Origin of the sequence: Microbacterium laevaniformans (genome assembly GCF_016907555.1) — a bacterium.
GTDB classification, from domain to species: domain Bacteria; phylum Actinomycetota; class Actinomycetes; order Actinomycetales; family Microbacteriaceae; genus Microbacterium; species Microbacterium laevaniformans.
The window spans coordinates 1-57,195 of sequence record NZ_JAFBCE010000001.1 but is presented as its reverse complement, the minus strand read 5'-3'; the positions used below and the strand labels follow the sequence as shown (position 1 = coordinate 57,195).

The following is a 57,195-nucleotide window of genomic DNA, read 5'->3' as shown; positions in this document are numbered from 1 at the left end:
GAGGGTCTTTCCGGCGCGGTCGACGAGCGAGGTGAGGATCTCCGCCTTGTCACGGTGATCGATCACGAGCACGCGGTGGTCGATCGTGCCGGAGTCCTGGTCTTCACCGGCCACCTCGTAGACGGCCGGGTCGACGAGGAACTCATCGACGAGGGCCGCGACCTCGCGGTCGAGTGTTGCCGAGAACAGGAGCTTCTGCGCGTCGGGGTCGACGAGCCGGAGGATCCGCTGCATGGGCTCGAGGAAGCCCAGCTCGCTCATGTGATCGGCTTCGTCGAGCACGACGATTCCGACCTCGGAGAGGTCGAGCTTGCCCTGGTTCTGCAGGTCTTCGATACGTCCGGGAGTGCCGATGATGATGTCGACGCCCTTCTTCAGGGCCCCGACCTGGCGCCCGGCGGGCACGCCGCCGTAGATCTGCGTCGTGAAGAGGCCGACGCTACGGGCGATCGGCTGGATGGTGCGGTCGATCTGCAGCGCGAGCTCGCGGGTCGGGGCGAGGATCAGCGCCTTCGGGCTGCGCCCGAACGCACGGCGCTTGCCGGCCTGGCTGCGCAGCACCGCCTCGACGAGTGGAGCGCCGAACGCGATGGTCTTGCCCGAGCCGGTGCGGCCGCGGGCGAGCACGTCCTTGCCCGCGAGGATCGGCGCGATCGTGGCGGCCTGGATCGGGAACGGCGCCGCGGCGCCGAGCTCGGCGAGGGCCCGCACGATGTTGTCGCCGAGGCCGAGGCTCGAGAAGCTCACGTCCGCGACCTCTTCGGCTTGCACGGCCTGCGCCTGCAGCTTCTCGTGCACGACGTCGGCGTGCTCCTCGTAGGCCTTGCGCGCCGCGGCATCCTTTGCGTCGGAGTTCCAGTCGGAACGGTTGCCGCCGGTGCGAACCGGGCGGTCGTCGCGGCGCGGACGGTCGTCACGGGCCGGACGGTCGTAACTCCTCCGATCCGCGTCCCGAGAGCCGAAAGCAGGCCTCTCGCGGCGCTCCGCGCCCGACGTGGAGGAGTTGCGGCCGCGATCGTCGAACGAGCGAGCCGGACGGTCATCACGACGGGGGCCGTCGAACGACCGAGCCGGACGATCAGTACTCCGGAAATCGCGGCCTTCACGGGCCACACGGGCGCCATCACGACCGCCGCGCGCCGATTCTCCGGAGTTGCGAACGTAGCCGCCGCGGTCATCGCGACGCGGGCGGTCATCGAACGAACGAGCCGGGCGGTCATCACGACGCGGGCGGTCATCACGACGCGGGCGGTCATCGAACGGACGGGCGGGACGCTCGTCGCGCGCGGGCCGGAAGCCGTCGCGGTCGTCGCGACGCGGGCGTTCGCCGTTGGCGCGCGAGCGGATGCCGCGAGCCTCGTCGCGACCGGCGCGCTCCTGCGCGCTCCAGCGCTGCTTCGGGGCGGATGCCGCGTCGGTCGCCTCGGCGGCACGGTAGCCGCGGTGACTCGGGCTCTTGCTGCCGGGCTTACCGGCGGACGACTGGCCGGGGCGACGCTTGGCGTCTTGGTAGCTGGTCTTCGACCCGTAGCGGGGCTCGAAGTTCTGGGCGCGGCCGCCGGCCGGCTTCTTGCTCTTGGGCATGGTGTTCTTCCTGGGTTTTCTCGCGCGAGAACAGCGCCGCCGCGCAGCGAGAGCCGGAGCGACCAGGAGGCCGGACGGATCGGGGCGGCGGGCAACCCGGTGGTCCGGGGGCCATTCAACAGTGATGGTCATGCGCGTCGATCGACGCTCACCATCGGCCCCTTGGACTCACAAACCCACCCGCGCCGCAGCGCGGTGTCCAGAGCCGACCGCACCACTGTACTCGGTCCACCTGTGAGAGCGCCGGTCGCCTCCCGCGACGCCTCGTCGGCGGGCCCCTGCACTGACGCCATGACCGCAGCCGAACCCGCCCGACTTCCGGCCGAGGCCGAGGCCGATCGCGCCCCGGCGCCGTCGTTGCGCGTCGAGGCGGAGGCCCTCCTCGCCGCGGCGATCGCCGCCGTTCTTGGCGGCGTCGTCGGGCTCATCATCGGGCCGCTCGGCGTCGGTGTGCGCCTCTGGGGCGATGCGAGCATCGCCGGCTGGGCCGCCGCCGGGGCAGGCCTGGCGGCGGCCGTCAGCTCCGCGCTCGGATACTGGCGCGCCCGCACGACCGACGGCCAGGAGTGGCGGCGCAGGATCGCGAGCTGGCGCTACGTGGTGTCGACGGCATCCGTCATCATCGCGCACGGCGCCCTCGCCATGGTCGGGACGGTCGCCCTGTTCGCGGTGCTCTCGCGGGCCTTCATCGACGTCGAGCTCACCGCGTTCTGGACGACGGTGCTGGCCGCGACGGCGACGGGGCTGTCGGGCTGGCTGAGCTACCTCTCCGCCTCACGGATGATCGTCGGCGGCCCGTGGATCGTGCGGCGGATGCCGCGCGCCTACTTCCTCGCGTCGTGGGCGTTCCTCGCCGGGCTCGTCATCTGGATCGCACTGTCCGCCACGGGCTACTTCGGGCTGACGGCCTTCGAGATCATCGTGTTCGCGCTGATCTTCGACTGGCTCGCCGTCTTCATCCGCTTCATGGTCGTCGCCGATCAGCCCGATCCGCGCAGCTGACTACTTGCCTCGCAGGTCGCGGCGCGGGTGCAGCGCGGCGGCACCGGATGCCGGGGCGACGGGGTCTGCATCGGCATCCGCAGCCGCCTTGCGGCCACCGCCTTCGCTCGCGCGCCGCGCAGCCCGACGCTCGCGTGCACCCTCGACGAGGTTGTAGAGCGTCGGCAGCACGAGCAGCGTCAGCACGGTCGAGGAGACCAGCCCGCCGATCACGACGATCGCGAGGGGCTGCGAGATGAAACCGCCGTGGCCGGTGATGCCGAGCGCCATCGGCGTGAGGGCGAAGATCGTCGCCAGCGCCGTCATCAGGATCGGGCGCAGTCGTCGCGAGCCGCCCGCGACGGTCGCGTCATGGGTGCTGAGCCCCTTCTCGCGGTACTGATTGACGAGGTCGACGAGAACGATCGCATTCGTGACGACGATGCCGATCAGCATCAGCACGCCGATCAGCGAGGCGACCCCGAGCGGCACACCGGTCGCGATCTGCAACAGGATCGCTCCGGTCGCCGCGAACGGCACCGACACCAGCAGCAGAAGCGGCTGGCGCAGCGACTTGAACGTTGCGACCATCACGATGTAGACGATGAGGATGGCGGCGAGCATCGCGAGGCCCAGCTGACCGAACGCATCGGACTGCTGCGTGACCACACCGCCGACCTTCGCGGCCGCGCCGGTCGGCAGCTCGAGCCCGGCCAATGCCGTGCGCACGCTCGCCGAGGCGGTGTTCAGGTCGTCCGTCGACGGGGTCACCGTCACCGTCGCGGTGCGCTGACCGCGCTGCGTCGTGATGGAGGTCGGGCCCTTGCTCTGCTCGACGGTCGCGACCTGATCGAGGCGGACGAGCCCGTTCGCCGAGGCGATCTGCAGTCCCTTGAGCTCGTCGATCGTCTTCGGCACCGACGACGACTGCAGGTAGACGGTGAGCGACGTGCCGTCGATCTCGACCGATCCGATCTGGCGCGGCTGCATCGTGTTCGAGACGAGTCCGCCGACGGCGACCTCCGACAGCCCCAGCTGCGCGGCCTTGGCGCGGTCGACCGTGACGGCGACGAAGGGGAGGGATGCCGAGAGGTTCGAGGTGACCTGGCCGATGCCGTTCTTGCCCTGCAGACCGGTGATGACCGCGTCGGTCGCGGTCTGCAGCGCGTCGGCCGACGGCGCCGTCACGTCGACCTGCACGTTGCTGGAGCCGAATCCGCCCTGGCCGGACGAGACGGTGACGGTGCCGACATCGGTGAGGTCGGCGAGCGCCTGCTCCACGTCATTGCGCACGGTCACCTGATCGGCCGACGTGTCGGTGGTCACCGAGTAGGTGATGCCGGTGCTGCCGCCGCGGAACGCATCGCGCACGGCCGAACCGCTCGATCCGATCGAGGTCTGCACCGTGGTGATGCCGGCCACGCCCTTCAGCGCGGTCTCGACCTTCTTCGCGGCGGCATCCTCGGCGTCGAGGCTGGGGGCCTGTCCGACCTGCTGGGTGATGGTGAACGTGTTCTGTCCGCTGTCGCCGAGGAAGTTCGTCTTCATGAACGGCGCTGCGGCGATCGTGCCGCCGAGCACCAGGACGGCGACCAGCAGCGTCACCCACGAGTGCTTCAGCGTCCAGCCGAGGATCGGCAGGTAGGCACGCTGCAGCCTGGACGGGGGCGCGGCGGGGTCTTCCGGGTCGATCGGGTCGCCCTCGGCATCGCGCACGGGCTTTCCGGGGCGCAGGAACCAGTAGGCGAGCACGGGAACGATCGTCAGCGCGACGAACAGCGACGCCGCCATCGCGATCGTCACCGTCATCGCGAACGGCCGGAACAGCTCGCCGGTCACGTCGCCCACGAACGCGATCGGCAGGAACACCGCGACGGTGGTGATCGTCGAGGCCGTGATCGCGGCGGCGACCTCACGGACGGCGAGCAGGATCGACGAGAGCTTGTCGGCGCCTTCGACGTAGTGGCGTTTGATGTTCTCGATGACCACGATGGAGTCGTCGACGACGCGGCCGATCGCGATCGTGAGGGCGCCCAGCGTCAGGATGTTCAGCGAGTAGCCGAAGGCCTGGATGCCGACGAAGGTGATGAGGACGCTCGTCGGGATGGAGATCGCGGTCACGAGCGTCGAGCGCACCGACAGCAGGAAGACGAGGATCACGAGCACCGCGAAGACGAGGCCCAGCAGACCCTCCTGTGCCAGCGACTCGATCGACTGCTCGATGTAGGGCGCCTGGTCGAAGACGACGCTGAAGTGGGCATCACCGCCGATGTCGCTCTGCAGCTTCGGCAGGAGGGCGGTGACGGCGCGGCTGACGTCGACGGTGTTGGCGGAGGGGAGCTTCGTGATGGAGATGGTGAGCGCGGGCTCGCCGTTCACGCGCGAGATCGAGGTCACGGGGTCTTGCGCGAGCGCCACGGTGGCCACGTCGCCGATCTTCAGCGGACCGTTCTTGGCCGCCCCCTCGAACTGGGCCGCCGAGGTGGGCACGAGCGGCAGGGCCGAGATCTGATCGACCGAGGTGAGCTTGCTGCCGGTTTGCACCGTGAGGGTCTGGTCGCCCTCGGTGACCGTGCCGCCGGGAAAGAGCACACCGTTCTGCTTGAGGGCGTCGGTGAGTGCGTTCTGGGTGAAGCCGGCGGCGGCGAGCTTCGCCTGGTCCGGGGTGATCGTGACCCGCTGGCCCTGGCCGCCGACGATCGTGGCGGCGCTGACGCCCTTGACGTCTTCGAGATCGGGGATCGTCGTGGCCTGCAGCTGCGCCTGGATCGTCTTCTCGTCGCTGTAGCCGGTGACGGCGAGCGCGATGACGGGCAGGTCGTCGATCGAGAAGGAGACCACATTGGGTTCGACGCCGGTGGGCAGCGTCGACTTGATGCGGTTGATCGCCTGCAGGATCTTCTGCTCCGCGGTCGCCAGGTCGGTGCCGTAGGTGAAGGACGCCTGGATGATCGAGGCGTTCGTCGTGCTCGTCGCCGTGGTCGACTCGAGGCCGGGAATGCCCTGGATCGACGTCTCGATGGGCGTCGACACGTCGTTGTTGACCACATCGGGCGACGCACCGGGATACGTCGACAGGATCGACAGCTGCGGGAACTCGACCGAGGGGATGAGCTCCTGCTTGAGGCTCGTGAGGGCGAGGCCGCCGAAGATCGCCGCGACGATCGTGATCAGGGCGATGAGCGCCCGGTTCTTCAAGCTCAGGACGGCGAGATGCGACACGGAAAACCCTTGCTGTCGGACGGGCGCGGACGAAGCGTTCGATACACGCGTGTATCCGCCTCATTCTCGCACGCGGACCGGCGGCGGGCGGCGGCGGGAGCCGGGGGATAACCCGACAATCCGAACGGGCGGCACCACGGGTGCCGCCGCTCAGCGGGCGCTCAGCGCGGGAAGAGCTCGCCGATGACGAGGCCGGCAGCGGCAGCGATGAGGGCGAGCACGAGCGTGCCGATGAGGTTGACCCACGCCCAGTCACGGCGTCCGCGCTCGGCCAGCAGAGCCGTCTCGGTGGACACGGTGCTGAACGTCGTGAACCCGCCCAGCACGCCCACTCCGAGAATGCTGGCCCACGCCGGCGAGACGTTCGGTCCGAGACCGGTGACCAGACCCAGCAGGAACGACCCGAGGACGTTCACGAGAAGGATGCCGAGCGGAAACGCGCCGGATCGCCCGCGCATGATCGCGGCATCCACCAGGTAGCGGGCACCGGCGCCCAGTCCTCCGCCGACGACGAGCGCTGCCATCTCGAAGAGGTTCACTCGGCATCCTCCGGGCGCTCGACCTCGCCGGGACGGTCGGCGATGCGCCGCCCGGCCGCCAGTCCCACCACGGCCGCGAAGACGCCGCCGAACACAGAGACCACGACGAGGATGATGCCGATGTAGGGCGACGCGCTCGAGGTCGAGAGGGTCTGCACGGCGAACGCGCTGTACGTCGTGAACCCGCCCATGACTCCCGTGCCGAGGAAGAGGCGGGCGCGCGGATGCCGATCGGCGAACCAGCCCACGATGATGCCCAGCAGCAGCGAACCCAGAAGGTTGATGACGAGCGTGATGGCCGGCACGACCAGCGGATGCGGGTTCACCGCCCCCAGGGGCACCACCACGGCCGCGCGGATCGCGACGCCGATCATGCCGCCCAGGATCACCAGCGCGAGGGCGACCGGCGAGAACCAGCGAGGAGGCGTCACGTCCGCAGACTAGCGTCGCTTCACGGACCCAGCAGCGCACGGATCGCCGATTCCGGCGAAACCGTCGTGTCCAGCAGTTCACCGCGTCGATACCGCGCGAACACGCGGGGATCGATGTACGAGCTCTTGGCCACTGTCGGCGTGTTGCCGAGGGCTGCGGCCGCCGCTTTGACGGCCAGGATCTCGGCACGTTTGCGGTCGCTCTTGGTGGCGGTGATCCCGATGCGCGCGAGAGCGTCGGCCGCGAGGATGGTGCCGCGCAGCGTGCGGAAATCCTTCGCGGTGAAGCTGCCGCCGGTCATCGTCCGGACGTACACGTTCACGTCCTTCGGCGTGAGCGGCACCCGACGCCGTCCGCGCACGTACGCCAGGAGCGGCGCGGCCGGTCGACCCGCGGCGAGCATCTCGACGACGACGGCGAGGTCTTCGTCGTCCACGTCGAGACTCTGCCGCTTGCCGCTCTTGCCCGGAAAGCGCAGGCTCGTGACGGTGCCGCTGACCGCGGCATCCCTCCGCTGCAGCGTCGTGAGACCGCGGCTGCCGTGCGCCGTGAAGTAGCGCTCGCTGCCCACGCGCGGCGCGGCCTGGTCGAGCAGGCGAAACGCGGTCGCGAGCACCCGCTCGCGGTCGAGGTCGTCGCGGCGCAGCGACGCGGTGATGCGTCCGCGGGCGCGCGGCAGGCACTCGGCCAGCTGCAGCGCCCGCGCGTACTTGCCCTTGTCGCGCGTCGTCGACCAGTCCGGGTGGTAGAGGTACTGCATCCGTCCGGCCTCATCCACGCCGGTGGCCTGGATGTGGCCGTTCGCGGCGGCGCAGATCCACACGTCGTTCCACGCCGGGGGGATGACGAGCGCGGCCACGCGTTCGCGCTCCGCGGCAGGGAGGGCGGCGCCGTCGGCATCCACGTAGCGGAATCCCGAACCGGAGCGCAGGCGCCGGTAGCCGAGGTCGCGTCCGGGGCGGACGCGGCGCAGGCGCGGCACGTCAGGAGTCTCGAAGCATGTCGATGAGCTGCGCCTTGCGCGCACCGGAGTACCCGCGGATGCCGAGTTCCTTCGCGCGAGCGCGCAACTCGGCCACAGTCCTCGTACGAGCCGGACTCGCCACCCCGTCGCCCGACGGCCGTCCGGCCGTCCCGCGCGGCGGCGTTGGAGATGCGCGCCGCCTTCTGCTTCGATGCGCCGTCCTTGCGCAGCTCCTCGTAGAGCTCGGGATCCTTCAGCGAAGGAGGTGTGCTGTTCTGTGGCATATACCCGCCCTACCGCAGGTGCGAAGGCCGCGGCAAGGGGGGTGACTCCCCCGCGGAACGGGACTAGTTTCAGGGGGTCATGGAGTCCCCCGAGAATGGAGCAATCACATGAATCTCGCTCTGATCATCATCATCGTCGTCGCGATCGTGCTCGCCATCGTCGGTGGCATGAACGCCGCCCTGAACTGGCTGCTGTGGGTCGCCCTGATCGTCGCCGTGATCGCGATCATCGCGTTCCTGCTGCGACTCGTTCGCGGCGGTCGCGCGTAGCGACGCCGCTCGACCGGACAACGCGCCGGCTCACCTCACGGTGGGCCGGCGCGTCTGCGTTGCGGACCACGAGTCGCTCGCGTCGTCCGTCCCTTGTTGTCGGCGATGCTGCCCGTCAGCGTCAACAAGGGACCGACGAACCAACCGATCGGACGAACGCGCTGGCAAGTCGAGATATATCGTGTTACTCTCGCATCAACGCGATATATCTCGAATCGCCTCGTGTCAGGAGAACACCATGACTCTGGAGAAGTGGCTCATCAAGCCGGGCGAGACCCGGGTGATCGACCTCGAAGACATCCGCAAGCTGAAGGTGGGCCTCGTCGGCGGCCAGATCGACGTCGTCGCGCACGACGAGCCCGGCGTCCGCATCGAAGTGCATGCCGTCACCATCAAAGACCTCCGCATCGAGGCCTCCGGCGACGTGGTGGAGATCGATCACCCGCAGCTGCGCTGGGACAACTTCCTCGAGGTGTTCCGCAACTTCGGCGCCGGCGGGCCCAAGGCGGAGATCAGCGTGGCGGTTCCCCGCGGCATCCTGCTGAACCTCGGCGTCGTCTCCGCGAGTGCGCTCGTGTCGGGGCTCACCTCTGGCGCGCGCCTGAACACCGTCTCCGGCGACATCATCGTCGACGGCCTCGCCGGCGATCTCTCGGTCAACGCCGTCTCGGGCGACGTGCAGATCCGCGGCCTGGACGGCGCGCTCAGCGCCAACTCGGTCTCGGGTGATGTGGCAGCCACCGGCAGCATCCGCAAGGCCACGATCGACACGGTGTCGGGCGGCATGCTCGTCGACTCGACCGATCGGGTCGATCTCGTGAGCCTCAACACGGTGTCGGGTGACGCCACCGTCCGTCTCGACGAAGGCCACCCGGCGAACTTCGTGCTGCGCAGCGTCAGCGGCCGTCTCATGGTCGACGGCGTCAAGCGCTCGACCTCCGGGCCGTCGAACTACGTCGACTCCGTCGGAGAGCTCAGCGGCAGTTTCGCCGATGTGCGCGCGAACTCGGTGTCGGGCGATGTCACGGTGCTGCGCCGTTCGCCGGCGGCTCCGGATGCCGCGGCACCCGCGACCGCAGAGGAGAACTGAGCATGCCTCCCGTCTTCTCTCACGGCGACCTGCGCCTCTACCTGCTGAACCTCCTCGACGAGTCACCGCGTCACGGCTACGACCTGATGCAGGCGCTGTCGGATCGCACCGGCGGCACCTACACGCCGAGCGCCGGCACCATCTATCCGCGGCTGTCGAAGCTCGAGGAGGAGGGTCTGGTCACCAAGACCGTCGACGGCCGCAAGACCGTCTACGCGATCACCGAGGCGGGACGCGCCGAGGTGGCCGCTCGCGCCCACGAGCTCGAGGGGATCGAGGCCGGACTCGCCGACAGCGTGCGCCTGATCGCCGACGAGGTTCGCGGCAGCGTCCGGGAGGCGATGAAGAGCCTGCGCGCCGACCTGGCCGCCTCGGCGCAGTCCGAGCGCGACAACGCCGAGCGTGACCGCGACGACGCACGCGCCTCGGCATCCGCGTCGGGGTGGGACGAGGCGCGGGCGTCGTCGCGCGAGCAGATGAGGCGGGCCGAGGCGATCGTCGCCGAGTTCCGCGGCACCGTGCGGGCGGATCTGCGCACCCATCTGGCGCACGGCGGACGGCTCGCGGCCGACGCCGTCGACGACCTGTCGCGCGCGCTGGATGAGGCCCTCGCCTCCCTCACGCGCACGCTCCGCTGACCCCGCCCCCACCCCCTGTCCCCGCCGAGCCGCCACCATTCCGCCGAGCCGCCACGTTCCGGCGCGTCAAAGGATGGCGGCTCGGCGAGTTCGTAGTGGCTCGCGGGGAGAGGCAGAGGGGCGATGCAGAGCGGCGGGGTTAGGACGGGGGCCAGAGGTCCTCGTCGTCGTCCACCGGGTCTTCCAGGGGGACGACGAGGATCGGTCGTGACTGGCGGTGGGCGAGACGAGCGGCGACCGACCCCGTGAAGAACTCGCGCACCGACTCGCCGAACCCGCGACGGCGCGTGCCGACGACGATCAGGCGCGCCTGCGCCTTCTCGGAGAGGTGCTTGATCGCCAGAGCCGGGTCGCCGACGAGCTGGGTGACGCTCCAGTCGACGCCCGAGCCGTCGAGGACGGATGCCGCGGCGCTGGTGACCGCACTCAGTTGCGCCTCCCCGATGGCGAGGTCGATGTCGATCGGCGCGGTGTGCATGTAGCCGTCGGGGTCCTCGTACGTGACGAAGCGTGTGACGTCGACGTGCGCGACGATCAGCGGTGCCGAGAACAGCTTCGCGTAGCGGGCGGCTTCCTTCAGGACGCGCGTCGGCTGATCGGGAATCGCGCCCACGATCACCGCTCGCTGAGGAACCGCGCTCTCGTCTGTCTCGGCCATGCGACACTCCCCGTCCTCCCCCGCACCGCGAGGCGCCGGGGGCACCGTGTTATTCTGAATGCTACTCTTCCCGGCAGGAAGCCGGATCGTCAATCGCATCGTGAATGCGCCGGACGAAATGCGGGAAACCCGCATCGTCCGTGACTCAGAAATGAGGGGGTCTCGCATGGGGCGTGGCCGTCAGAAAGCGAAGCACACCAAAATCGCTCGCGAGCTGAAGTACGACACCTATAACGTGAACTACTCCGCGCTCGAAAAGGAGCTCGGACACCACGAGGAAGACCCGTACGTCGACAAGTGGGCCGATCAGTATGCCGACGACGAGGACGAGCTGGAGACAGCCTGACGCGTCGGGACTCGCTCGCGCGCTGAGAGGCGCTCACCACGTTCCGTGACGGTGTTCCCACTCGTCCTCGATCGTGCGCGGTCTCGTCACGATCAGGCCGGTGGGGATCGTCGCGAGAAACAGCAAGCCGAAGACGATGAGCACCGGTTGCCACTGTCCGGTCAGCTCGTGGACGACGGCGAACATGAGCGGGAACAGCGCGGCGATGCCGTAGCCGACGCTCTGCGCGAAGCCGCTGAGCGCTACGGAGCCCTCGTGCGTGCGCGAGCGCAGCTGGATGAGCACCAGTACCGCCGGGAACAACGCCTGAGGGGTACCGAGCAGCACGACCCAGAGGATCGTGGCCGCGGCGGGCGCGATCAGCATTCCGGCCACCCCCGTCAGCCCCGCGATCAGAGCGGCGGCGTACACGACGCCGACCCGACGCGACCGGGTGATCAGGATCGGCACGATGATCGACCACGGCAAGCCCATCGCACCGAACAGTGACAGCAGCGCGCCGGCCTCGGCGTGCGAGACGCCGGCGATGTCGACGAGAACGACCGGCAGCCAGGCGAAGCACGCGTAGACGCTCGCCGCGGAGATGCCGAATGTCCCGGCCAGCGCCCACGCGAGCGCCAGCCGAGGCAGACGTCCCAACACCCCGGGCGCGGGGGCGTCGAGATCCACGGTGACGGGCGCCTGCGCGCGGGCGACGTTCGCGCGCGCCACCAGCGTCACCCAGGGCACGACCGCCAGAAGCGCGAGGATTGCCCACATGCCCAGCGAGAACCGCCAGCCCGCGGCATCCGCGACCGGCACCGCCACCAGCGGCGGCACGAACGCGGCCATCGCGAGAAGAGCGGAGTACAGCGCGGTCATCGTGCCCACGCGATCGGGGAAGTACGTCTTGATCAGCGGCGGCAGGACGACGTTGCCCACGCCCACGGCGGCGAACAGAACCGTCGTCGCCAGCAGCAGCGTGGCCGCATCCCCCGCGAGGGAACGCGCGATGAGGGCGGAGGTGACGATGAGCATGGATGCCGCCGCCAGCCGTTCCAGCCCGAACCGGCGCTCGAGGATCGGGGTCACGATGCCGAAGACGGCGAAGCAGACCGGTGGCGCGGTGCCGATGAGACCGGCCACCCATGTCGGCACGGCGAAGTCGGCCTGCACCTCCGAGATGATCGGCGACAGCGCGGCGACGGCCGAACGCAGGGAGAACGCGACGAGCACGACGCCGACGAGCGCGAGGAGCCGTCCCCGCCAGAGGGAGCGGGGGCGGGGATCGGTCACCCGATCCACCCTAGGGCGCGGGGCGCAGCACGTTTCGACTCGCTCCGCTCGCTCAACGACCGGGGCCAGCACCACCGCCACTCAACGACCGGGGCCAGCACCACCGCCGCTCAATGACCGGGGGCAGCGCCACCGCTCGTTGAGCGAGGCGCACGGCGCCGAGTCGAAACGCCGCGCGCGCGGCCGACGGTCAGTACCGGCCGGAGAGGGCTCGGGCGAGCCTTCCGACGACGTCCGCCACGGCACCGAGCGCCTTCGTGAGGCCGCGGGCCAGTCTCTGAGCACGAGTCGCGGGTTCACCGGATCGGTTGTTCATCGCTGCACTCACTCTCATCGAGCTGTCGCGGACGGGCGAAGGTGTTGGACTACCGTATCGGCGCCGGGGCAGGACGGGGGAAAGTCCCGGGTCAGCTCTCCTGCGTGCCTTCGACCCAGGCGAGGTACTCCTCCGACACGGTGCCGGTGATGTAGCGCCCGTCGAAGCAGCTCATGTCGAGGTCGTCGACGTCGGGCGAACCTTCGAGGATCGCGGCCTTGAGGTCGTCGATCTCCTGATAGACCATGTAGTCCGCACCGAGCTCTTCGGCGATCTCCGGGATCGTGCGGCCGTGCGCGACGAGCTCGTGACGCGAGGGCATGTTGATGCCGTAGACGTGCGGGAAGCGCACGGGCGGGGCGGCCGAGGCGAACGTCACCGTCTTGGCGCCGGCATCCCGGGCCATCTGGATGATCTCCTTGGAGGTCGTCCCGCGCACGATCGAGTCGTCGATGAGCAGCACGTTCTTGCCCTTGAACTCGCTCGACATCGCGTTGAGCTTCTGACGCACGCTCTTCTTGCGCACCGCCTGGCCGGGCATGATGAACGTGCGACCGACGTAGCGGTTCTTGTAGAAGCCCTCGCGGTACTCGATGCCGAGCTTGCGCGCCACCTGCATGGCCGCCGGGCGCGAGCTGTCGGGGATGGGCATGACGACGTCGATCGTGCCAGCGGGGGTGTACTTGGCGATCGTGTCGGCGAGGCGCTCACCCATCCGCAGGCGCGCCTCGTACACCGAGATGCCGTTCATGATCGAGTCCGGTCGCGCCAGGTAGACGTATTCGAACGAGCACGGGACCAGCTGCGGGTTCGTCGCGCACTGCTGGGTGTGCAGGCGCCCCTCCACGTCGATGAAGACGGCCTCGCCGGGCTCGACGTCACGGACGACCTCGAAGCCGCCGTTCTCCAGCACCAGCGACTCGGAGGCGACGATCCACTCGTACCGACCGGTGGCGTTGCCCTCGGCATCCACCGCCGGGCGCGTGCCGAGGATGAGGGGACGGATGCCGAAGGGGTCGCGGAACGCGAGCAGGCCGTAGCCGGCGATCAGCGCGATGGTCGCGTACGACCCTTCCACGCGCTCGTGCACCCGGGTGACCGCCTGGAACACCTGCGCCGGGTCGAGTTCGAGGCCGGAGATGGAGGACTGCAGCTCGTTGGCGAGCACGTTGACGAGCAGCTCGGTATCGGAGCTCGTGTTGAGGTGGCGGCGGTCTTTGCTGAAGAGCTCCTGGGTCAGCTCACGCGTGTTGGTGAGGTTGCCGTTGTGCACCAGCACGATGCCGTAGGGCGCGTTGACGTAGAAGGGCTGGGCCTCTTCCTCGCTCGACGCGGTGCCCTTCGTGGCGTAGCGGACGTGACCGAGGCCGATGTTGCCCAGGAGGGCGCGCATGTCGCGGGTGCGAAACGCCTCGCGCACCTGACCCTTGGCCTTGAACAGATGGAAGACGCCGCTGGTCTCGGCCGTCGCGATGCCCGTCGAGTCCTGACCGCGATGCTGCAGCAGCAGCAGCGAGTCGTAGATGTCCTGATTGACCGGGCCCTGTCCGACAACGCCGACGATTCCGCACATGTGGTGTTGCTCAATCCGTTTCTGCGCCGAGACGGTGATCAGCCTCGGCAGCCGATGAACCTAGACGGCTGATGAATACGCGCCGACGAGGCGCACCGCGCCGCCGTCCACGCCCTTGGCGCCCTGCTCGAAATGGCCCTCGGGACGCGCGCCCTCCTCGACGACGCCCACCTGCCAGGTCGCGATACCGGCGTCCGACAGGAGGGATGCCGCGGCATCCGCCTTGTCGGGCGCGACGACGGCGACGAAACCGATGCCGAGGTTCCACGTGCCCTCGGTGTCTTCCAGACGCAGCCCGCCGAGATCGGCGAGCACGCGGAACACGGGGCTGGGCGACCACGTCGAACGGTCGACCTCGACCCACGCCTGGGGCGGCAGCACGCGAGCGAGGTTCGCGGCGATACCGCCACCGGTCACGTGGCTGAGCGCGTGCACGGCGCCGGGCAGCGCAGTGAGCACGTTCAGCAGCGGCAGCGTGTACAGGCGCGTGGGCTCGAGGAGCTCCTCGCCCCACGTGCGACCGAAGTCGGCGGCCGGGGCGCCGTAGCTGATGCCCTTGCCCGCGACGATGTGACGGATGAGCGAGTAGCCGTTCGAGTGCGCTCCGCTGGAGGCCAGGGCCAGCACGACGTCGCCGGCGCGCACGCGGTCGGCGCCGAGCACGTCGCCGGCATCCACGACGCCGGTGGCCGCTCCGGCGACGTCGTAGTCGTTGACGCCGAGCAGGCCCGGGTGCTCTGCGGTCTCGCCGCCGACGAGCGCCGTGCCGGTCTGCTCGCAGCCGGAGGCGATGCCGCGGACGATGTCGGCGATGCGCTCGGGGAAGACCTTGCCGCACGCGATGTAGTCCGTCAGGAACAGGGGCTTCGCGCCCACCACCACGATGTCGTCGACCACCATGCCGACCAGGTCCTGGCCGATCGTGTCGTGCTTGTCGATCGCCTGCGCGATCGCGACCTTGGTGCCCACGCCGTCGGTCGAGGTGGCCAGCAGGGGCTTCTCGTAGGACTGCAGCGCCGAGGCGTCGAACAGGCCGGCGAACCCGCCGACACCGCCCAGCACCTCGGGCCCGTGGGTGCGACGGACAGCCGACTTCATCAGTTCGACGGCGAGATCTCCCGCCGCGGTGTCGACGCCGGCTTCGGAATAGGGATTCTGTGGGGCTTCTGCCACGCGAACAGCCTACCGGCAGGGGCGGGACGCGCGGACCGTGGGCGCAGAGGAGCCGATCGCACCCTGTCGCCGCGCCGAGCGCTGTCCCTAGGATGGCGACATGGCAGCCGCGGAAGCACCGGAGTGGATCGTCCGCGAGGACGCCACGCTTCCGGTGCTCGTCGCGCTCTATCTGCGCCAGGTGCTCGGCATCCGCTTTCCGGAGGAGCTGCCGCACCTGCGGGGCATTCCTCCGCGCAGCGCACCGATCAGCGAGTACGACGACCGCTCCGCGATCGAGCGGCAGTGGCGCGCGTACTGGGATCTGACGGTCGAACCGCAGGCCAACCCCTCCCCCGTCCCGCTCGAACTCATCGACGGCTTCGAGACGGTGGTCGCACTTCCCGTCGAGGGCTTCGACGAGCTCGCCGATGCGATCGCCCCACACGGGACGGATGCCGTGGCCTACGCCCGCGCCGAGCATCAGCACTACCGGTCGCGTCTGGGTGCGGGAGCGTCATACCGCGCCTACGCCAGTGCGATCGCCGAGCACGAGCGCGTCGTGGGGCGGCGGGCGCACTCGTTCGAGCTCAACGTCCAGGTGCTGCCGTTCACGCAGCGCGGCGTCTGGTGGATCGGGGCGCTCACGATCGCGGTCACCGACGGCCTGCGCGGCGACATCGCCGCCTTCGACGCCGCGGTCGCGCCGATCATCGCCGACATCGCCTGACGGCGTCCGCGGCGCGGTCGAGCGCCGGGGGGTTACTCCGCGTCGTCGATCGTGATGACCTCGCGCTCGACGCGCACCTCGTGGGCACGACGTGCCAGCGAGCGGTCGAGAACGAGCGCGACCACGCCGCCGACGGCGACGCCGATCGGGATCGCGAACAGGCAGATGAACCCGAAGACCTGCGTCGTCGAGTACGAGACCCCCGTGCTCGCACTCTCGTTGTCACCGCCGAAGGCGAACGTGAGCACGAGAGCGGCCAGGATGCCGACAAACGCGCCCGCCAGCAGGAAAACCGTGTACCGCGGGCTGCGGCGCACCTGCGCGGTCTCGATGCGGTGCGCGGCGGAGGAGCTCATGCACCCATTGTCCCACCGTGTCAAACATCGGGGTGCGACAGGGGCGGTTCACGCGGTCGCGGTAATCTGCGGCTATGACGGCATCCGCATCGCAGGCTTCCGACGGCTCGACGAACATGACGCACGACCCTCGGCCGCACGTGGTCATCGTCGGTGGCGGTTTCGCCGGGATCAGCGCCGCGCGAGCCCTCCGGCACGCCGACGTGCGGGTGACGCTCATCGATCGCCGCGTCTACAACACCTTCCAGCCGCTGCTGTACCAGGTCGCCACGGGCGGTCTGAACCCCGGCGACGTCACCCACTTCCTCCGCAGTCTGCGGGTACGCCAGCCCAACCTCGACGTCGTGCACGAGCACCTCATGGAGATCGATCCCGAGGCTCGCACGGTGCGCCTGCTCGATGGTCAGGAGGTGTCGTACAACTACCTGCTCGTGGCCAACGGCGTCACGACCGCGTATCACGGCACGCCCGGGGCGAAGGAGAACTCGTTCGCGGTGTACTCCCGCTCGCAGGCGATCGCCATCCGCGACGCACTGTTCACCCGGCTCGAGCGAGCGGCCGTGCGGGACGGGCGCACCAAGGGACTGTCGGTCGTGGTGATCGGTGGAGGACCCACCGGCATCGAGATGGCCGGCGCCCTCGCCGAGCTGCGCGACCAAGGCCTGGAGCCGGCCTACCCCGAGCTCGACGGCGACGCGTTCCGCATCACGCTCGTGCAGCGCAGCGAAATCCTGAAGCCCTTCCTGCCGAAGCTGCGCGACTACGCGGCGGCGCAGCTGCGGCGCCGCGACGTCGAGCTGCGCCTGGGCGCCGGCGTCGACGAGGTGCGACCGGATGCCGTCGTGCTCTCGGACGGCACCGTGCTGCCGTCCGATCTCACCGTCTGGGCGACGGGCGTCGCACCCCACGAGGAGGTGCGCGACTGGAGCCTGCCGCTCGACAAGGGCGACCGCATTCGCGTCGGCGAGGATCTGCAGGTCGTGGGGCTGCCCGGGGTCTTCGCGGCCGGCGACGTCGCGATCGCGCCGCAGGACCTTCCCCAGCTGGCGCAGCCGGCGATCCAGGGCGGCGAGCACGTCGCCCGCCAGATCGTGCGGCTCATCGCGGGACAGCCGACGCAGCCGTTCTCGTACTACGACAAGGGACAGCTGGCGATCATCGGCCGTCGCGCCGCCATCGGCGAGCTGCCCGGCATCGCCAACCTTCCCGGGCTGCACCGTCTGCGCTTCCTCTCGAAGATTCCGCTCCTGCGCAAGACGGTCGCCCTCACCGGCTCGTTCGGCTGGCTGACGTGGCTCTTCGTCCACATCACGAGCCTGCTCGGTCCGCGCAACAAGCTGATGGTGCTCATCGGTCTGGTCGCGCGCTACGGCGTGCACCTGTACCGGACGCCGGTGCCGATCGTCGGCGACGTGCCGGCGATCCGACCGTCGAAGGCGCAGCGCCGGCGCACCCCCGAGGCCTGAGCACGCCGGGCGCCGGGGCGTTTCGACTCGGCGCCCGGCGCCTCGCTCAACGACCGGGAAGCGCGCGGGGAGCGGGCCGCGTCACGACCCGCGGCGCGGGAGTACGAGAGGTCGCCCCGTGTCGGGGTCGGCCAGCACCCGCACCGGCGTCCCGTACACGTCCTCCACCCGCGCCGCGGTGAGCACTCGCTCGGGGGCGCCGGAGGCGACCAGACGGCCCCCGTCGAGCATGGCGACCTCGTCCGCGTAGGCTCCCGCCAGCGACAGGTCGTGCAGCACCACGACGACCGCCCGTCCCGCGGCGGCGAGATCGCGTGCGATGCGCAGCACGTCCTCCTGATGGCGCAGGTCGAGCGCCGCCGTGGGCTCATCGAGCAGCACGATCCGCGTGTCCTGCGCGAGCACCCGCGCCAGACCCACCCGGGCGCGCTCACCGCCCGACAGCGAGGGGTAGGCGCGATCGGCGAGGTGCGTCACGTCGGCACGCGCCATCGCCGCCGCGATCCGCTCCTCATCGGCATCCGCCCGCTCCGTGCCGGTCCACGGCGCGCGCCCCATCTCCACCACCTCGCGGGCCGTGAACGAGAACGCGACGTGCTGAGCCTGCAGCAGCACGGCTCTCGTGCGGGCCAGCTCACGGGTGCGCCACGCGGCGAGCGGCCGCCCGTCGAGCAGGACGCTGCCGGCGGATGCCGCGGCATCCCCCGTCAGCACGCTCAGCAGCGTGGACTTGCCCGCGCCGTTCGGTCCGACCAGCGCGAGCACGCGACCGTAGACGATCTCCAGACCGACTCCGGCGAGCAGCTCGTGTGCGCCGACCCGGCGACCGACCCCCTCCAGCGCGTACGCGACGCCGCTCACGCCCATCCTCCCGACCGGCGCCGGTTGCGCCGCAGCAGCGCGTAGAAGAACGGGCCGCCGACGAGCGAGGTGAGGATGCCGATCGGAAGATCGGCCGAAGGGATCACCGTGCGCGCGAGCAGGTCGGCGTAGACGAGCACGACCGCGCCGCCGAGGAGCGATGCGGGCAGCAGCGCACGGTTGGACGGGCCGAGCAGCATGCGCATGACGTGCGGGACGACGAGACCCACGAACGCGATGATCCCGATGAACGCCACCGCGCCACCGGTCAGCAGCGCGACGAGCACGATGCTGACGACCCGCAGCCGCTCCACGCGCACGCCGAGGTGCGCGGCCGTGCGGTCGCCGAGCGCGAGGAGGTCGAGCGGCCGGGCGAGCGAGAGAGCGATGGCCGTGGCGAAGAGGCCGATCAGTGCGACGAGCGCCACCTCGGGCCACCGCGACCCGTTCATCGATCCGAGCTGCCAGAACACGATCTGCTCCCGCGACGCCGTGTTGCCGAGGAACATCATCACCGCGAGCGCCGCGCCCGTGAACGCGTTGACCGCGATGCCGGTGAGGATCAGCGTGACCGCCTCCGTGCGCCCCTGCGATCGCGCGGTCGCGTAGACGTTGAGGGTCGCCGCGAGCCCGCCGAGGAAGGCGAGCGCCGCGGTCGTCCATCCGCCGAACGTGCTCAGCCCGAGGGTGATCGCGAGCGCCGCACCGACGGCGGCTCCCGACGACACGCCCACGACCCCGGGTTCGGCCAGGGGGTTGGCGAAGATCGCCTGCATGATCGCGCCGGCGACGGCGAGGAGCGCACCGACGAGCACGGACATCACGACCCGGGGGAATCGGATCTGCCACAGGGTCTGCTCGACGAGGGCGACCGTCGGTGCCCACCCGTTCGGAACGCCGACGGCGCGCAGCAGCGAGCCGACGACCTCGGCCGGACCGATGGGCAGCTGACCGCTCCCGGCGGAGAGGATCACCCCGGCCACCAGCAGGGTCCCGGTGACGATCCCGACCACGGCCCGGCGCCCCGGGGACAAGGCCGTCGCGACGGCGGCCCTCACGAGGGGTGGCGCAGCGGCCCTCACGGCGCGGGCGCCGGGCTCGTCCCGGAGGTGGAGGGCGCGGCATCCGGAGCGTAGACGGCGCGCGCGAGGGCGTCGATCACGTCGGCCGAACGGGGCCCGAACGAGAGGATCTGCCCGTCCGCCATGTCGACGAAACGGCGGTGCTGGCCGGCGGCCGTGAGGGCGATGGCCGGCTTCGCGGCGAGCAGGCCGTCGACGCCGCCGACGGAGGCGAGGCCGTCGGTCATCACCAGGATGAGGTCGGGGTCGGCGGCGACCATCGCCTCGTCGGTGAGCGGCTGCATGCCGCGCCATCCCAGCTCCCCGGCGACATCCACGCCGCCCAGCGCCGCGATGAGGTCGTCGGCGCCCGACTCCTTGCCGAACAGGTAGTAGATACCGGCGGACCCGCGCAGGTAGACGAACGCCATGCGCACGCGGTCGGATGCCGCGGCCGGCGCGAGCCGTGCGACCTCCGCCGTCACCCGCTGGACGTCGTCCTGGATGCGCGTGGCCAGCAGCTCACCGGTCTCGGGCACGCCGAGTGCCTGCGCGACCTGCCGAGCCTGCGCGACGGCACCGGCGAACGACGTCGAGCGTTCGACGAAGACGACCGTGATGCCGACGTCGCGCAGCTGCTGGACGACGTCGGCGGGTCCGATGCTGCCGTCGGCGATGACGAGGGTCGGGGCGAGCGCGATGACGGCTTCGGCGTTGACGGAGTGTCCGCCGGCGGTGACGAGGGGCAGCTCGCGCGCCTCGGGGAAGGTCGTGGAGATGTCGCGTCCGACGAGCCCGCCCGCGAAGCCGAGGCCCGCAACGGTCGCGGCGAGCGACCCGGACAGGTCCATCGCGATGATGCGGGAGACGTCCGTCACCGTCACGGGCACGTCGCCGGACAGGTCGTGCGACGTGACGGTGACGGGCAGGCTCGGGGTGGGGCTCTCGGCCACCGGCAGGATCCGCGCGTCGGTGAGGGTCGCGGTCGACGGACCGACATGGCTGCGCGGATCGGCCAGCGGCGTCAGTTCGGTCAGCGGCGCGCGCGGCGCACTCGCCTCGGTGTCGGCGGGAGTGGCGACGGCCGCGCACCCCGTGAGCAGGGCGGCGACGAGCAGCAGAGCCGCGGCGGCGGATGGACGCGACGAGACGGAACCGCGCACGGGACCTCCTACGATCTTTGAGTAAGGATTGCCTTACCTAAGGTAGCGGATGCGGCAGGCTGCGCCGGATCGGCGTTTCGGCGCGGCCCCCGCCCGCGACGTGAGCGAGCCGTGAGGACATCGCGAGCACCCGTAGGGAAACCGTAAGGACGTCGGAAGCCGCCGCCGCGGCGGAGTTGTATCGGATCCCGTGCCCATGGTGGGCGCCCGCGCGGAATCAGCGAGCGCGGTCAGTGTCCGGGAGTTCCTGTGCTCGATGTGATCTACGTCGTCGTGACGATCGCGGTGTTCGCGATCGTCGCCCTCGTCGCGAAGGGGGCGGAGCGGCTCTGATGGACATCTTCTCGATCATCGGCGCCGTCCTCGGTGTCGCCAGCGTCGTCTACCTGGTCGTCGCCCTCGTGAAGCCGGAGCGCTTCTGATGGGCGTCGATTCCGCAGACATCTGGTTCGGCGTGCTCCAGATCGCCACCCTCATCCTGCTGCTCGCTCTGCTGTATCGCCCCGTCGGCGACCTCATGTTCCGCATCTTCACGGGCGAGAAGGATGCCGCCGCAGAGCGGGTCGTCTACCGTCTCATCGGCGTCGACGCGCGCAGCGAACAGACCTGGCAGGCCTACACCCGCGGCGTGCTCGCCTTCTCGCTCATGGGCGTGCTCTTCGTCTACGCGCTGCAGCGCCTGCAAGCCTTCCTGCCCGCTTCGCTCGGGCTCCCGGCCGTGCCGGAGGGCCTGGCGTTCAACACCGCGGCATCCTTCGTCACCAACACCAACTGGCAGTCGTACTCTCCCGAGGCGACCATGGGCTACCTCGTGCAGCTCGCCGGCCTCACGGTGCAGAACTTCGTCTCCGCCGCCGTCGGCATCGCGGTCGCCATCGCGCTCGTGCGCGGCTTCGCGCGGCGCGGGCAGAGCACGATCGGCAACTTCTGGGTCGACCTCACGCGCGGACTCGGTCGGCTGCTGCTGCCGATGGCGGTCGTGGCCGCGGTGGTCCTGCTGTCCGGCGGCGTCATCCAGAACCTGAACGGATTCGTCGACGCGCACACCCTCACCGGAGCGACGCAGTCGATCCCGGGCGGACCGGTCGCCTCGCAAGAGGCGATCAAGATGCTCGGCACCAACGGCGGCGGGTTCTTCAACGCCAACTCCGCCCACCCGTTCGAGAACCCGACGCCGTGGACGAACCTGGTCCAGCTGCTGCTGATCCTCGTGATCCCGATCTCGCTCCCCCGCACGTTCGGCCGCATGGTCGGCGACAACCGTCAGGGCTACGCGATCCTCGCGGTCATGTCGACGCTGGCGATCGCGTCGATCGCCGCGGTGAGCGCGCTCGAGGTCGCCGGACACGGCACCGCCCCGCAGCTCGCGGGCGGCGCGATGGAAGGCAAGGAGCAACGCTTCGGCATCGTCGGCTCGGCGCTGTACGCAGCCGTGACGACCCTCACCTCGACCGGCGCCGTGAACTCGATGCACGACTCGTACACCGCCACCGGCGGCATGATTCCGCTGCTGAACATGATGCTCGGCGAGGTCGCCCCCGGCGGTGTCGGGTCGGGCCTGTACGGCATGCTCGTGCTCGCGATCATCGCCGTGTTCGTCGGCGGACTGCTCGTGGGTCGCACCCCCGAGTACCTCGGCAAGAAGATCGGCCCCACCCAGATCAAGCTCGCGAGCCTCTACATCCTGGTGACTCCGACCCTGGTGCTGGCGGGAACGGCGTTGAGCTTCGGCATCCCCGCCGTGCGGGCCGATGTCGAGGCGACGTCGATCCTCAATCCCGGCATCCACGGCATGACCGAGGTGCTCTACGCGTTCACATCGGCCGCGAACAACAACGGCTCGGCGTTCGCCGGACTCACCGCCAACACGCCCTGGTTCAACACGGCGCTGGGCGTCGTGATGCTGCTCGGGCGGTTCGTACCGATCGTGCTCGTGCTCGCGCTGGCCGGCTCGCTCGCCGTTCAGGAGCGGGTCCCGTCCACGGCCGGGACGCTGCCGACGCACCGTCCGCAGTTCGTCGGGCTGCTCGCGGTCGTGACGGTCGTCATCACCGCTCTCACCTACTTCCCCGTTCTCGCGCTGGGTCCCCTGGCAGAAGGTCTTTCCTGACATGAACACGTCCGCTCCGGTCCTCGACCGTCCGCAGCCCGCCGGTGACGACGCCGCGTCGTCGCCCGCTCCCACCCGCCGCGCGTTCGGCTGGACGCAGCTGGTCGGGGCCCTCCCCGGGGCCCTGCGCAAACTCAACCCCGCCGAGCTGTGGCGCAGCCCCGTGATGTTCCTCGTGTGGGTGGGCGCGGCCCTCACTACCGCGATCGCGATCGCCGAGCCCTTCCTCGGCGGCCCGCAGAGCTCCGGCGGCACCCCGGTGCCAGGCGGCTTCACGTGGGGCATCGCCGTGTGGCTCTGGCTGACGGTGCTGTTCGCGAACCTCGCCGAGTCGGTCGCCGAAGGCCGCGGCAAGGCGCAGGCGCAGGCCCTGCGCACGACCCGCACGGCCACGGTCGCGCACCGAGTGCGCGGCTACGACGCCGCCGCGGATGCCGCGGCCACCACCGCCGCGACCGAAGACGTGGCCTCGTCGGAGCTGACCCTGGACGAGGTCGTGGTCGTGTCGGCCGGCGAGCTCATCCCCGGCGACGGCGACGTCATCTGGGGCATCGCGACGGTCGACGAATCGGCCATCACCGGCGAATCGGCCCCGGTCGTGCGCGAATCGGGTGGCGACCGCAGTGCCGTCACGGGCGGCACCCGCGTGCTCAGCGACCGCATCGTCGTGCGCATCACCTCCCAGCCGGGCCAGACCTTCGTCGACCGCATGATCGCGCTCGTCGAAGGCGCGAACCGTCAGCGCACCCCCAACGAGATCGCCCTCGGCATCCTGCTGGCGAGCCTGTCGATCGTGTTCGTGATCGTCGTGCTGACGCTCAACCCGATCGCCTCGTACGCGGCGAGCCCCGTCAGCATCCCCGTGCTCGTGGCGCTGCTGGTGTGCCTGATCCCGACGACGATCGGCGCGCTGCTGTCGGCGATCGGCATCGCCGGCATGGACCGCCTCGTGCAGCACAACGTACTGGCCATGTCGGGCCGCGCCGTCGAGGCGGCCGGCGACGTGACCACGCTGCTGCTCGACAAGACCGGCACGATCACCTACGGCAACCGTCGCGCGACCGCCTTCCTGCCGCTGACGGGCGTGGACGAGAGCGAGCTCGCACGCACCGCCGCCCTGTCGTCGCTGTCCGACCCGACACCCGAGGGCGTGTCGATCGTCGAGCTCGCCGCCGCGCGCGGCGTCGAGGCGGTCGCCCCGGACGACGCCGTCGCGGTCCCCTTCACCGCCCAGACCCGCATGAGCGGTCTGGATCTGGCCGACGGCACCGTCATCCGAAAGGGCGCCGGCAGCGCCGTGCTGGCGTGGATGGAGCAGGCCGGTCCGGTCGCGGCATCCGTGCGCACGCAGCTGACATCGGACATCGAGTCCGTGTCGCAGTCCGGCGGCACACCGCTGGTGGTGGCCGTTCAGGATGCCGCGGGCGCGCGCGTGCTGGGAGTCGTGCACCTGAAGGACGTCGTCAAGGAGGGCCTCGCCGAGCGGTTCACGCAGTTGCGCGCGATGGGCATCCGCACCGTGATGATCACGGGAGACAATCCGCTGACGGCGCGGGCGATCGCCGCGGAGGCGGGCGTCGACGACTTCCTCGCCGAGGCGACCCCGGAGGACAAGCTGGCGCTCATCCAGCGCGAACAGGCCGGTGGTGCCCTCGTTGCGATGACCGGCGACGGCACCAACGACGCCCCCGCGCTCGCGCAGGCCGACGTCGGCGTCGCGATGAACACGGGCACCTCCGCCGCGAAGGAGGCCGGCAACATGGTCGACCTCGACAGCGACCCGACGAAGCTCATCGACATCGTCCGGATCGGCAAGCAGCTGCTCATCACCCGTGGAGCGCTGACGACGTTCTCTCTCGCCAACGACATCGCGAAGTACTTCGCGATCATCCCGGCGATGTTCATGGGCGTCTTCCCGGGACTCGCGGCGCTGAACCTCATGCAGCTGCACTCGCCCGCGTCGGCGGTCACCAGCGCCATCATCTTCAACGCGATCATCATCGTCGTCCTGATCCCGCTGGCGCTGAAGGGCGTCGCCTACCGGCCGGCGAGCGCCTCGCAGATCCTCGGGCGCAACCTCCTCGTCTACGGACTGGGCGGAGTCATCGCCCCCTTCGTCGGCATCAAGCTCATCGACCTCGTCGTGAGCCTTCTCCCGGGCTTCTGACCGGGCTCTTCGAAAGGCATCGTCATGTCCACCCGCACTTCCCTCCGCCATCTCGGCGTCGCCGCCCGCGCGATGCTCGTCGCCACGGTCGTCCTCGGCATCGCCTACACCGCCGTCATCACGGGCATCGGCCAGGTGGTCCTGCCCGCGCAGGCCAACGGTTCCCTCGTGCGCGACGCCGGCGGTCAGGTCGTCGGCAGTGCGCTGATCGGCCAATCCTTCACGGATGCCGACGGCGCAGCCCTCCCGCAGTACTTCCAGTCGCGGCCATCGGCCGCGGGCAGCGGCTATGACGGCACGGCCTCGAGCGGTTCGAACCTCGGGCCCGAGAACAGCGACCTCGTGACCGCGATCGGCGAGCGTCAGGCCGCGATCGCCTCGGCGGACGGCGTGCCGGTGGGCGACATCCCCGCCGACGCCGCCACGGCATCCGGTTCGGGACTCGACCCGCACATCTCGCCGGCGTACGCGAAGCTGCAGGTGGCGCGTGTGGCGGCGGCGCGCGGCCTCGACCCCGCCGTGGTGACGGCGCTCGTCGATCAGCACACCACGGCGCGGGACCTCGGCTTCCTGGGCGAGGCCCGCGTGAACGTGCTCGAGCTGAACATCGCTCTGGATGCCGCGAGCCGGTGACGCGGCGGCCTGTGGCGTGCGGCGTTTCGACGCGCTGCGCTCGCTCGACGACCGGGGCCGCGTCGGAACGCCCGGGGCAACCGGACTGCAAGGTCGACGCGCCGACACGCAGCCGGAGCGACGGATGCCACGGCGTGTCCCCCGGCATCCCTTGCAGTTCGGGCCGGTTGCGGTTGGTTCAGCTCGGGCAGGTGGGGGTGGCCGGGTCCCGACGACCGGCAGCGCCTACCCCACCCCAACTGCAAGGCCGACGCCGCGACACACCGCCGGTGCGACGGATGCCACGGCGTGTCCCCCAGCATCGCTTGCAGTTCGGGTCGGTCGCCGGGCCGGCGGTGGCCGAGGTCGGGGCGGGCCCACGGCGGGAGCCCCGTCCGGCCCGCAGACCCCACCCCAACTGCAAGGCCGACGGGCCGACACGCCGCCGGTGCGACGGATGCGACGGCGTGTCCCCTGGCATCCCTTGCAGTTCGGGTCGGTTGCCGGGTCGGGCGAGCGGCACGGCCCGGCCCACGAGAACAGCTTCGGCGGCGGCCGGGGAACCGACGGGAGAACTAGGGTGAACGCATGAAGCGCGGCAGTCTGCGGGTGCTGCTCGGAGCCGCGCCCGGCGTCGGCAAGACGTACGAGATGCTGTCCGAGGGCCATCGCCTGCTCGCCGACGGTCGTGACGTCGTCGTGGGGATCGTCGAGACCCACGGCCGTGCGGCGACCTCGGCCCGAGCGGAAGGCCTGCCCACGCTCGGACGCCGGCGTCTGCGCCACCGCGAGGTCGAGCTCGACGAACTCGACCTCGACGGCCTGCTCGATCGGCATCCGGAGATCGCGCTCGTCGACGAGCTCGCCCACACCAACGCACCCGGCTCCCGCAACGAGAAGCGGTGGCAGGACGTCGAAGAGCTGCTGGCCGCCGGCATCGACGTCATCACGACCGTCAACGTCCAGCACATCGCCTCGCTCGGCGGAGTGGTCGCGCAGGTCACCGGAGTCACGCAGCGCGAGACGGTACCGGATGCCGTGGTGCGCGCCGCCGACCAGATCGAGGTCGTCGACCTCGCGCCGCAGTCGCTGCGCGACCGGCTCGCCGCCGGCGCCGTCTATCCCGCCGAGCGCATCGACGCCGCCCTGTCGAACTACTTCCGCCTCGGAAACCTCACGGCCCTGCGCGAACTCGCGCTGCTGTGGCTCGCCGACGAGGTCGACAGCGCGCTGCAGAGTTACCGCGAGGAGCACGGCATCCGCGGGGCGTGGCAGGCGCGCGAGCGCGTCGTCGTCGCCCTCACCGGCGGCCCGGAGGGCGACACGCTGCTGCAGCGCGGGGCGCGCATCGCCGCGCGTGCTGCCGGCGGCGAGCTGCTCGCGGTGCACGTGACGACGCAGGAGGGGCTGCGTGCCGCCGCTCCCGGGGCCCTCGCTGCCCAGCGCGCACTCGTCGAGTCGCTCGGCGGCAGCTACCACCAGGTGATCGGCGAGGACGTGCCGCGGACCCTCGTCGAGTTCGCGCGATCGGTCAACGCGACGCAGCTCGTGCTGGGCGCCAGCCGCCGCAGCCGCCTCGGCGCGGCGTTCACAGGCCCGGGCATCGGGGCCACGGTCATCCGCGAGTCGGGCGACATCGACGTGCACATCGTCACCCACGCCGCCGCGGGCGGAACCCTGCATCTGCCGCGCGTGACGGGCGGAGCGCTCGGCTGGCGCCGGCGCATCCTGGGTCTGGTCGTCGCGCTCACCGGCGGGCCGCTGCTGTCGTGGCTGCTGTTCGCGACCTCCATCGAGGAGACGATCACCTCCGACGTGCTCTCGTACCAACTGCTCGTGGTCGTCGTGGCGTTGATCGGCGGCATCTGGCCGGCGCTGTTCGCGGCGGTGCTGTCGGGGTTGACGCTCGATTTCCTCTTCATCCATCCGCGTTTCACGGTGACGATCGACAACCCGCTGCATGCGCTGGCGCTCGTGCTCTACGTCGTCATCGCGATCCTGGTGAGCTGGATCGTCGATCAAGCCGCACGTCGCACGCGCCGGGCTCGGCGCGCGGCTGCCGAGTCGGAGCTGCTGGCGACGGTGTCGGGCAGCGTGCTGCGCGGCGAGAGCGCCGTCCCGGCTCTGGTCAGCCGCACCCGCGAGGCGTTCGGCGTGAGCGGGGCGCGCCTGCTGGCCGGAGACGGATCCACCCAGCAGGTGCTGGCGACCGACGGCGAGCCGGTGCGCGACGGCCGGGCGATCGTGGTGCCCGTCGGCACGGATGCCGCGGGGGGCCCTCGCGCCACGCTCGAGCTGCACGGCGGCGATGTCGGCGCCCCGGAAAGACGCCTCCTCGATGTCATCACCGCCCAGCTCGCCGCAGCTCTGGAACACAGCGAGCTCACGCAGACGGCCCGCACCGCCGACGCCCTGGCCGCCACCGACCAGGTGCGCACGGCGCTGCTGTCGGCGGTCAGCCACGACCTGCGCCGCCCGCTCGCCGCGGCCATCGCGGCCGTCGGCGGCCTGCGTGCGGCGGGGCCGTCGCTGAGCGCCGCCGATCACGACGAGCTCGTCGCGACCGCCGACGAGTCGCTCGCCGCGCTCGCGGCGCTGGTCACCGATCTGCTCGACGTCAGCCGCGTGCAGGCGGGCGTGCTCGCCGTCTCGCTCTCCCCCGTCGACCTTGCGGGAGCAGTCCTCGAAGCCCTCGATGAGCTCGGCATCGGACCCGACGTCGTCGAGCTCGCGCTCGATCCGACCGTCCCTGCGGTGCGCGCCGACCCCGTGCTGCTGCAGCGGGTCATCGTCAATGTGCTCGCCAATGCGCGCCGCTACGCGCCGCCCGGCACGCGCGTGCGCATCGCATCCAGCCGGCTCGGCTCGACCGTCGAGCTGCGGATCGTCGACCACGGCCCGGGCGTCAGCGCCGACCGCCAGGACGAGATCTTCGCTCCCTTCCAGCGGCTCGGCGACACCGACAACACCACGGGGCTGGGGCTCGGGCTCGCCCTGTCGAAGGGCTTCACCGAGGGCATGGGCGGCACGCTGACGCCCGAGACCACGCCCGGCGGGGGGCTGACGATGGTGGTCTCGCTGCCGGTGGATGCCGCGGCATCCACTCTCGCCGCGCCCTCGTTCGCCGAAGCGGGAGGATGAGATCGTGAAGATCCTGGTCGCCGACGACGATCCGCAGCTCGTGCGGGCGCTGCGGATCACCCTCGCCGCGCACGGCTACGACGTCGTCGCCGCGCCCGACGGCGCCGCCGCGATCGCCACGGCGGCCCAGGCGCGCCCCGACGTCGTCATGCTCGATCTCGGCATGCCGCGCCTGGACGGCATCGAGGTGATCCACGCGCTGCGCGGGTGGACCGACCTGCCGATCCTCGTCGTGTCCGGACGCACGGGCTCGGCCGACAAGGTCGAAGCACTGGATGCCGGCGCCGACGACTACGTCACGAAGCCGTTCCAGATCGACGAGCTGCTCGCACGCCTGCGCGCCCTCGCACGTCGGCGGGGCGTGGCAGCGGCGGCATCCGTGGACACGCCTGTCGTGCACTTCGGCGATGTGGAGGTCGATCTCGCCGCCACCCGGGTCGTCCGCGGCGGCGAGGTCGTGCACCTGACGCCGACGGAATGGCGGATGCTCGAGTTCCTCGCCCGCAACCCGGGCACGCTCGTGACCCGGCAGAACCTGCTGAGAGACATCTGGGGAACCGACCAGGTGGCCGACTCGGGTTATCTGCGCCTCTACATGTCGCAGCTGCGCAAGAAGCTCGAGCGCGATCCGGCGCATCCCCAGCATCTGCTCACCGAGCAGGGCATGGGCTACCGCCTCGTGCTCGGGGACTGACCGCGATCGAGTCGCGCCGCCCCCGCCCCCATCCGAACTGCAAGGCCGTAGCCGCGACACGCGGGCAGGGACAAGGGATGCCGCGGCGTGTCGGGCAGTATCCCTTGCAGTTGCGTCGCGGAGCGACCGCGCCCGCGTTTCGACTCGCTGCGCTCGCGCAGCGCCGAGCCGAAACGCGCCACCCCTCAGCCGGCGACGACCGCCTCCAGGCGCACGTACGAGGCCTCCATGCCGTCGGTCATGCCGGTGGCGAGGATCATGTCGCGCGTCTCCTTGTCGGGATACTCGATCAGCAACGTCAGCAGGGTCGCACCATCCTCCTCGTAGAGCTGCAGGTCATTGACCGTCGCCGGTCCCGGCATCCCGATCATCCGTTCGGTGGAGACCTCGCGCCAGATCGGCTCACTGAGCACGGTCTCGCTCTCGAACCCGAACCGGGTCGACTCGTCGTCGCCCTGCTGCCAGACGAAGCGGGTGGTCTCGCCGACCTCGCACTCGATCATCTGCCAGCCGTCGGGTCCCAGCAGCCACTGCCGCAGCAGCTCGGGCTCGTGGTGGGCGCGCCACACCAGCTCGCGCGAGCCCTCGATGAGCCGGGTGATGCGCACGTGCTGATCGGTCAGCAGCTCGGTGCGGGTGCCCTTGCCCTGCGCGTAGGCGCGGAGGTCCTGCAGCACCGCGTCGAGCTGGCTCATCGCCAGACGCGAACCCTCGATCGCGCCCATCGCGACGACCTGCTCGAGCGCTTCGAGCGACGTGAAGAAGGTGGTGTTGGTGAGGCGCGAGCCCTCGGCGGTCGCCTCGAATGAGAAGAGCATCCGCATCGACGGGAAGCCGTCGAGCTTCTCACCGTCGTCGCCGATGAACGAGTCGAGCACCTCGAAGCTGCGTCCGGGCTCGACGTTCAGCACCTCCCACGATCCGGCGGAGCGCTCGCCCTGCGGGCTCGTCATGCGGTAGTCGACGCGTCCGCCGGGGCGCAGATCGAACGACGTGAAGGTGGCGGGCCAGCCGGGAGGGCCCCAGAAGCGCTCGAGCTGCCGGGGGTCGGTGAAGGCCTCCCAGAGGCGGGCGACGGGCGCCGCGGCATCCGCGACGAGGGTCATCGTGAGGTTCTCGAGGTCGGTCGTGATGTCGGTGACGGGCATGTCAGTCTCCTTGCGTGGGACGGGGATCGTGCGGTTCAGCCAGCAGAGCGTCGAGACGGTCGATGCGCGAGCGCCACAGGTCTTCGTAACGGGCGAGCAGCGCCCGGGCGCGGGAGATCATGCGCGGGTCGGCGCGCACGAGGCGCTCGCGTCCCTCGGCGCGCTTGACGACGAGGCCGGCGGCTTCGAGCACCGCCACGTGCTTCTGCACCGCGGCGAACGACATGTCGTAGTCCGCGGCGAGCGTCGAGACCGACTGCTCGTCGACGATCGTGCGCCGCAGGATGTCGCGCCGCGTCGCCGCCGCGAGGGCGTGGAACAGGCGGTCGGTCTCATCGTCGCTCAACTCAGTTTGTGCAACCATTTGGTTGTACATTAGGGCAGAGGATGCCGGGCGTCAACACCCTCGGCGGGTCGACCGGCGCCTCCCGGCCAGGCGCTGCCACCGCGTTGCGTGCGGAGGGCGCGCCGAACTCCTCCATCTCGGCCCGATCCTGCGGCTGAGGCCGCTCCACACCGCCGTGAACCGGCCGAATGGAGGAGTTCGGGACGCCGCGTCATGCGTCCGACCGGATGCCGGGCGCTCGGATGCCGGGCGCTCGGGCGCGCAGGATCGGCTACGGGTCAGGCGGCGCAGGCGATGCAGGTGGTGGCCATCGGCCGGGCTTCCAACCGGCCGGGCGCGATCACGTTCCCGCAGACGACGCAGATGCCGTAGGTCGCGGCATCCACGCGGGCGAGCGCGGCGTCGACCTCCGCCCGCTCGTCGAGCACGGAACGACGAAGCGCATCGATGCGCTGCCACTCGCCCGACAGGGTCGAGCCCTCGGGGTCGTGCTCGTCGTCGGCCGTCGCGTCGGAGCGGTCGGCGCGCACGGCCGCGTCATCGGTGTCGAGCCGCATCAGCAGGGCATTGAGCTCCCGCCGCCGCGCGGAGAGGACGTCACGGGACATGCCCCGAGCGTACGTCAGAGCTCCCCCGCCGCGACGCGGGGGGCGCACCCGCGAACGGATGCACCCCCCTGCGGCGACGGGATCAGTGCGCGTGACGGCGACGCCGCATCACCACGACCAGGCCGGTGAGCATCAGCAGAATGCCTCCCGCCAGAACCGCCCCCAGGTCGTCACCGTGTCCACCGGTTGCGGCCAGGCCCGCCGCCGTGACCGTCACGGCAGCGGACGCCACGACCGTGTCGGGAGCGTCGGCGCGCGACAGCTGCAGGGTGTGCGCTCCGGGCGTGATGGACTGCGGTATCAGCACGGTCACGTCGATCGAGCCGTCCGCGGCGGCGGTCACTGTCGCGAGGAGCACCGGCGTCGAATGCAGCACCAACCGGTAGGAGGCCGCGGGCGTGAGCCCCTGCACCATCACGCGCACGGTTGCTCCCGCGCTCACGCGGTCGAGCGACAGAGCGAGCGCGACCGCCGGGGTAGCGCCGCCGGTACTCGGCAGATCGGTGCCGCCTCCCGTGCCCGGCTGCGGAGCGCCACCGCCCGTCCCGGGCTGCCCGGTGCCGCCCCCCGCGCCCGGATCGGTCGAACCGCCCGTGACCGCGGTGAAGGTGCGCACCTCGGAGTACTCCAGTCCGCCGTGCGGGCCGGTGGCCGTGACGTACCATCCGCGCTCGCCCGCCGTCAGACTCTTCCAGTCGACCGTGGAGACCGAGCCGGAGGGCGCCTGGGCGACCTTTCCGACCTCGTCGGCGGTGAGGATGTCGGCCCGGAACGAGTCGGTCGCGAGCGTCTTGGTCTGCGTCTTCAGTCCGATCGCGGAGTAGGGGATCGTGAACTCCTGCATGCCCTCGGGGCTCGTGAGCGCCGGGTCCTGCGAGTCGAACATGTCCAGCGACGGCGAGTAGGTGCGGACGATCATCCGCCCGTCCTTGTTGTCGAAGTGCAGCAGACGCAGGTAGCCGAGCCCACCCTCCTGCAGACCCTGATAGTCGAACAGCATCGAGTAGACCGTGCGGTCGGGCTGGCCGTCGCCGTTGTCGTCGATCGCGTCGGTGCGCGTGTACGCGTCGTGGTAGTGGCCGGAGCTGACCGCGAAGACGTTCGGGTTGGCCTTGACGACCTCGTCGAAGATGCGCTGCGGGATCGGCCCCAGACCACCGGTGGTGAGCATGTATTCGTGCAGGTCGATCCACACCTTGCGCTCGGGGTAGCGCTGGATGACGGCGTTCATCCACGCGATGTCCTGATCGTTGGACGCCGCGTTGTTGACCGCGGGCCAGCCCATGTACAGCATCAGGAAGTCGACTCCGCCGACCGTGATGAGGTCGTAGTGGCCACGGTTGTCCTTGTACGACCCGCCGTACCAGGGGTTGCCGCGGTAGCGGCTCTCGCCGAAGTACGTCGAGAAGTTCGAGTAGTCACCGGCCGCGTGGCCCACGTCGTGGTTCCCGGCGAGGACGCCGTACGGCAGCCCCGCCTCGTCGAAACGCTTGTACTGTGCGTCGGCGTTCTTCCACTCGTACTCGGGGTCGTCGTTGCCGGCGGCCCGGTCGGTGGCGACGTAGTCGTCGACGATGTCGCCGGTGTGCATGACGTACTGCAGGTTGAGGCTGTCGCGCTGCTTCAGCAGGAAGTCGTGGATGTCGACCTGGTGCTGGTAGAAGGTGTCGTCACCGGTGGTACCGGCCAGGTAGCCCTGGTTCTCGTTGTAGTACTGCGTGTCCGACTCCCAGCCGATCGTGAAGTCGTACTGGTCGCGCGGGGTGGCCCCCGCGTTGTACGCGGTCACGGCATCCGTCCGGCTCGAGCGCGCGGTGCCGGCGAAGCCTTCCGAGTGCTGCACGAGGAAGGTGAGCGTGCCGCCGTCGGCGTGAGTGTCGACGGGGACGAGCGCATTGAGGGTGAAGTCGGTGGCCGCACCCCCGGTCGTCAGGTACTGGTCGACCTTCTCCCACGATCCGTCGGTCTTGCGGGCGTACAGCAGCACCTTCGCGTCGGCGTTGGCGCGCCCCTGCCAGGTGACGCGGGCGAGCGCGCCCGAGCCGGAATCGGCCGGCACGTCGATCGTGAACAGCTGGTACGGGAAGGCCGTGTCGCTCGTGGCGGCGACATCCACCCCGTCGGTCACGGAGAGCGTGGCGAGGTCGTCGGCGCTCAGCGGCACGGCATCCGTGCGGTCGCCCGCCGCTGCCGTCGTCGTCGCTCCGGATGCCACGTGCACCTGGCTCTGCGCGGGCGTGAACGTGTACCCCCGGCGGAAGCTCAGGTCGAGCGCGTCGGCCTCGGCCGAGGTCGCAGTGGCGGAGAGCGTCGCCTTGTCGCCCGTGACGGTGCCGCCCGCCGAGGGCGCCAGCAGCGTGATGCCCGGGCGCTCGTCCGCCGTGCGGAAGGCTATCGTCCGCGTGGCGGTGTTGCCGACGTGGTCGCGCGCCGTGAAGACGGCCGTGTGGTCGCCCGGGGCGAGCTTCAGCGACGAGGTGGTCAGCGGCAGCGTGACCGCGGCGCCGTCCAGTGTCGCGGTCAGCGTGTCGAGACCCGAGCCGGCATCCGCGGCCGAACCGTCGACCGAGAACTCACCTCGGTAGAGCCGACCGTCGGTGAGGGCCGTCGTGATGACGGGCGCGGTGTTGTCGACCCGCACCGACCGTGCGACGCGGTCCGCGCCGTCGGTGGCCGCGACGGTGTGGGCACCGTCGCCGACCTCCGTGGTGTCCCACGTGGCGGCGATCGAGTCGAACGCGTCGGCCGGGATGTCAAACGTGAGATCGATCGAGACGAGCGCGTCGTCGCTGAAGTTCACGCGCTTGTCGCCCGTGGCGCACGTGTACGGCGCCGGAGCGGTCACCGCCCCGTCGGCCTCCCAGCTGGTCGCGCAGCTGACCGGGCGCAGCACGCGTCCGTCGGGCAGCGCCAGGCGGAAGTTCAGCGCAGAGAAGTCGTCGTTGTTCTCGTTCGGGTCGCCGCTGGGCTGGGCCTTGGTGCCAGACGTGACGGTGAGGGTGAGGGGCTTGCCCTTCTCCACACGGGTGACCGGCACCGCCGCGTCGACGGTGACGATGCGCTCGTAATAGCCCTCGTCGAAGATCTTCAGCACGTCGTCACCGAGCTTGACGCCGTTGCGGAAGAACGCGTCGGTGTTGGTCGCCTCGAAGGCGAAGATCGGCCCGGCCTCCAGCGACGGGGTCGCCGAGTCCAGCGCCGCACCGTCGGCGCTGAGCGCCAGAGCGCCGGGTGCGGCGTCGCTCGTGCCCTGCACGCGCACCGGGCCCGACACGAACTGCCCCTCGGTGAGGTTCAGTCGCACCGGGTCGGTCGCGGCATCCGTCAACGTGACGCGCACGGGGCCCAGGGTCGTGGTCTGCGAGCCGTCGGTCGCGGTCAGGGTGTACTCCACCCACCGCTTGCCGAACAGGTCGACCTGAGGCACGGAGTACAGGTAGCGGTTCGCGGCGCCGAAGGTGAGATTGCGCGTGATCGTCGCACCCAGGTTGTCGGTGAGAGTGAGGGTGACGGTACGCACCTCGTGATCGTCGGTGATGTCGAACCCGAGGTCCAGGCCCGGCGTACTGGGTGTCTCCGTGCCGCCGGTGAGGTCGGTGATGACGGGTGCGGTACCTGCGGCGGGAGCGGGGCGCAGCCCGGAGCGCACCTGGTCGTCGCTGACGGACCCGGGCGTCGGGGTGTCGAGGCGCAGCAGCGCCTGGACCGTGCCGTCGGCGGGCTGGGGAGACCAGATCGGCGCGGCGCCCTGCGGATTCCAGGCGTACTGGATCGCCGTCGTGGACGTCGTCTGGTCGTCGCTGAAGTAGTAGGCACGGCTCACATCGGTGCCGACGTTGGTGGAGATCTGGATGCCGCGCGATCCGCCATTGGCCATGCCACCGGACGACACTTCGATCAGGTTCTGGCCGGAGACCAGTGACGTGCCGAACTGCGCATTGAAGTCAGCGGCTGTCAGCGCGGTGTTGTTGCCGTTCTTCACCCACAGGACCAATGCCGTGCCGGGCTGGATGACCGGGTTCGCGGGCGTCGCCGGCCACTGCGTCGATCCTTGCGAGACCGGGCCGCTGAGCGAGTTGTCCGTGTAGACGTAGTTGATGACGTAATCGCCGAAGTTCACCGGCGCGTCGGAGGCGTTGTAGACCTCGACGAACTCGTAGGCGTCGGACCCGTGCACGTTCACGGTGTCGGGGGCGAGCTCGGTGATCTGCAGGATCGGCGAGGTCAACGCCGCGTCGGTCGGGCGGGTGAGCGCGCTCGTGACCTGAGCGGTCGTGATCGCACCGGGGGTGCGCGGAGCGTTCTCGGCGATGACGACCGCGTCGATGCCGCCGATGGTCGAGGGCACGCCGAACTGCACGACCCCGCCTGCGCTGTCGATCTTGCCTGCGCCCACCCAGGCGCGGTTGATCACGGCGCCGTCCTTGACAAGGCTGAAGCCCCGGTTCCCGCCGTTGGCGAAGCCCTCCTGGGTTCCGAAACGGTAGACAGGCACGTCGGCGCCGAGGCTGTAGAAATCCCGGAACTGCTGGATGCTCATCGAGCGCTGCGTGCTGCTCTCCTTGTAGTTCATCCAGAACAGGGCCACACCGCCGGCGGGGATCACCGTGGCGGTGGTGCCGTCGCCGTCCTGGCGGAAGACGGGCTGGTCGCTGCCGGCGTTCCACTGCGACGTGTTGTAACGGATGCCGATCTTCTGCGCGTCGAGATCGATCGGCTGATCGGTCGTGTTGGTGACCTCGAGGTACTCGTACAGGTCGGTGCCCGGGTTGTCGCCGAGGATCTCGGTGATCGCGAGCGGGAAGTAGCGGGCCGCGTTGCCGGCGGCGCCGGGACCCACGGTGGGAGCTGTGGCCGTGGGGGTCGGGGTGGGGGTCGGGGTGGGCTCGGTCGGGGTGATGACGGCGGGCTTTCTCTGCGCGTCCGTCACGGTGCCGGCCGTGTACACGCCGTCTCCGAGCGACAGCGCGCCCCGCGAGGATGCGTCCGTCGGGACGCCGAAGTGGGTGGAGCGACCCTTGTCGGTCGCGTCTCGTGTGTACGAGGACCACGTGACCGTCTCGCCGTTGCGTGCGATGCGGATGCCGCGAGTGCCGGTGTTGGACATCCCCGCCTGTCCTGTCACGTGAAACAGGGGCACCTCGTCGGTGGCTCCCACGTGTGCGCGGAACTGCGCATCGGTGAAGCGCGTGCTGTCCACCGTCGAGCCGCTGGTGTACTGCATCCAGAACACGGCGGACGCGCCCGCGGGGATCACGGGGCTCGCCTCGGTGACGATGAGGGGCTTCTCGGCGGTGACGTCGGTGGGGGAACCCGTCGCGTTGTAGATGTAGCTGAGCGCGTACCCGCCCGCGCGCACATCGATCGGCGCCGAGGAGAGATTGGTGATCTCGAAGAACTCGAACTGGTCCTGATCCCCCGTACTCCCACCGACGAGGTCGGGGGTGCCCGCGTTGTCAGGCGCGATCTCGGAGACAAGCAGAGGCCACGCCGCGGGCTGCTCGGCCGCAACCGCTCCGGTCGCGGTCAGAGTTCCGAAGGCCAGAGCGACGACGAGCGCTCCGGCCCCATGGGTGCGAAGGAAGGACGGTACGTGGAGGGACACAAAGGGTGAGCAAAGCGGTCGGAAGCAGACGGCCGGAAGCGAGCAGGTTAACCGCCGATGACCGCGAGGGCACCGTCTGTTCGACTCGGGATACCATCCCCTTCCGCCGCGCAGCGACCGGGTCGCTCATCCCTGGTAGCCGATGAGCCAGGCCACCCCGAACCGGTCGCGCACCTGACCGTCATGGTCGCCCCAGGGTCGCAGCGCGAGTGGGTCGAGCACGTCGCCGCCCTCGGCGAGCGCCGCGAACCACTCCTCGAGCGTCGCCGGCTCGGCGGTGCCCAAGAGGGAGAACAGGATGCCGCGAAGCTCCAGAGTCGGCTCGCCGGGAGCGGCATCCGACGCGAACAGCTCGACGGCACCCTGCAGCATGCCGTGCGCGATGTGGTCGGCGGGCCCGTCGTCGCGCCCGAAATCGCCGAACGTCGCGAGGACGAGCTCGCCGCCGAACACCCCGCGGTAGAACTCGAGGGCCGCGCGAGCCGTGCCGTCGAAGAAGAGATACGGGGTGAGTCCGGTCATGGGGGCGAGGATACGTCGCAGCGGCAACATCCACGAGCCCTCTTGTCAACCCCCGTGCGTCACCGCCGATGGCGGCGAACAGTGGAGGTCATGACGCAGGAGGACCACATGACCGACCCGCACACATCCCCCGACAACACGCCTGGTGTGGGAACCGAAGACGCGCCCGCGACGACCGAGCCCGACACTGAAGAGCTGACCGCGTCGAGCACGGAGAAGGAGCCGGGCGAGGAGCCCTTGGCGCCGCATCCCGAAGAGCCGCTGGCGCCGCATCCCGACGAGCCGCTCGCGCCGCACCCGACCGAGCCCACGCTGCCGCAGGCCGCCGAGCCCAGCCATCACGCCGTCGGCATCGGCGTGATCGACGACGAGGCCTGAACGGCACGGCCCGACCCGCGCCGCCCGGTCGACGGCCGCCCGGCTAGACTGAGGCCGTCCCCGGCACCCGAGTCTTGGAGTCCCGCCGCGTGAGCACCCCCGCATCCGACAGCAAGGTCGCAGACACTGTCGAGAACGCCGTCCAGACGCCGGAGAAGGAGCAGCCGTACGCGGCGCTCGGCCTCAAGAGCGATGAGTACGCGCAGATCAAGGAGATCCTCGGTCGCCGTCCCACCAGCGGCGAGCTGGCGATGTACTCGGTGATGTGGAGCGAGCACTGCTCCTACAAGTCGTCGAAGATCTACCTGCGCCGCTTCGGCCAGAAGGTCTCCGAGGAGATGAAGAAGCGGCTCATGGTCGGCATGGGCCAGAACGCGGGTGTCGTCGACGTGGGCGAGGGCTGGGCGGTGACCTTCAAGGTCGAGAGCCACAACCACCCGAGCTACATCGAGCCGTTCCAGGGCGCCGCAACCGGTGTGGGCGGCATCGTCCGCGACATCATCTCGATGGGCGCCCGTCCGGTGGCCGTCATGGACCAGCTCCGTTTCGGCGCGATCGACAATCCCGACACCGCCCGCGTCGTGCACGGTGTGGTCAGCGGCATCAGCTTCTATGCGAACTGCCTGGGCCTGCCGAACATCGGCGGCGAGACGGTGTTCGACGCCGTCTACCAGGGCAACCCGCTGGTCAACGCCCTCGCGGTCGGCGTCATGCGACACGAGGACATCAAGCTCGCCAACGCCACCGGCGCGGGCAACAAGGTCGTGCTCTTCGGCGCCCGCACGGGCGGCGACGGCATCGGCGGCGCATCGATCCTCGCGTCCGACACCTTCGCCGACGGCGGCCCGACCAAGCGTCCCGCCGTGCAGGTCGGCGACCCGTTCGCCGAGAAGGTGCTCATCGAGTGCTGCCTCGAGCTGTACCGCGACGAGCTCGTCGAGGCGATCCAGGACCTCGGCGCCGCGGGTATCTCCTGCGCCACGAGCGAGCTGGCCGCCAACGGCGGCTCGGGCATGCGCGTGGACCTCGAGAACGTGCTGCTGCGCGACCCCACGCTCACGCCGGAAGAGATCCTCATGAGCGAGAGCCAGGAGCGCATGATGGCGATCGTCGCGCCCGAGAAGCTCGACGCGTTCCTGGCCGTGACCGGCAAATGGGATGTCGAGACCAGCGTGCTCGGCGAGGTGACCGGCGACGGCCGCCTGCAGATCTTCTGGCACGGCGAGCAGATCGTCGACGTCGACCCCTCCACGGTCGCGGTCGACGGCCCGGTCTACGAGCGCCCCGTGGCCTACCCGACCTGGATCGATGCCCTCCGCGACGACTCGGCATCCGCCCTGCCGCGCACCGACGACCCCGCCACCCTGCGCACGCAGTTCCTCGATCTGCTCGGCAGCCCGAACCTCGCCGACACGAGCTGGGTGACCAACCAGTACGACTACTACGTCATGGGCAACACCGCCCTCAGCTTCCCCGACGACGCCGGCATGATCCGCGTCGACGAGGAGAGCGGCCTGGGCTTCGCCATCGCCACCGACTGCAACGGGCGCTTCTGCCAGCTCGACCCCTACGCGGGCGCGCAGCTGGCCCTCGCCGAGGCGTACCGCAACGTCGCCGTCACGGGCGCCGTTCCGACCGCCGTGACCGACTGCCTCAACTTCGGCAGCCCGGAGAACCCCGAGGTCATGTGGCAGTTCGGCCAGGCCGTCGACGGTCTTGCCGACGCGTGCCTCGAGCTCGGCGTCCCGGTCACCGGCGGCAACGTCAGCTTCTACAACCAGACCGGCGACACCCCGATCTTCCCGACGCCCGTCGTCGGCGTGCTCGGCATCATCGATGACGTCGCCCGCCGCATTCCGAGCGGCTGGCAGGATGCCGGCGAGAACATCTACCTCCTGGGCGTCACCGCCACCGATCTGAGCGGCTCGGCGTGGGCCGAGACCGTGCACGGCCACCTCGGCGGACGCCCGCCGGCGGTCGACCTCGCCCAGGAGAAGCGTCTCGCGGAGCTCATCCACGCGGCATCCCAGCAGGAGCTCGTCTCCAGCGCCCACGACCTCTCGTCGGGCGGGCTCGCCCAGGCCCTGGCCGAAGCGGTGACGCGTTTCGGCGTCGGCGCCCGCGTCTGGCTGCGCGAGATCATGGAGCGCGACGGCGTGGATGCCGCGACCGCCCTGTTCAGCGAGTCGACCGGCCGCGTCATCGTCTCGGTGCCGCGCGAGGAGGACGTGAAGTTCCGCGGACTGTGCGAGGGCCGCAGCTACCCGGTACTGCGCATCGGCGTCACCGACGCGACCGCCGACACAGCGGAGAACGCCCTCGAGGTGCAGGACGTGTTCACGGTCGCGGTCTCGGAGCTGCGGGCGCGCTCGCAGGCGACACTGCCGGCCGCCTTCGGACCTACGGTCGTCGAGCCCGTAGGCTGAGGCGCATGAGCGAGCCGGACGAGTACGAGGGCATGAACGAGGCGCGCACGCGCCGCACCCGCATCATCGCCTGGGTCACGATCGTCGCGCTGATCCTCGTCGGCGGCGGCGCCGCGGTGCTCGCGTTGCTCTTCGGCTGAGCCGCCCCACGAACTCCGCACACAGGCACGTACTCCGCACCCGCGTGCCCGGATGCGTGCGGAGTTCGTCACAATCTGCGGAGTTCGTCGACGTTCACGCGTGCGGGCGAGGGGCGGATGCCGCGGCATCCCTCTCTGCGAGCGCTCCCAGGCGGCCTGGCTAGGCTGAGGGCGTGGATCCGCTCTGGGCGACGATCGCCGAGTTCTGGTGGATCGGACCGGCGACGATCGGTACCGGCACCCTCGGCTGGCTCGGGCTGCGCCGCGAACGGCGCGAGCGTCGCCGGCGTATCGAGCTCGACGCGGCCCGGCTGGAGCTGCGAACGGCGAAGCGCGATGCGGCGACAGCCCGTGCCGCGGTGCGGGTGGCGCGCACGGAGCTCGATCGGCTGCAGGCCGAGCGCGCGACCGGTCGCGCGAGTGCGACGGATGTCGCCGCGGCGCGGCGGCAGCTCGACCGCGCCACCGACGAGGTCCGCGTCGCGACGGCGACGGCCCGGTCGCGGCGCGCGCACGTGACCGCCGCGCGGGCCGCGCTGCCGGCGGCCGGCGACGACGCCCACCTACCGGTCGCGCGCATGATGCGGGCACACGACGAGATCATCGCCCGATGGTTGACCTATGAGACCGATCCGGCGCGGCTCATCGCCTTCCCCGCGATGACCGATGCGCGCCAGCCGCTGACCGCCGCCTTCCTCGCCGCTGACAAGGCGGCGCGGGAGCAGCGTCCGGCCTCCGCGCACGCCCGCGTCACGCCCGCGCAGTTCACCGCGTACCGCGACGCGGTGGCCGCCGCCGGGCGCGCCTTCGCCGTGGCCGAGGCCGAGGCCTGGCGGCAGGCGCGCGCCGCGGGCGACGCTCCCGCGCGTCCCCAGCCCGGAGACCCGGATGCCAGGACCACGGGCGCCCCGGTGCGCGAGCAATGGACGATCATCGCCCAGAGCCTGACGCAGACCGCCCTCGCGCGCGGCACCGAGGCGCTGGCCCGGGTTGTCTCGGCACGCACGTCACCGGTGGTGTCCGACGCGGCGTCCTCGGGCACGGCAGGTGCCGACGACGGTGCCGCGGGCGATCCGGATGCCGGCGGCGGTCGCCGTGTGTGGCCGGTTCCGCGCCGCCCCCGCGCGTAGGGTAAGCCCGTGGATCACTTCTGGACCTTCGCCGGCAGCTACTGGTGGCTGGTGTTTCCGCTCCTCGGCATCGCCGGCGGTGCCGCGCGCCGCTGGGACGTGCTCGCGCAGCGCCGCCACGCGCGCCAGCTCGAGGTGATGCGCGCGAAGGCCGAGCTGAAGACCGTCACCGCGTCCACGCGGGTCACCGGTGGCGGCCAGCCGCAGCCGATCACCAAGCCGTCGCCCCTTCCCGACCAGCTCGAGAAGCTCTTCGCCGTGCACGACGACGTCACGGCGCGCTGGCTGGAGTATGAGCTCGACGTCGCCCGCATGATCGCCTTCCCGACCATGAGCGACGGCCGGCAGCCCCTGACCGCCGCGTTCCTCCGCGCCAAGAAGGTCGCCGACCGCCTGCGCCCGCCGACCGCCGACGCCCGGGTGAGCCCTGAGCAGCTCGCCGAGTATCGCACCGCCGTGACGGACTACGAGGTGGCCTTCGATCTCGCCGAGCGCGACGCTCGCCGCGTGCGCGACTCGCAGTTCACCGAGACCGAGCGCAAGCGCCTCGCGACTGCCCAGCAGCTGTTGAGCGTCGCCCTCGACGAGTCCGCCACGCCGGCCGAGCGGCAGGTGGCCTACCGGCGCGTGCGCGAGGAGGTCGACGGCCTGTTGGCCCTGTCCGATGAAGCCGTCGAGATCTTGGAGAACAAGGTCGCCCTGCAGATCGAACGGCCGCACCCCGCCCCCGACGACGAACGGGGCCCGGCGAGCGCCGGACCCCGACCCTGAGTCGCCTCAGGACGTGAGGCCGTCGACCCACGCCTGGTTGTCGGCGATCCACTGCGTGAGCGCGGGGCCGTAGTCGTCTCCGTTGTTCTGGTTGAACATCACGTCCTCGAGCGAGGCGAGCTTGTCGCTGGGCATCGAGAAGTTCGAGATCCAGCCGTGCACCTCGGGGTGGTCCTTCGCGAAGGACGTGGAGGCCACGGAGTGGATGCTCTCGGCGGAGCCCAGCAGCCCCTTCGGGTCGGCGAGGTCCGTGATGGGGAAAGCGCTGTAGGCCCAGTGCGGCCGCCAGAGGGTCACGGCGATGTTCTGGCCGGCATCCGTCGCCTTCTTGAGCTCGGCGAGCATGGCGGGAGTGGACGACTCCACCAGCTGCATCGACTCCAGGCCGTAGCCGGGCACGACATCGTCGCCGGTGATGCGCATGAGCCCCGAGCCCGGCTCGATGCCGACGATGCGTCCGCCGAACTGGTCGGATGCCGCGGCGAGCTGATCGAGCGAGTCGATCGGCGCGTCCTTGTTCACCGCGATCGTCAGCCGCGCGTCGTCGTTCCAGGCGCCGAGGTCCTCGACCTTGTCGCCGTAGCGCTTCATGTAGTCCGCGTGGGTCGTGGGCAGCCACGTGTCCAGGACGAGGTCGAAGTCGCCGCGTGCGAGCCCCTGGTACACCGGCGCGACGTCGGCGTACGTGAGCTTCACGTCGTAGCCCTTGTCCTCGAGGATCGACTGCCACAGATACGACGCGGCGATGCCCTCGTCCCACCCGTTGAACACGGCGATCTCGATCGACTTCTTCTCGGCGCCGGGCGCTGCGGTGTCGCCGGCGCCTCCGGCGCACCCGCTCAGAGCGAGCGTGGCGGCGGCGGTCAGGGCGATGCCGCCCAGAATGCTCCTGGTGTGCTTCATGCTGACGTCCTCTCCATCCGCGTGCTGTCCGCGGATCGTTCGGTGTCAGCCGCGGACTCTCCGCGGCTGTGGCGGGCGATCTGCCCGCCGGGTCGGGTGGTGGCGCGGAGGCGGCGCGGGGCGCGTGGGCGGCCCAGCGCCGAGGTCAAGCGGTCGAGGATCATGGCGATCATCACGACCGACAGTCCGGCCTCGAAGCCGAGCCCGACGTTGATGCGGCCGATGGCGCGGACGATCTCGCCGCCCAGGCCCCCGGCTCCGACCATGCCCGCGATGACGACCATCGACAGGCTGAGCATGATCACCTGGTTGATGCCGGCCATGATCGACGGCAGCGCGAGCGGAATCTGGATCTGTCGCAGCACACGCGCCGGAGACGCTCCGAAGGCGTAGCCGGCCTCGACCACCTCGGTGTCGACGCCGCGGATACCGAGCTCGGTGAGCCGGACGCCGGGCGCGATCGCGAACAGGATGGTCGCGATCATGCCGGGAACCGCGCCGACGCCGAAGAAGATGATGGCGGGGATCAGGTAGACGAACGCGGGCATCGTCTGGAGGAAGTCGAGCACCGGGCGCACGATGCGCGACGCGGTGTCGTTGCGTGCCGCCCAGATGCCGACGGGGATCGCGATGACGATCGCCACCAGGGCCGCAACGATGACGAGCGCGAGCGTGTCCATCGCGTTGTCCCACTGGTCGACGGCGACGATCAGCAGAAGCCCGAGCGCGGTTCCGCCGGCGAGCCGCCACCCGCTGGCCGCGAAGGCGAGGGCGGCGAACACCACGACGATCACCCAGAACGGGGGCGCCATGAGCACGGCATCCACCCCGTCGTAGACCGCTCCGAGCACGAATGCCGCGGCGTCGAAGAATCCGCGCAACGCGTCACTCAGGGTGTCGACGACGGCCTCGGCCCACTGGCCGATGGGAATGCGGAACCCCTCCATCAGCGCCCCCCTTCCGCCGCGGCGTCGACGAGCGGCGTGAACTCCGCGACCATCTCCAGCGGCGTCTGCACGACGGGCATCTCCCGCGTGGTGGGCGGGACGTTGCCGAGCGCCGCGAGCAGCGTGATGCGCGGGATCACCCCGCGCAGCCGGCCGTGCTCGTCGACGACGGCGAGCGGCACGGTGGCCTCGACCGCGGCTTCGACGATGTCGGTCAGCAGGTCGTCTGGCCCCACGGTCGGCACGTGCCGATCGACGATGCGGCGAAGGTCGGTCTCACCCGCCTTCACGGCGCGGATGACCGCGCGGTCGGTCACGACGCCGACCAGGCGCCGGTTCTCGATGGCGAACACGGCGCCGGCCTGGTTCTCGCGCATCGCGCGCAGAGCCCCGCGCACGCCCGCGGTGATCGGGGTGGACAGGGTGGGCGGCTCCATGACGGCGGATGCCGTGAGCACCCGGGCCCGGTCGACGTCCTGCACGAACTGGGCGACGTAGTCGTTCGCCGGGTCGGTGAGGATCTCCTCGGGCGTGCCGTTTTGCACGATGCGCCCGTCGCGCATCACGGCGATACGGTCGCCGAGGAACATCGCCTCGTTGAGGTCGTGGGTGATGAACACGATCGTGCGTCCGAGCTCGCGCTGCAGTTCGACGAGCTGTTCCTGCATTTCGCGACGGATGAGGGGATCGAGGGCGGAGAAAGCCTCGTCCATGAGCAGCATGTCGGTGCCGGCCGTCAGGGCCCGAGCGATGCCGACGCGCTGGCGCATGCCACCGGAGAGCTGGTCGGGAAGGGCGTCGACACGGTCGCCGAGCCCGACCCGGTCGAGGATCTCCCGTGCGCGCTCCCGACGCTCGGCCTTGCCCACGCCTTGGATCTCGAGCGCGTAGGCCGCGTTGTCGAGCACGCTGAGGTGCGGTAGCAGCGCGAAATGCTGGAAGACCATCGACACCGACTCGCGGCGGATGCTGCGCAGCTGCGCGGCGGAGGCCGTGGTGACGTTGCGGCCGTTGATCGTCACGTCGCCCGCGGTCGGGGCGAGCAGCCCGTTGAGCATGCGGATGATGGTCGACTTGCCCGATCCGGACAGTCCCATGATCACGAAGATCTCGCCGCGGTTGACGGTGAAGCTGGCGTCGACGACGGCGGCCGTCCCGGCATCCGCCACCTCGGCGCGGGACTGACCGGCGCGCAAGCGCGCGACGGCATCCTTCGGATCGCGTCCGAAGACTTTGAACAGATGCCGCGCCTCCAACAGGGGCGCAGCAGAAACAGCGTCGGTCACAGAACACCTCGGCAGCCCGGTGCATAGGCTGCATCGGTCGCGCCCGGGTGACGGCCACTCACGTTCTCAGAGAACGCTCGGCGCTGGACATCGGGTCCGCGCACAGGCCGCCGACCTTACGACCGGGGCGCCTACGGGCAGGGCGACGGTCGCGGACTGGTCTGGTCATCGACCCCGCAAAGGGCCGTGCTCCACGGTTTCATCCGAGTGGACGCTCACGCAAATTGGACTCCCGCCCGGGTTCTCGCTATCACGCGCACGCAAGAGTTCGCAGCCATCGCTGCTTGACGTCATCACACTTCTATGGTTACTTAGTGAAGTAATGAACCAAAACACCGGATGCCGGGAGGCCACGTGATCGACGAGGGACGCGCACTCTTCGTGCAGATCGCCGAGAGCGTCGAGGACTCCATCGTCGACGGCAGTCTCGCCGAAGACTCCCGCGCGCCGTCGACCAATGAGCTCGCGGCGTTCTACCGCATCAACCCGGCCACGGCCGCGAAAGGAGTGAACATGCTCGTCGACAAGGGTGTGCTGGTGAAGCGCCGTGGCGTCGGGATGTTCGTGGCGGTCGGCGCCCGCGAGAGCCTGCGCGCCGAGCGCCGCGCCGCATTCGCCGACCGCTACCTCGACCCGCTGCTCGCCGAAGCACGCACCCTCGGCCTCGACGCCGACGACCTGGTGCGCCTCCTTCGCGAGGGCACCCACGCCACCGTCCCGGAAGGAGATGCCCGATGACCGCCGTCATCGAGGTGAACGACCTCACCAAGCGCTACCACAACACCCTCGCTCTCGACGGGGTGAGCCTCACTCTCGAGAAGAACCGCATCTACGGGCTGCTCGGGCGCAACGGCGCCGGCAAGACGACTCTCATGTCGATCCTCACGGCACAGAACATCGCGACGAGCGGCGACGTGCGCGTCTTCGGGGAGAACCCCTACGAGAACGAACGGGTGCTCTCCCGCCTGTGCTTCGTGCGCGAAAGCCAGAAATACCCCGACGATGCGACGCCGACGCACGCCTTCCGTATCGCACGCTTGTTCTTCCAGAACTGGGACCAGGATCTCGCCGACCGACTCGTGGGCGAGTTCCGTCTGCCCCTCAAGACGCGCATCAAGAAGCTGTCACGCGGACAGTTGTCTGCCGTCGGCGTCATCATCGGCCTCGCGTCCCGCGCGGAGATCACGTTCTTCGACGAGCCGTACCTCGGCCTGGATGCCGTCGCCCGCCAGATCTTCTACGACCGGCTCCTCGAGGACTATGCAGAGCACCCGCGCACGATCATCCTGTCCAGCCACCTGATCGACGAGGTCGCGAACCTCCTCGAGCACGTCATCGCGGTCGACGACGGCCGCCTGCTGCTCGACGAGGCGACGGACGATCTCCGCGGGCGGGCGACCACCATCGTCGGCGATGCCGAGGCCGTCGACGCGGTCACGGCGGGCCTCGAGGTCATCCACCGAGAGAGCCTCGGACGCGTGGCAAGCGCCACCGTGTTCGGCACCCTCGACGACGCCGCCCGCCGCCGGATCGCGGACACCGGTCTCGACCTCTCTCCCGTCTCGCTGCAGCAGCTCATCGTGCGCCTCACGATGCACACCGCCCCGACCTCGAAGGAGCTCGTCTCATGAACCGCACGCTCGCCGTCGCCCGCATGCAGCTGGTCAACAAGCAGACGTTCGTCTGGGTGCCGCTCATCATCACCGCCGTGGCGTTCGTCATCAGCTGGCTGATCGCCGCGATCATCACCAACGCGATCGGGGCCGCCCCCGCGATGGGCTCGTCGTTCAACGGCGCCGGCCAGGCGCCCCTGTGGTACTTTCTCGCGATCGGCATCCAGTCGCTGACCCTCACCTTCCCGTTCTCGCAGGCGATGAGCGTGAGCCGGCGGACGTTCTTCGTCGGCACGACCGCGATCGCCGCCGGTGCAGGGGCGGTACTCGCGACCGTCTACAGCCTGCTGCGCATCCCGGAGGCGTCGACGAACGGCTGGGGTGTCGGGTCGTACATGTTCAATCTGCCGGGCATCACAGACGCCACCTGGTACGAGGGGTGGGTGTTCTTCTTCGCCGTGACCGTGTCCTTCTTCCTGCTCGGGTTTTGGATCGCGACGATCTACAAGCGCTTCGGCCCCACGATGGTCACGACCGTGCTGAGCGCGATCGGGCTGGTGCTGATCGGCGCCGTCGCCCTGATCACGTGGCAACGCTGGTGGGGCGACGTGGGCGCGTGGCTGGCAACACAGACCCCGCTCACCTTCGGGCTGTGGCTCCTGGTGCTGTGCGTCGTTCTCGCCGGGTCGAGCTATCTGACCCTGCGCCGCGCGACGCCCTAGTCCGACGGGCTGGTCGTCGCCTCCCCGTCGCCCGCGGCAGCCGCGGTGTGGTGGCGGATCACTTCGGCGACGACGAAGTTGAACCACTTCTCGGCGAACTCGGGATCGAGGTCGGCCTCCAGAGCGAGCCGACGCAGGCGGGCGATCTGCTGCTCCTCGCGAGCGGGGTCGGATGCCGGCATCCGATGCTCCGCCTTGAGCACCCCGACCTGCTGGGTGCAGCGGAAGCGTTCGGCGAGCATGAAGATCAGTGCCGCGTCGATGTTGTCGATGCTGGCACGCAGACGCTGCAGGTGAACGGCGGCGTCAGTCATGGGCTTCCTCTCGTCCTCGCCGACATTACCGCCTCTCCGGACGGCATCCGCTGACAGCCCTAGAGTGTGACCATGGCAGCAGCATCGAACGAGCCCCGCTCGCGTTCGCTCCGGCGCGGAACGAAGACCGCGGCGGATTCCGGCCGCGCGAAGCCGGCCGACAGCGCGGCGTCACCCGATGCTCATGTGCACCGCTCACACACGGGGCGCCCGGTGTGGACGACCCTGACCCGCCCCTTCGCCGTGGGCTTCTTCCTGACGCTGGGCGGGCTGGTGGCGATCCTTCTGGGCATGGCCGTCACGAGCCTGGTCACGGTGTGGATCTACGTCGCCTTCGCCCTGTTCGTCGCCCTCGGGCTCAACCCCGTCGTGCAGCGACTGCAGCGGCACGGAGTCGGCCGCGCGTGGGCGATCGTGATCGTCTACTTCGCCCTCGCGCTGCTGCTGGTCGCGGTTCTGTGGCTCATCGTGCCGACGGTGGTGCGCCAGATCGCCCAGTTCATCACGGACGTTCCCACCCTCGTGACGTCCTTCCAGCAGACCGACCTCTACCACTGGGCCCGCGATCAGTTCGGCGACCAGGTGCCCGCGATCGTCGCCGAGGTGCAGAAGTTCCTCACCGACCCGGGCCATCTCGCGGCGATCGGCGGAGGCGTGCTGCAGATCGGCATCTCCATCGGCACGACGATCTCCGGGATGATCATCATCATCGTGCTGAGCCTGTACTTCCTCGCCTCGCTGCCCGAGATCAAGCAGGCGTTCTACCGCCTGATGCCCGCGCGCAGTCGCTCACTGACCGCCGACCTGACCGAGCAGATCACCGAGTCCGTCGGTGGCTACCTGGGCGGCATGGTGGTGCTCGCCTTCTTCAACGCCGTGGTGAGCTTCATCCTCTACACGGTGCTGGGTCTGCCGTTCCCCGCCCTGATGGCCGTGGTCGCCTTCTGCCTCACGATCATCCCGCTCGTCGGTACGGTGCTGTTCTGGGGCATCGCCTCGGTGGTCGCCCTCTTCGCCAGCCCCCTGTCGGCGCTGATCTTCGCCGTCGCATATCTGGTCTACATGCAGCTCGAGGCATACGTGCTCACCCCGAAGGTGATGAACAAGGCCATCGCCGTGCCCGGCGCACTCGTGGTGATCGGCGCCCTCGTGGGCGGCACGCTCATGGGTCTGCTCGGCGCCCTCGTCGCGATTCCCGTGACCGCCTCCATCCTGCTGATCATCAAGAAGGTCTTCATCCCCAAGCAGGATGCTGCGACCTGAGCCCCATCGGCTTCCCGACCCGGCGGCCCTCGGCGGCGACCTCAGGATGCCGCGAGCAGGCAGGTGGGCGAGGGGGCGTCCACGCGGCGTCGGGCGCGCCCCGGCACCCCGGTGCGCTCATCCAGCGTGAGCGCGGCGATCTCGTCGGAGCGCTGACCCGCCACGAGGAGGGTGTCGCGCACGACGACGTGATGCCGCGGCCAGTCCACGCCCCGGCGACGACCCGCCACTGCCCGCTCGCATCGTGGGCCAGTGCGTAGAGCTCGTTCGACAGCTCGGTCACCACGAACAGATGCTCGGAGGGATGCCATCGACTGTGGCGCGGCCCGGTCTCCCGCGCAAGCGCGACGTCGTGCGAGCCCCGCGCCGGGTCACCCCGCCAGAACCGCACCAGATCGAGCCCGAGATCGGTCGTCGCGATCGTGTCGCGCGGGAGGAAGCGCACGTGGTGCGCGCGCGACAGTCGCGTCTGCTGCGACAGCGATGTGGCAGACGGCCTCGCCGGCTTCCAGCGCACCCCCGTGCGGAACGAACCTCTCGTCGCCGATGCGGCGATAGGCCTGCACCACACCGCGCCCCTCGAGTGCCGCGTAGACGACGGGAAGGGTCGGATGCCACGCGAGCCACGACGGCGAGTCGGCGCGCACCGCGACCTCCGTGCGCCGGGCGAGCTCTCCGCCGGCCGACACGTCATCGGCGTTGCCCGCCAGGAGCGTTCCGACGCCCTCCGCGCGGCCGCCCATATCGGCGGAGTATCCGCCGAGGAAGAAGCGCACCTCAGTCGACGAGATCGTGACGCACGATGACCGCGTCACGGGCGGGCCCCACGCCGATCACCGAGATGCGCGTGCCGCTCATCGCCTCGAGAGCCAGCACGTACTCCTGCGCCGGGACGGGCAGGTCCTCGAAGCTCCGTGCGCCGGAGATGTCGTCCTGCCAGCCCGGGAAGTACTCGAAGATCGGGGTCGCGTGGTGGAAGTCGCTCTGATTGACCGGGACCTCATCGAACCGCTCGCCGTCCACGTCGTATGCGACGCACACGGGGATCTGCTCGAGTCCGGTGAGGATGTCGAGCTTGGTGAGGACGAGGTCGGTGATGCCGTTGATGCGGGTCGCGTAGCGCGTGATCGGCGCGTCGTACCAGCCCACGCGGCGGGGCCGACCCGTCGTCGTGCCGAACTCGAAGCCGCGCTTGCGCAGCCACTCGCCCTTGTCGTCGAACAGCTCCGTCGGGAACGGGCCGGAGCCCACGCGTGTCGTGTAGGCCTTGACGATGCCGACGATGCGGTCGAGGCGGTTGGGGCCGACGCCCGAACCGGTCGAGGCGCCGCCGGCGGTGGCGGAGGAGGAGGTCACGAACGGGTACGTGCCGTGGTCCACGTCGAGCATCGTGGCCTGGCCGCCCTCGAAGACGACGACGTCACCGGCATCCAATGCCCGACTGAGCAGCAGCCCGGTGTCGCAGACCATGGGGCGCAGGCGCTCGACGTAGGAGAGCAGATCGTCGACGACCTCGTCGACGGTGATGGCACGGCGGTTGAAGACCTTGACCAGCAGGTGGTTCTTCTGATCGAGCGCACCCTCGACCTTCTGGCGCAGGATGTTCTCGTCGAAGAGGTCCTGAATGCGGATGCCGACGCGATTGATCTTGTCGGCGTAGGTCGGACCGATGCCGCGCCCGGTCGTACCGATCATGCGCTTGCCGAGGAAGCGCTCGGTGACCTTGTCGAGGGTGCGGTGATACTGCGTGATCACGTGTGCGTTGGCGCTGATCTTCAAGCGCGACGTGTCGAGGCCCCGGGCGTTGAGCGCCTCCAGCTCGGCGAACAGCACCTCGAGGTCGACGACGACGCCGTTGCCGATGACGGCGTTCACGCCGGGCGACAGGATGCCGGAGGGCAGCAGGTGCAGCGCGTACTTCTCATCGCCGATGACGACGGTGTGACCGGCGTTGTTGCCGCCGTTGAATTTGACGACCCAGTCGGTGCGCTCACCGAGAAGATCGGTGGCCTTGCCCTTGCCTTCGTCTCCCCACTGGACGCCGACGATCACGATGCCTGGCATGGACTGCTCCCCCGTTTTCGGCCTTCTGGCGCATATCGGACGGTTGCACCGGGAATGCCGGTACACCCCATCCTATCGAGCAGCCCGTGCTGCGCTCCGACGCTGCGCGGGCGGGGCGGGCGGGCGATCATCACGCCCGCCCCGCCGGGCGCATCCGTCAGACCTCGCGGCGGCGGCGGCGCGTCAGCAGCACGATGCCGACGATCACACCCGCGATACCGAAGCCGGACACCCCGAGCACGAGCGCGGAGCTGCCACCGGTCGCGGGCAACGGCTTGTCGAAGCGGTTGTCGACGCCGATCGCGATCGTCGTGTCGGCGCCGATGACCACGCTGGCCGGGTCGGCGGAGTGGCCGGCTGCAGCTCGAGGAAGAGGCGGACCTTGAACACCTCGCCGGGCTTCATGCGGTTGCCGTCCGACGGCCACGTGAACGTGACCGTGCGCCCGTCGGGGCTGAGACCCACCGTGACCTTGTCGGAGAGAAGACCGTCGGCCTGCTTCGTGAACACGGGCGCCGGCGTCGCCAGGTAGTTCAGCTGCGCCGGAAGCGTGTCGTGAGTTCCGAGACGGTGAGGAAGCCGGTGCCGGTGTTCTGGAACGTCAGGTCGAACGGCACGGGCAGAACGTAGTGGATGGATGCGTGGCTATGCGAATCCGGTGACCCCCGCGGCCGTGAGAGCCCGCACCCGCAGGTTGCACCGCCGCCCCTCAGTAGACTGAGGTTCCATGTCGAAGGTCCTTCAGTCCCTGCCCGTCGGCGAGCGCGTCGGCATCGCCTTCTCCGGAGGTCTCGATACCTCGGTCGCCGTCGCGTGGATGCGCGACAAGGGCGCCGTCCCGTACACCTACACCGGTGACCTGGGACAGTACGACGAAGACGACATCGATGCGATCCCCGGTCGCGCCCTGCAGTACGGCGCCGAGAAGTCGCGCCTCATCGACTGCAAGCCTCTGATGGTCGAGGAGGGTCTGGTGGCGCTGGCGTGCGGCGCGTTCCACATCCGCTCGGGCGGGCGCACCTACTTCAACACCACGCCGATCGGCCGCGCCGTCACCGGCACTCTGCTGGTGCGCGCGATGAAGGAAGATGGCGTCGACATCTGGGGCGACGGCTCGACGTACAAGGGCAACGACATCGAGCGCTTCTACCGCTACGGCCTGCTCGCCAATCCGGCGCTGCGCATCTACAAGCCCTGGCTGGATGCCGATTTCGTCACCGAGCTGGGTGGTCGAAAAGAGATGAGCGAGTGGCTCGTCGCCCACGAGTTCCCGTACCGCGACTCGGTCGAGAAGGCATACTCCACCGATGCCAACATCTGGGGTGCGACCCACGAGGCGAAGACCCTCGAGCACCTCGACGTCTCGCTCGAGATCGTCGACCCGATCATGGGCGTGCGCTTCTGGGACCCGTCCGTGGAGATCGCGACGGAGGACGTCTCGATCACGTTCGAGGCCGGACGACCGGTCGCGATCAACGGCGTCGAGTACACCGATGCGGTGGCGCTCGTGCGTGAGGCGAACACCATCGGCGGCCGTCACGGCCTGGGCATGAGCGACCAGATCGAGAACCGCATCATCGAGGCAAAGTCCCGCGGCATTTACGAGGCGCCGGGTATGGCGCTGCTGTTCATCGCCTACGAGCGCCTGGTCAACGGCATCCTGAACGAAGACACCCTGGCGACCTACCACGAGCAGGGTCGCCGTCTCGGACGCCTCATGTACGAGGGGCGCTGGTTGGAGCCGCAGTCGTTCATGCTGCGCGAGTCGATCCAGCGGTGGGTGGGCTCTGCCATCAGCGGCACCGTCACCCTGCGTCTTCGCCGCGGCGAGGACTACACGATCCTCGACACCGTGTCGAAGAACCTCTCGTATGCGCCGGAGAAGCTGTCGATGGAGCGCGTCGGCGACGCCGCGTTCGGCCCCACCGACCGCATCGGCCAGCTCACGATGCGCAACCTCGACATCGCCGACTCGCGCGCGCGTCTCGAGCAGTACGCGGGTCTGGGACTGATCGGCGGCGCGACCGCCGAACTGGTCGGCGAGCTCGCGTCGGGCGAATCGGCGGGGATCACCGGCCACGTGGCTCCGTTCGACGAAGCGCGCGAACAGCTCGCGGAGGCGGTCGACGAGGCATCCGAGTCGGCGTCGTTCGACTTCGGCGCCGACTGAGCCTGCGTTCCGACTGACATCTCGCGAAACTTGCACACCGATGTGCAAGTTAATACACTGACCGGGTGACCACCACCACCGCACCCCTTCGCCGCCCCCGAAAGGATGCCGCCGCCAACCGTGCCGGCATCCTGCAGGCGGCTGCGACCACCCTGGCGCTCGACCCGTCCGCCTCGATCGACCAGATCGCCCGCGCCGCCGGGTTGTCACGGCGCGCACTGTACGGACACTTCGACGACCGCCAGGCGCTGCTCACGGAGCTCATCGCCGCGGGCGCCCAGCGCTTCAATGCGATCGCCTCGTCGCTCCACGAGCCGCATCCCCCGCTCGCTCTCGCACGCTTGACGGCGGCCCTGTGGGCGGAGGCCGCCCACGTGCAGGTGGCCGCCGCGCTCGCGCTCGACGACACCCGCCTCGAGCAGACCGCCACCGCACTCGCACCCCTGCGACGCGCGCTCGTCGGTGTCGTCCGCGCCGGTCAGGACGACGGGACCCTCCGCGTCGACATGGCCGCCCCCACTCTCGCCCGTCTCATCGAAGAGACGGCGCGCGCCGCGGTCAGCCGCATCGACGCCTCGTCGCCGATCGCGACCTCGATCGCCGTCCGCGCCGTCCTGAGCATCGCCGGGCTCTCGTGGCGCGAGTCCGAGGCGCTGCTGAACGCCCACCCCGATGTGCTGGAGGCGAACTGATGCGCGTGCGTCTGGATGAGGTGCAGAAGGGGCGCCGCGGCGAGGCCTTGGGCACGACGAGTCTCACCTATCGCAGCGGCCGCGCCACCCTCGCGGTGGCCGAGACGGAGCAGCGCCCCACGGTGTTGGGCCTCATCGCGTCGGGGCGCATGCGCCCGGATGCCGGCACCGTCGCACTCGACGACGCCACCGATCGCCGCGCCCGCAACGCGCTGCGCCGTCGTGTCGCCCTGATCGATGCTCCCGACGTCAGCGAGCCGGCGCCGAACATCGCCGTCGCCGGAGTCGTCGCGGAAGAGCTCATGTTCGCGGGTCTCGCCTCCGATCCGCTGTCCGCGCGACGCTGGCTCGACGATCACAACCTCCGCTCCTTCGCGCGGCTGCCGATCGCCGACCTCGCGCCGTCGCATCGCCTGAGGATCCTCCTCGAGCTCGCGTCGGCGCGTCCCGGCGTCGACGGTCTCGTGCTTGTCTCGCCCGACCGCCACGGCGGTGACCCCGCGCAGTGGTGGGAGCTCGCCGAGGAGTTCGCCGAGCGCGGGTTCGCCGTCCTCGTGATCGCCGGCGAGGCGGCGGCCGCCGCCCTCGCCGACTCCTCGGCATCCCTCACGCAGCGTCCCTCCAGGGCCCGCGTCCTCAAGCCCAGCCGTGTGCGCCTGCGCACCACCGCACCCCTGGCCGGAGGCCACCGATGAAGATCCCTGCCATGATCGCTGCCGAGCTGCGGCGCCTGACGGCCACGCGAATGTCGGTCATCGCCCTCATCGCGCTCATGCTCGTCCCCGTGCTCTACGGCGGCCTGTACCTGTGGGCCAACCAGGACCCGTACGGGCATTTCTCCGAGGTTCCCGTCGCGCTGGTCGATCTCGACGAGGGGTCGGGGACCGGCGGCGATGCGGCGCAGTACGGCAGCCAGGTCTCACAGCAGCTGATCGACGGTCACGCGTTCGATTGGCGTGCCATGAGCGAGGCGGACGCCGCAACCGCCCTGCACGAGGGGACGGTCGACTTCATCGTCACGATCCCCTCGGACTTCTCCGCGGCCCTCGTCTCCTCCGGCGGCTCCGCACCGCGCCAGGCGACCATCGGCCTGCAGACCAACGACGCCAACAACTACCTCGCATCGACCATCGGCACCCAGGCCGTCGAGAAGATCCGCCGCTCGGTCGCCGAGCTCGTCGGCCAGGAGGCGGCTTCGCGCTTGTTGGGAGGGCTCGCCGACATCCGCGCCCAGCTCGTGCAGGCGTCCGACGGCGCCACGACCCTCGCAGACGGGGCCGCCCAGGTCGCCGGAGGCAGCACGACACTGGCGCAGGGCACCGCCGCACTGGCGCAGGGCGCGGGAACGCTCACCGACGGCGCCAGCCAGGTCGCCGCGGGCGCCGCGCAGGTCGCCGACGGCGCCCGTCGCGTCTCGGCGGGGACGGCGACGCTCGACGGGTACGCCGATCGCGCGGCATCCGCGGGGCAGCAGGTGGTCGCCGCCCTCCCGCAAGCTCGCGCCGACATCGCGACGCTGCTGGCCGACCGCGGCGTCGACCAGGCCACGATCGACCAGGTGCTCGCCGCGCTGGATCCCATCGGCGACGCCGCGGTGACCGGCAACAACCGTCTTCAGGCGGCGGTGTCACAGGTCGATCAGCTGGCGTCCGGGGCAGCGCAGGTCGCCTCCGGCGCCGCGCAGGTCTCCGCCGGGGCGACGCAGGTCGCGGGCGGCGCCGGCTCGCTCCGCGACGGCGCCGACCAGGCCGCGGCCGGCGCGGCGACCCTCGCGTCCGGTGCCGGCCAGGTCGCCGGCGGCGCGTCGCAGCTGCGCGACGGTCTGGCTTCGGGGGTGCAGGCGATTCCCGACACGGATGCCGCGACCCGCGGCGCCCAGGCGAAGACCATCGCCGATCCGGTCGCGGTGAGTTCGAGTGCGCAGACCTCCGCGGGCGATTACGGTGCCGGGCTCGCGCCGTTCTTCGCCGCACTCGCCGGCTGGATCGGCATCTACGCCCTCTTCCTCATCGTCAAGCCGATCTCGCGCCGAGCGGTCACGGCGCTGCGCTCACCGGTCCGAGTCACCATCGCGGGCTGGCTCACCCCGGCTCTCCTGGGCAGCGTCGGCATGGTCGCGCTGTTCGGCGTGCTGTCGTTCGCCCTCGGCTTCCGGTTCGCGAACCCACTCGGCACTCTCGGCATCCTGATGCTCGCCTCCTTCACCTACGCGGCGATCATCCTGGCGCTGAACGTCTGGCTGGGCTCGGTGGGCCAGTTCGTCGGTCTCGTGCTGATGGTGCTGCAGCTCGTGACGGCGGGAGGCACCTTCCCCTGGCAGACGCTGCCGGCACCGCTGGCGGCACTGCACCACGTGCTGCCGATGGGCTACGTGGTCGACGCGATGCGCCAGCTGATGTACGGCGGTGACCTCGCCCGTGTGGGCACGGACATCGGCGTGCTGCTGCTGTGGCTCGGCGGGG

Annotated in this window: 51 protein-coding genes and 2 pseudogenes (1 of these 53 only partly in view); 26 read left to right on the top strand and 27 right to left on the bottom strand. The window is 70.3% G+C overall.

What is annotated here, in order from left to right; all coding sequences use genetic code 11:
* Nucleotides 1–1,584, bottom strand: partial view of a DEAD/DEAH box helicase gene (locus JOE53_RS00255; RefSeq protein ID WP_204946417.1) — the 5' portion only. Its footprint begins 435 nt before the window's first position; 1,584 of the gene's 2,019 nt are visible here — the first part of the coding sequence; it begins with the start codon at nt 1,582–1,584; the stop codon falls past the left edge of the window.
* A gap of 291 nt (nt 1,585–1,875) precedes the next feature.
* Here JOE53_RS00255 and JOE53_RS00250 point away from each other — a divergent pair, with 291 nt between their 5' ends.
* Nucleotides 1,876–2,586, top strand: a complete 711-nt coding sequence (locus tag JOE53_RS00250) for a hypothetical protein (protein ID WP_204946416.1) — start codon at nt 1,876–1,878, stop codon at nt 2,584–2,586.
* Here JOE53_RS00250 and JOE53_RS00245 read toward each other — a convergent pair whose 3' ends face one another.
* The 5 genes and pseudogenes from JOE53_RS00245 to JOE53_RS00225 all read right to left on the bottom strand — a co-directional run bounded on the left by JOE53_RS00245 (nt 2,587) and on the right by JOE53_RS00225 (nt 8,006).
* Nucleotides 2,587–5,787: an efflux RND transporter permease subunit gene (locus JOE53_RS00245; protein WP_204946415.1), complete on the bottom strand. Its 3,201-nt coding sequence runs from the start codon at nt 5,785–5,787 to the stop codon at nt 2,587–2,589.
* A gap of 161 nt (nt 5,788–5,948) precedes the next feature.
* Complete coding sequence (gene crcB, locus JOE53_RS00240) at nt 5,949–6,326, bottom strand: fluoride efflux transporter CrcB (protein ID WP_204946414.1); 378 nt, start codon at nt 6,324–6,326, stop codon at nt 5,949–5,951.
* Nucleotides 6,323–6,757, bottom strand: a complete 435-nt coding sequence (locus JOE53_RS00235; RefSeq protein ID WP_271170981.1) for a fluoride efflux transporter FluC — start codon at nt 6,755–6,757, stop codon at nt 6,323–6,325. Before JOE53_RS00235 ends, crcB begins: the two co-directional genes overlap by 4 nt.
* A gap of 20 nt (nt 6,758–6,777) precedes the next feature.
* Entirely contained in the window at nt 6,778–7,740 is a 963-nt protein-coding gene (locus tag JOE53_RS00230; RefSeq protein ID WP_204946413.1) for a DNA topoisomerase IB, read from the bottom strand.
* A gap of 1 nt (nt 7,741) precedes the next feature.
* A pseudogene (locus JOE53_RS00225) lies at nt 7,742–8,006 on the bottom strand (DUF7218 family protein).
* 108 nt (nt 8,007–8,114) lie between these two features.
* On the opposite strand from JOE53_RS00225, the gene JOE53_RS00220 reads away from it, so the two are divergent.
* The 3 genes from JOE53_RS00220 to JOE53_RS00210 all read left to right on the top strand — a co-directional run bounded on the left by JOE53_RS00220 (nt 8,115) and on the right by JOE53_RS00210 (nt 10,004).
* Nucleotides 8,115–8,276, top strand: a complete 162-nt coding sequence (locus tag JOE53_RS00220; RefSeq protein ID WP_005054418.1) for a hypothetical protein — start codon at nt 8,115–8,117, stop codon at nt 8,274–8,276.
* A gap of 238 nt (nt 8,277–8,514) precedes the next feature.
* Complete coding sequence (locus JOE53_RS00215) at nt 8,515–9,366, top strand: DUF4097 family beta strand repeat-containing protein (protein WP_204946412.1); 852 nt, start codon at nt 8,515–8,517, stop codon at nt 9,364–9,366.
* A 2-nt stretch (nt 9,367–9,368) separates the two neighbouring features.
* Complete coding sequence (locus tag JOE53_RS00210; protein WP_204946411.1) at nt 9,369–10,004, top strand: PadR family transcriptional regulator; 636 nt, start codon at nt 9,369–9,371, stop codon at nt 10,002–10,004.
* Nucleotides 10,005–10,143: 139 nt separating this feature from the next.
* On the opposite strand, the gene JOE53_RS00205 is transcribed toward JOE53_RS00210, so the two are convergent.
* On the bottom strand, nt 10,144–10,662 hold the full coding sequence (locus tag JOE53_RS00205) for a universal stress protein (RefSeq protein WP_016463753.1): 519 nt from the start codon (nt 10,660–10,662) through the stop codon (nt 10,144–10,146).
* A gap of 166 nt (nt 10,663–10,828) precedes the next feature.
* Here JOE53_RS00205 and JOE53_RS00200 point away from each other — a divergent pair, with 166 nt between their 5' ends.
* Entirely contained in the window at nt 10,829–11,008 is a 180-nt protein-coding gene (locus JOE53_RS00200) for a DUF3073 domain-containing protein (protein ID WP_005054410.1), read from the top strand.
* A 33-nt stretch (nt 11,009–11,041) separates the two neighbouring features.
* Here the strand turns inward: JOE53_RS00200 and JOE53_RS00195 are convergent, their stop codons facing one another.
* The 3 genes from JOE53_RS00195 to purM all read right to left on the bottom strand — a co-directional run bounded on the left by JOE53_RS00195 (nt 11,042) and on the right by purM (nt 15,345).
* Nucleotides 11,042–12,283 carry an MFS transporter gene (locus JOE53_RS00195; RefSeq protein WP_061681109.1) on the bottom strand — a complete coding sequence of 414 codons (1,242 nt, stop codon included), beginning with the start codon at nt 12,281–12,283 and terminating at the stop codon, nt 11,042–11,044.
* 407 nt (nt 12,284–12,690) lie between these two features.
* A complete protein-coding gene (gene purF / locus JOE53_RS00190) occupies nt 12,691–14,172 on the bottom strand; it encodes an amidophosphoribosyltransferase (RefSeq protein WP_204946410.1) in 1,482 nt (493 codons plus the stop codon).
* 60 nt (nt 14,173–14,232) lie between these two features.
* The gene (gene purM, locus JOE53_RS00185; protein ID WP_204946409.1) at nt 14,233–15,345 is read right to left on the bottom strand and encodes a phosphoribosylformylglycinamidine cyclo-ligase; all 1,113 of its coding nucleotides are present in this window, start codon (nt 15,343–15,345) and stop codon (nt 14,233–14,235) included.
* Between the two features lie 100 nt (nt 15,346–15,445).
* On the opposite strand from purM, the gene JOE53_RS00180 reads away from it, so the two are divergent.
* On the top strand, nt 15,446–16,054 hold the full coding sequence (locus JOE53_RS00180; protein WP_204946408.1) for a zinc-binding alcohol dehydrogenase: 609 nt from the start codon (nt 15,446–15,448) through the stop codon (nt 16,052–16,054).
* Nucleotides 16,055–16,086: 32 nt separating this feature from the next.
* Here the strand turns inward: JOE53_RS00180 and JOE53_RS00175 are convergent, their stop codons facing one another.
* The gene (locus tag JOE53_RS00175; RefSeq protein WP_204946407.1) at nt 16,087–16,410 is read right to left on the bottom strand and encodes a potassium transporter Trk; all 324 of its coding nucleotides are present in this window, start codon (nt 16,408–16,410) and stop codon (nt 16,087–16,089) included.
* A gap of 140 nt (nt 16,411–16,550) precedes the next feature.
* Here JOE53_RS00175 and JOE53_RS00170 point away from each other — a divergent pair, with 140 nt between their 5' ends.
* The gene (locus JOE53_RS00170) at nt 16,551–17,876 is read left to right on the top strand and encodes an NAD(P)/FAD-dependent oxidoreductase (protein WP_204948141.1); all 1,326 of its coding nucleotides are present in this window, start codon (nt 16,551–16,553) and stop codon (nt 17,874–17,876) included.
* 81 nt (nt 17,877–17,957) lie between these two features.
* Here the strand turns inward: JOE53_RS00170 and JOE53_RS00165 are convergent, their stop codons facing one another.
* The 3 genes from JOE53_RS00165 to JOE53_RS00155 are packed head-to-tail and all read right to left on the bottom strand — an operon-like array spanning nt 17,958 to nt 20,961.
* Nucleotides 17,958–18,737, bottom strand: a complete 780-nt coding sequence (locus JOE53_RS00165) for a heme ABC transporter ATP-binding protein (RefSeq protein ID WP_005054356.1) — start codon at nt 18,735–18,737, stop codon at nt 17,958–17,960.
* Complete coding sequence (locus JOE53_RS00160) at nt 18,734–19,819, bottom strand: FecCD family ABC transporter permease (RefSeq protein ID WP_204946406.1); 1,086 nt, start codon at nt 19,817–19,819, stop codon at nt 18,734–18,736. The genes JOE53_RS00165 and JOE53_RS00160 overlap by 4 nt, the downstream gene beginning before the upstream one ends.
* On the bottom strand, nt 19,816–20,961 hold the full coding sequence (locus JOE53_RS00155) for a heme/hemin ABC transporter substrate-binding protein (RefSeq protein WP_204946405.1): 1,146 nt from the start codon (nt 20,959–20,961) through the stop codon (nt 19,816–19,818). Before JOE53_RS00155 ends, JOE53_RS00160 begins: the two co-directional genes overlap by 4 nt.
* A gap of 332 nt (nt 20,962–21,293) precedes the next feature.
* Here JOE53_RS00155 and kdpF point away from each other — a divergent pair, with 332 nt between their 5' ends.
* From kdpF to JOE53_RS00125, 6 genes are all read left to right on the top strand, one after another.
* Nucleotides 21,294–21,383 (top strand): K(+)-transporting ATPase subunit F, encoded by a 90-nt coding sequence (kdpF, locus tag JOE53_RS00150; RefSeq protein WP_016463763.1) that lies wholly within the window; start codon nt 21,294–21,296, stop codon nt 21,381–21,383.
* Nucleotides 21,383–23,071 carry a potassium-transporting ATPase subunit KdpA gene (gene kdpA / locus JOE53_RS00145; protein ID WP_061681118.1) on the top strand — a complete coding sequence of 563 codons (1,689 nt, stop codon included), beginning with the start codon at nt 21,383–21,385 and terminating at the stop codon, nt 23,069–23,071. The genes kdpF and kdpA overlap by 1 nt, the downstream gene beginning before the upstream one ends.
* A 1-nt stretch (nt 23,072) precedes the next feature.
* Nucleotides 23,073–25,238, top strand: a complete 2,166-nt coding sequence (kdpB, locus tag JOE53_RS00140) for a potassium-transporting ATPase subunit KdpB (RefSeq protein WP_204946404.1) — start codon at nt 23,073–23,075, stop codon at nt 25,236–25,238.
* 24 nt (nt 25,239–25,262) lie between these two features.
* Nucleotides 25,263–25,871, top strand: a complete 609-nt coding sequence (kdpC, locus tag JOE53_RS00135) for a potassium-transporting ATPase subunit KdpC (RefSeq protein WP_204946403.1) — start codon at nt 25,263–25,265, stop codon at nt 25,869–25,871.
* 567 nt (nt 25,872–26,438) lie between these two features.
* A complete protein-coding gene (locus tag JOE53_RS00130; protein ID WP_204946402.1) occupies nt 26,439–28,991 on the top strand; it encodes a DUF4118 domain-containing protein in 2,553 nt (850 codons plus the stop codon).
* A gap of 4 nt (nt 28,992–28,995) precedes the next feature.
* On the top strand, nt 28,996–29,685 hold the full coding sequence (locus JOE53_RS00125; protein ID WP_271170979.1) for a response regulator: 690 nt from the start codon (nt 28,996–28,998) through the stop codon (nt 29,683–29,685).
* Between the two features lie 185 nt (nt 29,686–29,870).
* Here the strand turns inward: JOE53_RS00125 and JOE53_RS00120 are convergent, their stop codons facing one another.
* The 5 genes from JOE53_RS00120 to JOE53_RS00100 form a co-directional block, all read right to left on the bottom strand.
* Nucleotides 29,871–30,833, bottom strand: a complete 963-nt coding sequence (locus JOE53_RS00120; protein WP_204946401.1) for an SRPBCC family protein — start codon at nt 30,831–30,833, stop codon at nt 29,871–29,873.
* A gap of 1 nt (nt 30,834) precedes the next feature.
* Nucleotides 30,835–31,197, bottom strand: coding sequence for an ArsR/SmtB family transcription factor (locus tag JOE53_RS00115; protein ID WP_043341692.1), 363 nt, complete (start codon nt 31,195–31,197; stop codon nt 30,835–30,837).
* Nucleotides 31,198–31,457: 260 nt separating this feature from the next.
* On the bottom strand, nt 31,458–31,787 hold the full coding sequence (locus tag JOE53_RS00110; protein ID WP_005054869.1) for a TraR/DksA family transcriptional regulator: 330 nt from the start codon (nt 31,785–31,787) through the stop codon (nt 31,458–31,460).
* 82 nt (nt 31,788–31,869) lie between these two features.
* The gene (locus JOE53_RS00105; protein ID WP_005054868.1) at nt 31,870–37,392 is read right to left on the bottom strand and encodes a metallophosphoesterase; all 5,523 of its coding nucleotides are present in this window, start codon (nt 37,390–37,392) and stop codon (nt 31,870–31,872) included.
* A gap of 126 nt (nt 37,393–37,518) precedes the next feature.
* Entirely contained in the window at nt 37,519–37,914 is a 396-nt protein-coding gene (locus JOE53_RS00100) for a VOC family protein (protein ID WP_204946400.1), read from the bottom strand.
* 90 nt (nt 37,915–38,004) lie between these two features.
* On the opposite strand from JOE53_RS00100, the gene JOE53_RS00095 reads away from it, so the two are divergent.
* The 5 genes from JOE53_RS00095 (at nt 38,005) to JOE53_RS00080 (ending at nt 42,759) form a co-directional block, all read left to right on the top strand.
* Entirely contained in the window at nt 38,005–38,292 is a 288-nt protein-coding gene (locus JOE53_RS00095) for a hypothetical protein (protein WP_233449437.1), read from the top strand.
* Nucleotides 38,293–38,381: 89 nt separating this feature from the next.
* A complete protein-coding gene (purL, locus tag JOE53_RS00090; protein ID WP_204946399.1) occupies nt 38,382–40,718 on the top strand; it encodes a phosphoribosylformylglycinamidine synthase subunit PurL in 2,337 nt (778 codons plus the stop codon).
* A 5-nt stretch (nt 40,719–40,723) separates the two neighbouring features.
* Nucleotides 40,724–40,858: a hypothetical protein gene (locus JOE53_RS14900; protein ID WP_267911488.1), complete on the top strand. Its 135-nt coding sequence runs from the start codon at nt 40,724–40,726 to the stop codon at nt 40,856–40,858.
* A gap of 173 nt (nt 40,859–41,031) precedes the next feature.
* A complete protein-coding gene (locus JOE53_RS00085; RefSeq protein ID WP_204946398.1) occupies nt 41,032–41,988 on the top strand; it encodes a TolC family protein in 957 nt (318 codons plus the stop codon).
* A 9-nt stretch (nt 41,989–41,997) separates the two neighbouring features.
* Nucleotides 41,998–42,759, top strand: a complete 762-nt coding sequence (locus JOE53_RS00080; protein ID WP_204946397.1) for a hypothetical protein — start codon at nt 41,998–42,000, stop codon at nt 42,757–42,759.
* Nucleotides 42,760–42,765: 6 nt separating this feature from the next.
* Here JOE53_RS00080 and JOE53_RS00075 read toward each other — a convergent pair whose 3' ends face one another.
* From JOE53_RS00075 to JOE53_RS00065, 3 genes are read right to left on the bottom strand one after another with little or no spacing between them, the layout of a single operon-like run.
* Nucleotides 42,766–43,662: a glycine betaine ABC transporter substrate-binding protein gene (locus JOE53_RS00075; RefSeq protein ID WP_204946396.1), complete on the bottom strand. Its 897-nt coding sequence runs from the start codon at nt 43,660–43,662 to the stop codon at nt 42,766–42,768.
* Entirely contained in the window at nt 43,659–44,609 is a 951-nt protein-coding gene (locus JOE53_RS00070; RefSeq protein ID WP_204946395.1) for an ABC transporter permease, read from the bottom strand. The genes JOE53_RS00075 and JOE53_RS00070 overlap by 4 nt, the downstream gene beginning before the upstream one ends.
* The gene (locus tag JOE53_RS00065) at nt 44,609–45,895 is read right to left on the bottom strand and encodes a quaternary amine ABC transporter ATP-binding protein (protein ID WP_005054850.1); all 1,287 of its coding nucleotides are present in this window, start codon (nt 45,893–45,895) and stop codon (nt 44,609–44,611) included. Before JOE53_RS00065 ends, JOE53_RS00070 begins: the two co-directional genes overlap by 1 nt.
* Nucleotides 45,896–46,249: 354 nt before the next feature.
* Here JOE53_RS00065 and JOE53_RS00060 point away from each other — a divergent pair, with 354 nt between their 5' ends.
* Genes JOE53_RS00060 through JOE53_RS00050 form a run of 3 tightly spaced genes read left to right on the top strand, consistent with a single transcriptional unit; the run spans nt 46,250 to nt 48,230 of the window.
* Nucleotides 46,250–46,633 (top strand): GntR family transcriptional regulator, encoded by a 384-nt coding sequence (locus JOE53_RS00060; protein WP_204948139.1) that lies wholly within the window; start codon nt 46,250–46,252, stop codon nt 46,631–46,633.
* Entirely contained in the window at nt 46,630–47,526 is an 897-nt protein-coding gene (locus tag JOE53_RS00055; RefSeq protein WP_204946394.1) for an ABC transporter ATP-binding protein, read from the top strand. The genes JOE53_RS00060 and JOE53_RS00055 overlap by 4 nt, the downstream gene beginning before the upstream one ends.
* A complete protein-coding gene (locus JOE53_RS00050) occupies nt 47,523–48,230 on the top strand; it encodes a hypothetical protein (RefSeq protein WP_005054844.1) in 708 nt (235 codons plus the stop codon). Before JOE53_RS00055 ends, JOE53_RS00050 begins: the two co-directional genes overlap by 4 nt.
* Here JOE53_RS00050 and JOE53_RS00045 read toward each other — a convergent pair.
* Nucleotides 48,227–48,544 (bottom strand): chorismate mutase, encoded by a 318-nt coding sequence (locus JOE53_RS00045; protein WP_005054841.1) that lies wholly within the window; start codon nt 48,542–48,544, stop codon nt 48,227–48,229. The two genes, JOE53_RS00050 and JOE53_RS00045, sit on opposite strands and share 4 nt — an antisense overlap.
* Before the next feature lie 72 nt (nt 48,545–48,616).
* On the opposite strand from JOE53_RS00045, the gene JOE53_RS00040 reads away from it, so the two are divergent.
* Nucleotides 48,617–49,807 carry an AI-2E family transporter gene (locus tag JOE53_RS00040; RefSeq protein ID WP_204946393.1) on the top strand — a complete coding sequence of 397 codons (1,191 nt, stop codon included), beginning with the start codon at nt 48,617–48,619 and terminating at the stop codon, nt 49,805–49,807.
* A gap of 41 nt (nt 49,808–49,848) precedes the next feature.
* Here the strand turns inward: JOE53_RS00040 and JOE53_RS15165 are convergent, their stop codons facing one another.
* The 4 genes and pseudogenes from JOE53_RS15165 to JOE53_RS00025 all read right to left on the bottom strand — a co-directional run bounded on the left by JOE53_RS15165 (nt 49,849) and on the right by JOE53_RS00025 (nt 52,202).
* Nucleotides 49,849–50,037, bottom strand: coding sequence for a beta-propeller fold lactonase family protein (locus JOE53_RS15165; RefSeq protein WP_373876946.1), 189 nt, complete (start codon nt 50,035–50,037; stop codon nt 49,849–49,851).
* Between the two features lie 47 nt (nt 50,038–50,084).
* Nucleotides 50,085–50,550 (bottom strand): annotated as a pseudogene (locus JOE53_RS15160) (beta-propeller fold lactonase family protein); the annotation flags it as partial.
* A 34-nt stretch (nt 50,551–50,584) separates the two neighbouring features.
* Complete coding sequence (locus JOE53_RS00030; protein WP_036282698.1) at nt 50,585–51,871, bottom strand: adenylosuccinate synthase; 1,287 nt, start codon at nt 51,869–51,871, stop codon at nt 50,585–50,587.
* Nucleotides 51,872–52,028: 157 nt separating this feature from the next.
* A complete protein-coding gene (locus JOE53_RS00025; RefSeq protein WP_204946392.1) occupies nt 52,029–52,202 on the bottom strand; it encodes an LPXTG cell wall anchor domain-containing protein in 174 nt (57 codons plus the stop codon).
* Nucleotides 52,203–52,598: 396 nt separating this feature from the next.
* Here JOE53_RS00025 and argG point away from each other — a divergent pair, with 396 nt between their 5' ends.
* The 4 genes from argG to JOE53_RS00005 form a co-directional block, all read left to right on the top strand.
* Nucleotides 52,599–54,041 carry an argininosuccinate synthase gene (gene argG / locus JOE53_RS00020; RefSeq protein WP_204946391.1) on the top strand — a complete coding sequence of 481 codons (1,443 nt, stop codon included), beginning with the start codon at nt 52,599–52,601 and terminating at the stop codon, nt 54,039–54,041.
* A 65-nt stretch (nt 54,042–54,106) separates the two neighbouring features.
* Nucleotides 54,107–54,733 (top strand): TetR/AcrR family transcriptional regulator, encoded by a 627-nt coding sequence (locus tag JOE53_RS00015; protein ID WP_061681187.1) that lies wholly within the window; start codon nt 54,107–54,109, stop codon nt 54,731–54,733.
* Nucleotides 54,733–55,428, top strand: a complete 696-nt coding sequence (locus JOE53_RS00010; RefSeq protein ID WP_204946390.1) for a hypothetical protein — start codon at nt 54,733–54,735, stop codon at nt 55,426–55,428. Before JOE53_RS00015 ends, JOE53_RS00010 begins: the two co-directional genes overlap by 1 nt.
* Nucleotides 55,425–57,195, top strand: a 1,771-nt coding sequence (locus JOE53_RS00005) for a YhgE/Pip family protein (protein ID WP_204946389.1), incomplete at its 3' end; no start/stop codon positions are given. The genes JOE53_RS00010 and JOE53_RS00005, both read left to right, overlap by 4 nt.

What these genes read in the sequence shown, in the direction of transcription:
- JOE53_RS00250 (WP_204946416.1), top strand. Translation starts at nt 1,876, where the DNA reads ATGACCGCAGCCGAACCCGCCCGACTTCCGGCCGAGGCCGAGGCCGAT.
- JOE53_RS00220 (WP_005054418.1), top strand. Translation starts at nt 8,115, where the DNA reads ATGAATCTCGCTCTGATCATCATCATCGTCGTCGCGATCGTGCTCGCC.
- JOE53_RS00215 (WP_204946412.1), top strand. Translation starts at nt 8,515, where the DNA reads ATGACTCTGGAGAAGTGGCTCATCAAGCCGGGCGAGACCCGGGTGATC.
- JOE53_RS00210 (WP_204946411.1), top strand. Translation starts at nt 9,369, where the DNA reads ATGCCTCCCGTCTTCTCTCACGGCGACCTGCGCCTCTACCTGCTGAAC.
- JOE53_RS00205 (WP_016463753.1), bottom strand. Translation starts at nt 10,662, where the DNA reads ATGGCCGAGACAGACGAGAGCGCGGTTCCTCAGCGAGCGGTGATCGTG.
- JOE53_RS00200 (WP_005054410.1), top strand. Translation starts at nt 10,829, where the DNA reads ATGGGGCGTGGCCGTCAGAAAGCGAAGCACACCAAAATCGCTCGCGAG.
- purF (WP_204946410.1), bottom strand. Translation starts at nt 14,172, where the DNA reads ATGTGCGGAATCGTCGGCGTTGTCGGACAGGGCCCGGTCAATCAGGAC.
- JOE53_RS00180 (WP_204946408.1), top strand. Translation starts at nt 15,446, where the DNA reads ATGGCAGCCGCGGAAGCACCGGAGTGGATCGTCCGCGAGGACGCCACG.
- JOE53_RS00175 (WP_204946407.1), bottom strand. Translation starts at nt 16,410, where the DNA reads ATGAGCTCCTCCGCCGCGCACCGCATCGAGACCGCGCAGGTGCGCCGC.
- kdpF (WP_016463763.1), top strand. Translation starts at nt 21,294, where the DNA reads ATGGACATCTTCTCGATCATCGGCGCCGTCCTCGGTGTCGCCAGCGTC.
- kdpA (WP_061681118.1), top strand. Translation starts at nt 21,383, where the DNA reads ATGGGCGTCGATTCCGCAGACATCTGGTTCGGCGTGCTCCAGATCGCC.
- kdpB (WP_204946404.1), top strand. Translation starts at nt 23,073, where the DNA reads ATGAACACGTCCGCTCCGGTCCTCGACCGTCCGCAGCCCGCCGGTGAC.
- kdpC (WP_204946403.1), top strand. Translation starts at nt 25,263, where the DNA reads ATGTCCACCCGCACTTCCCTCCGCCATCTCGGCGTCGCCGCCCGCGCG.
- JOE53_RS00130 (WP_204946402.1), top strand. Translation starts at nt 26,439, where the DNA reads ATGAAGCGCGGCAGTCTGCGGGTGCTGCTCGGAGCCGCGCCCGGCGTC.
- JOE53_RS00120 (WP_204946401.1), bottom strand. Translation starts at nt 30,833, where the DNA reads ATGCCCGTCACCGACATCACGACCGACCTCGAGAACCTCACGATGACC.
- JOE53_RS00115 (WP_043341692.1), bottom strand. Translation starts at nt 31,197, where the DNA reads ATGGTTGCACAAACTGAGTTGAGCGACGATGAGACCGACCGCCTGTTC.
- JOE53_RS00110 (WP_005054869.1), bottom strand. Translation starts at nt 31,787, where the DNA reads ATGTCCCGTGACGTCCTCTCCGCGCGGCGGCGGGAGCTCAATGCCCTG.
- JOE53_RS00100 (WP_204946400.1), bottom strand. Translation starts at nt 37,914, where the DNA reads ATGACCGGACTCACCCCGTATCTCTTCTTCGACGGCACGGCTCGCGCG.
- JOE53_RS00095 (WP_233449437.1), top strand. Translation starts at nt 38,005, where the DNA reads ATGACGCAGGAGGACCACATGACCGACCCGCACACATCCCCCGACAAC.
- JOE53_RS14900 (WP_267911488.1), top strand. Translation starts at nt 40,724, where the DNA reads ATGAGCGAGCCGGACGAGTACGAGGGCATGAACGAGGCGCGCACGCGC.
- JOE53_RS00075 (WP_204946396.1), bottom strand. Translation starts at nt 43,662, where the DNA reads ATGAAGCACACCAGGAGCATTCTGGGCGGCATCGCCCTGACCGCCGCC.
- JOE53_RS00070 (WP_204946395.1), bottom strand. Translation starts at nt 44,609, where the DNA reads ATGGAGGGGTTCCGCATTCCCATCGGCCAGTGGGCCGAGGCCGTCGTC.
- JOE53_RS00055 (WP_204946394.1), top strand. Translation starts at nt 46,630, where the DNA reads ATGACCGCCGTCATCGAGGTGAACGACCTCACCAAGCGCTACCACAAC.
- JOE53_RS00050 (WP_005054844.1), top strand. Translation starts at nt 47,523, where the DNA reads ATGAACCGCACGCTCGCCGTCGCCCGCATGCAGCTGGTCAACAAGCAG.
- JOE53_RS00045 (WP_005054841.1), bottom strand. Translation starts at nt 48,544, where the DNA reads ATGACTGACGCCGCCGTTCACCTGCAGCGTCTGCGTGCCAGCATCGAC.
- JOE53_RS00040 (WP_204946393.1), top strand. Translation starts at nt 48,617, where the DNA reads ATGGCAGCAGCATCGAACGAGCCCCGCTCGCGTTCGCTCCGGCGCGGA.
- JOE53_RS00030 (WP_036282698.1), bottom strand. Translation starts at nt 51,871, where the DNA reads ATGCCAGGCATCGTGATCGTCGGCGTCCAGTGGGGAGACGAAGGCAAG.
- argG (WP_204946391.1), top strand. Translation starts at nt 52,599, where the DNA reads ATGTCGAAGGTCCTTCAGTCCCTGCCCGTCGGCGAGCGCGTCGGCATC.
- JOE53_RS00010 (WP_204946390.1), top strand. Translation starts at nt 54,733, where the DNA reads ATGCGCGTGCGTCTGGATGAGGTGCAGAAGGGGCGCCGCGGCGAGGCC.